Source organism: Streptomyces sp. NPDC049970, assembly GCF_040660235.1.
Classification (GTDB): domain Bacteria; phylum Actinomycetota; class Actinomycetes; order Streptomycetales; family Streptomycetaceae; genus Streptomyces.
This window is the reverse complement of sequence record NZ_JBFALP010000005.1, coordinates 1-55,031: the sequence shown is the minus strand read 5'-3', so window position 1 is coordinate 55,031 and position 55,031 is coordinate 1. Positions and strand designations below refer to the sequence as shown.

General features: G+C 71.6%; 55 protein-coding genes (1 of these 55 running past the window's edge). 34 read left to right on the top strand and 21 right to left on the bottom strand.

Features of this window, described 5'->3' with window-relative positions; translation table 11 throughout:
• The 6 genes from AB0I83_RS11440 to AB0I83_RS11415 all read right to left on the bottom strand — a co-directional run.
• On the bottom strand, positions 1 to 239 hold the start of the coding sequence (locus AB0I83_RS11440) for a DUF3180 domain-containing protein (protein WP_356532440.1). Its footprint begins 247 nt before the window's first position; the window shows 239 of its 486 coding nt (coding positions 1–239); its start codon is at positions 237 to 239; the stop codon falls past the left edge of the window.
• A gap of 73 nt (positions 240 to 312) precedes the next feature.
• Positions 313 to 924 (bottom strand): 2-amino-4-hydroxy-6-hydroxymethyldihydropteridine diphosphokinase, encoded by a 612-nt coding sequence (folK, locus tag AB0I83_RS11435; RefSeq protein WP_356532442.1) that lies wholly within the window; start codon positions 922 to 924, stop codon positions 313 to 315.
• On the bottom strand, positions 921 to 1,280 hold the full coding sequence (gene folB / locus AB0I83_RS11430) for a dihydroneopterin aldolase (RefSeq protein ID WP_356532444.1): 360 nt from the start codon (positions 1,278 to 1,280) through the stop codon (positions 921 to 923). The genes folK and folB overlap by 4 nt, the downstream gene beginning before the upstream one ends.
• A 199-nt stretch (positions 1,281 to 1,479) precedes the next feature.
• Positions 1,480 to 1,962 (bottom strand): nuclear transport factor 2 family protein, encoded by a 483-nt coding sequence (locus AB0I83_RS11425; RefSeq protein WP_356532446.1) that lies wholly within the window; start codon positions 1,960 to 1,962, stop codon positions 1,480 to 1,482.
• Entirely contained in the window at positions 1,959 to 2,819 is an 861-nt protein-coding gene (gene folP, locus AB0I83_RS11420) for a dihydropteroate synthase (RefSeq protein ID WP_363304419.1), read from the bottom strand. The genes AB0I83_RS11425 and folP overlap by 4 nt, the downstream gene beginning before the upstream one ends.
• Positions 2,820 to 3,128: 309 nt before the next feature.
• Positions 3,129 to 4,304, bottom strand: coding sequence for a betaine/proline/choline family ABC transporter ATP-binding protein (locus tag AB0I83_RS11415; protein ID WP_356532448.1), 1,176 nt, complete (start codon positions 4,302 to 4,304; stop codon positions 3,129 to 3,131).
• 142 nt (positions 4,305 to 4,446) lie between these two features.
• On the opposite strand from AB0I83_RS11415, the gene AB0I83_RS11410 reads away from it, so the two are divergent.
• The 4 genes from AB0I83_RS11410 to AB0I83_RS11395 all read left to right on the top strand — a co-directional run bounded on the left by AB0I83_RS11410 (position 4,447) and on the right by AB0I83_RS11395 (position 8,008).
• A complete protein-coding gene (locus AB0I83_RS11410) occupies positions 4,447 to 5,166 on the top strand; it encodes an ABC transporter permease (RefSeq protein WP_356532450.1) in 720 nt (239 codons plus the stop codon).
• 3 nt (positions 5,167 to 5,169) lie between these two features.
• Positions 5,170 to 5,841: an ABC transporter permease gene (locus AB0I83_RS11405; RefSeq protein ID WP_356532452.1), complete on the top strand. Its 672-nt coding sequence runs from the start codon at positions 5,170 to 5,172 to the stop codon at positions 5,839 to 5,841.
• A 53-nt stretch (positions 5,842 to 5,894) separates the two neighbouring features.
• On the top strand, positions 5,895 to 6,875 hold the full coding sequence (locus tag AB0I83_RS11400; protein WP_363304418.1) for an ABC transporter substrate-binding protein: 981 nt from the start codon (positions 5,895 to 5,897) through the stop codon (positions 6,873 to 6,875).
• A gap of 104 nt (positions 6,876 to 6,979) precedes the next feature.
• On the top strand, positions 6,980 to 8,008 hold the full coding sequence (locus AB0I83_RS11395) for a hypothetical protein (protein ID WP_356532456.1): 1,029 nt from the start codon (positions 6,980 to 6,982) through the stop codon (positions 8,006 to 8,008).
• 111 nt (positions 8,009 to 8,119) lie between these two features.
• On the opposite strand, the gene AB0I83_RS11390 is transcribed toward AB0I83_RS11395, so the two are convergent.
• Entirely contained in the window at positions 8,120 to 9,262 is a 1,143-nt protein-coding gene (locus tag AB0I83_RS11390) for an NADH-quinone oxidoreductase subunit D (protein ID WP_356532457.1), read from the bottom strand.
• Entirely contained in the window at positions 9,259 to 10,257 is a 999-nt protein-coding gene (locus tag AB0I83_RS11385) for an SAM-dependent methyltransferase (protein WP_363304417.1), read from the bottom strand. Before AB0I83_RS11385 ends, AB0I83_RS11390 begins: the two co-directional genes overlap by 4 nt.
• A gap of 96 nt (positions 10,258 to 10,353) precedes the next feature.
• On the opposite strand from AB0I83_RS11385, the gene AB0I83_RS11380 reads away from it, so the two are divergent.
• The 3 genes from AB0I83_RS11380 (at position 10,354) to AB0I83_RS11370 (ending at position 12,558) form a co-directional block, all read left to right on the top strand.
• On the top strand, positions 10,354 to 11,562 hold the full coding sequence (locus AB0I83_RS11380) for a sensor histidine kinase (protein WP_363304416.1): 1,209 nt from the start codon (positions 10,354 to 10,356) through the stop codon (positions 11,560 to 11,562).
• A gap of 49 nt (positions 11,563 to 11,611) precedes the next feature.
• Complete coding sequence (locus AB0I83_RS11375; RefSeq protein WP_363304415.1) at positions 11,612 to 12,286, top strand: response regulator transcription factor; 675 nt, start codon at positions 11,612 to 11,614, stop codon at positions 12,284 to 12,286.
• Positions 12,287 to 12,399: 113 nt separating this feature from the next.
• Complete coding sequence (locus AB0I83_RS11370; protein WP_356532465.1) at positions 12,400 to 12,558, top strand: hypothetical protein; 159 nt, start codon at positions 12,400 to 12,402, stop codon at positions 12,556 to 12,558.
• Here the strand turns inward: AB0I83_RS11370 and AB0I83_RS11365 are convergent.
• Positions 12,549 to 13,754: a beta-eliminating lyase-related protein gene (locus AB0I83_RS11365; protein ID WP_363304414.1), complete on the bottom strand. Its 1,206-nt coding sequence runs from the start codon at positions 13,752 to 13,754 to the stop codon at positions 12,549 to 12,551. The genes AB0I83_RS11370 and AB0I83_RS11365 overlap by 10 nt on opposite strands.
• A 165-nt stretch (positions 13,755 to 13,919) precedes the next feature.
• Here AB0I83_RS11365 and AB0I83_RS11360 point away from each other — a divergent pair, with 165 nt between their 5' ends.
• The 10 genes from AB0I83_RS11360 (at position 13,920) to AB0I83_RS11315 (ending at position 22,120) form a co-directional block, all read left to right on the top strand.
• A complete protein-coding gene (locus AB0I83_RS11360; RefSeq protein ID WP_356841980.1) occupies positions 13,920 to 14,897 on the top strand; it encodes a DUF2520 domain-containing protein in 978 nt (325 codons plus the stop codon).
• Positions 14,894 to 15,907, top strand: coding sequence for a pantoate--beta-alanine ligase (gene panC, locus AB0I83_RS11355; protein ID WP_363304413.1), 1,014 nt, complete (start codon positions 14,894 to 14,896; stop codon positions 15,905 to 15,907). Before AB0I83_RS11360 ends, panC begins: the two co-directional genes overlap by 4 nt.
• The gene (locus tag AB0I83_RS11350) at positions 15,904 to 17,664 is read left to right on the top strand and encodes an L-aspartate oxidase (protein WP_363304412.1); all 1,761 of its coding nucleotides are present in this window, start codon (positions 15,904 to 15,906) and stop codon (positions 17,662 to 17,664) included. The genes panC and AB0I83_RS11350 overlap by 4 nt, the downstream gene beginning before the upstream one ends.
• 2 nt (positions 17,665 to 17,666) lie before the next feature.
• The gene (gene nadC, locus AB0I83_RS11345) at positions 17,667 to 18,698 is read left to right on the top strand and encodes a carboxylating nicotinate-nucleotide diphosphorylase (protein ID WP_356532475.1); all 1,032 of its coding nucleotides are present in this window, start codon (positions 17,667 to 17,669) and stop codon (positions 18,696 to 18,698) included.
• Positions 18,698 to 19,495, top strand: coding sequence for a type III pantothenate kinase (locus AB0I83_RS11340; RefSeq protein WP_356532477.1), 798 nt, complete (start codon positions 18,698 to 18,700; stop codon positions 19,493 to 19,495). The genes nadC and AB0I83_RS11340 overlap by 1 nt, the downstream gene beginning before the upstream one ends.
• A gap of 140 nt (positions 19,496 to 19,635) precedes the next feature.
• A complete protein-coding gene (locus AB0I83_RS11335) occupies positions 19,636 to 20,232 on the top strand; it encodes a hypothetical protein (RefSeq protein ID WP_356532533.1) in 597 nt (198 codons plus the stop codon).
• 65 nt (positions 20,233 to 20,297) lie between these two features.
• On the top strand, positions 20,298 to 20,477 hold the full coding sequence (locus AB0I83_RS11330; RefSeq protein WP_356532478.1) for a hypothetical protein: 180 nt from the start codon (positions 20,298 to 20,300) through the stop codon (positions 20,475 to 20,477).
• A gap of 101 nt (positions 20,478 to 20,578) precedes the next feature.
• Positions 20,579 to 21,013, top strand: coding sequence for a BlaI/MecI/CopY family transcriptional regulator (locus AB0I83_RS11325; RefSeq protein WP_356532480.1), 435 nt, complete (start codon positions 20,579 to 20,581; stop codon positions 21,011 to 21,013).
• 129 nt (positions 21,014 to 21,142) lie between these two features.
• On the top strand, positions 21,143 to 21,640 hold the full coding sequence (locus tag AB0I83_RS11320) for an amino-acid N-acetyltransferase (protein ID WP_356532534.1): 498 nt from the start codon (positions 21,143 to 21,145) through the stop codon (positions 21,638 to 21,640).
• A gap of 144 nt (positions 21,641 to 21,784) precedes the next feature.
• Complete coding sequence (locus AB0I83_RS11315; RefSeq protein ID WP_356532482.1) at positions 21,785 to 22,120, top strand: Lsr2 family protein; 336 nt, start codon at positions 21,785 to 21,787, stop codon at positions 22,118 to 22,120.
• Here AB0I83_RS11315 and AB0I83_RS11310 read toward each other — a convergent pair.
• Positions 22,099 to 22,686, bottom strand: a complete 588-nt coding sequence (locus AB0I83_RS11310) for an SCO3374 family protein (RefSeq protein WP_363304411.1) — start codon at positions 22,684 to 22,686, stop codon at positions 22,099 to 22,101. The genes AB0I83_RS11315 and AB0I83_RS11310 overlap by 22 nt on opposite strands.
• A 439-nt stretch (positions 22,687 to 23,125) precedes the next feature.
• Here AB0I83_RS11310 and AB0I83_RS11305 point away from each other — a divergent pair, with 439 nt between their 5' ends.
• The 3 genes from AB0I83_RS11305 to AB0I83_RS11295 all read left to right on the top strand — a co-directional run bounded on the left by AB0I83_RS11305 (position 23,126) and on the right by AB0I83_RS11295 (position 28,373).
• Complete coding sequence (locus AB0I83_RS11305) at positions 23,126 to 25,654, top strand: ATP-dependent Clp protease ATP-binding subunit (RefSeq protein WP_356532485.1); 2,529 nt, start codon at positions 23,126 to 23,128, stop codon at positions 25,652 to 25,654.
• Positions 25,655 to 26,361: 707 nt separating this feature from the next.
• On the top strand, positions 26,362 to 27,015 hold the full coding sequence (locus AB0I83_RS11300; RefSeq protein WP_363304410.1) for a hypothetical protein: 654 nt from the start codon (positions 26,362 to 26,364) through the stop codon (positions 27,013 to 27,015).
• 635 nt (positions 27,016 to 27,650) lie between these two features.
• A complete protein-coding gene (locus AB0I83_RS11295; protein ID WP_356841987.1) occupies positions 27,651 to 28,373 on the top strand; it encodes a M23 family metallopeptidase in 723 nt (240 codons plus the stop codon).
• A 24-nt stretch (positions 28,374 to 28,397) separates the two neighbouring features.
• On the opposite strand, the gene AB0I83_RS11290 is transcribed toward AB0I83_RS11295, so the two are convergent.
• A complete protein-coding gene (locus tag AB0I83_RS11290; protein ID WP_363304409.1) occupies positions 28,398 to 28,982 on the bottom strand; it encodes a helix-turn-helix domain-containing protein in 585 nt (194 codons plus the stop codon).
• Between the two features lie 131 nt (positions 28,983 to 29,113).
• Here AB0I83_RS11290 and AB0I83_RS11285 point away from each other — a divergent pair, with 131 nt between their 5' ends.
• The gene (locus tag AB0I83_RS11285; RefSeq protein WP_363304408.1) at positions 29,114 to 30,721 is read left to right on the top strand and encodes an MDR family MFS transporter; all 1,608 of its coding nucleotides are present in this window, start codon (positions 29,114 to 29,116) and stop codon (positions 30,719 to 30,721) included.
• Between the two features lie 97 nt (positions 30,722 to 30,818).
• Here the strand turns inward: AB0I83_RS11285 and cseC are convergent, their stop codons facing one another.
• The 5 genes from cseC to AB0I83_RS11260 all read right to left on the bottom strand — a co-directional run bounded on the left by cseC (position 30,819) and on the right by AB0I83_RS11260 (position 35,217).
• Entirely contained in the window at positions 30,819 to 32,135 is a 1,317-nt protein-coding gene (cseC, locus tag AB0I83_RS11280) for a two-component system sensor histidine kinase CseC (RefSeq protein ID WP_356532491.1), read from the bottom strand.
• On the bottom strand, positions 32,132 to 32,839 hold the full coding sequence (cseB, locus tag AB0I83_RS11275) for a two-component system response regulator CseB (RefSeq protein ID WP_356532492.1): 708 nt from the start codon (positions 32,837 to 32,839) through the stop codon (positions 32,132 to 32,134). The genes cseC and cseB overlap by 4 nt, the downstream gene beginning before the upstream one ends.
• Positions 32,840 to 32,850: 11 nt before the next feature.
• Positions 32,851 to 33,465 (bottom strand): hypothetical protein, encoded by a 615-nt coding sequence (locus tag AB0I83_RS11270; RefSeq protein WP_363304629.1) that lies wholly within the window; start codon positions 33,463 to 33,465, stop codon positions 32,851 to 32,853.
• Positions 33,466 to 33,548: 83 nt separating this feature from the next.
• On the bottom strand, positions 33,549 to 34,133 hold the full coding sequence (locus AB0I83_RS11265; RefSeq protein WP_356532493.1) for a SigE family RNA polymerase sigma factor: 585 nt from the start codon (positions 34,131 to 34,133) through the stop codon (positions 33,549 to 33,551).
• A gap of 181 nt (positions 34,134 to 34,314) precedes the next feature.
• The gene (locus tag AB0I83_RS11260; RefSeq protein ID WP_356532495.1) at positions 34,315 to 35,217 is read right to left on the bottom strand and encodes an A/G-specific adenine glycosylase; all 903 of its coding nucleotides are present in this window, start codon (positions 35,215 to 35,217) and stop codon (positions 34,315 to 34,317) included.
• Between the two features lie 261 nt (positions 35,218 to 35,478).
• On the opposite strand from AB0I83_RS11260, the gene AB0I83_RS11255 reads away from it, so the two are divergent.
• Entirely contained in the window at positions 35,479 to 36,309 is an 831-nt protein-coding gene (locus AB0I83_RS11255; protein WP_363304628.1) for a hypothetical protein, read from the top strand.
• A gap of 31 nt (positions 36,310 to 36,340) precedes the next feature.
• Here the strand turns inward: AB0I83_RS11255 and disA are convergent, their stop codons facing one another.
• Together disA and radA are read right to left on the bottom strand one after the other, a co-directional pair.
• The gene (gene disA, locus AB0I83_RS11250; RefSeq protein WP_356532496.1) at positions 36,341 to 37,465 is read right to left on the bottom strand and encodes a DNA integrity scanning diadenylate cyclase DisA; all 1,125 of its coding nucleotides are present in this window, start codon (positions 37,463 to 37,465) and stop codon (positions 36,341 to 36,343) included.
• 80 nt (positions 37,466 to 37,545) lie between these two features.
• Positions 37,546 to 38,958, bottom strand: a complete 1,413-nt coding sequence (radA, locus tag AB0I83_RS11245) for a DNA repair protein RadA (RefSeq protein ID WP_356532498.1) — start codon at positions 38,956 to 38,958, stop codon at positions 37,546 to 37,548.
• 135 nt (positions 38,959 to 39,093) lie between these two features.
• Between radA and AB0I83_RS11240 the strand changes: the two genes are divergently transcribed.
• Complete coding sequence (locus tag AB0I83_RS11240) at positions 39,094 to 40,917, top strand: hypothetical protein (protein WP_363304407.1); 1,824 nt, start codon at positions 39,094 to 39,096, stop codon at positions 40,915 to 40,917.
• A 127-nt stretch (positions 40,918 to 41,044) separates the two neighbouring features.
• Here the strand turns inward: AB0I83_RS11240 and AB0I83_RS11235 are convergent, their stop codons facing one another.
• A complete protein-coding gene (locus AB0I83_RS11235) occupies positions 41,045 to 41,887 on the bottom strand; it encodes a hypothetical protein (protein ID WP_363304406.1) in 843 nt (280 codons plus the stop codon).
• A gap of 32 nt (positions 41,888 to 41,919) precedes the next feature.
• Here AB0I83_RS11235 and AB0I83_RS11230 point away from each other — a divergent pair, with 32 nt between their 5' ends.
• The 4 genes from AB0I83_RS11230 (at position 41,920) to ilvD (ending at position 46,469) form a co-directional block, all read left to right on the top strand.
• Complete coding sequence (locus tag AB0I83_RS11230) at positions 41,920 to 42,867, top strand: Ppx/GppA phosphatase family protein (RefSeq protein ID WP_363304405.1); 948 nt, start codon at positions 41,920 to 41,922, stop codon at positions 42,865 to 42,867.
• 94 nt (positions 42,868 to 42,961) lie between these two features.
• A complete protein-coding gene (locus tag AB0I83_RS11225; protein WP_363304627.1) occupies positions 42,962 to 43,774 on the top strand; it encodes a sugar phosphate isomerase/epimerase in 813 nt (270 codons plus the stop codon).
• A complete protein-coding gene (locus tag AB0I83_RS11220) occupies positions 43,771 to 44,394 on the top strand; it encodes a TetR family transcriptional regulator (protein ID WP_356532504.1) in 624 nt (207 codons plus the stop codon). Before AB0I83_RS11225 ends, AB0I83_RS11220 begins: the two co-directional genes overlap by 4 nt.
• A 224-nt stretch (positions 44,395 to 44,618) precedes the next feature.
• A complete protein-coding gene (ilvD, locus tag AB0I83_RS11215) occupies positions 44,619 to 46,469 on the top strand; it encodes a dihydroxy-acid dehydratase (RefSeq protein WP_356841994.1) in 1,851 nt (616 codons plus the stop codon).
• Positions 46,470 to 46,503: 34 nt separating this feature from the next.
• Here the strand turns inward: ilvD and AB0I83_RS11210 are convergent, their stop codons facing one another.
• Positions 46,504 to 48,660: a serine/threonine-protein kinase gene (locus AB0I83_RS11210; RefSeq protein ID WP_363304404.1), complete on the bottom strand. Its 2,157-nt coding sequence runs from the start codon at positions 48,658 to 48,660 to the stop codon at positions 46,504 to 46,506.
• A 124-nt stretch (positions 48,661 to 48,784) separates the two neighbouring features.
• On the opposite strand from AB0I83_RS11210, the gene AB0I83_RS11205 reads away from it, so the two are divergent.
• The 6 genes from AB0I83_RS11205 to proC all read left to right on the top strand — a co-directional run bounded on the left by AB0I83_RS11205 (position 48,785) and on the right by proC (position 52,986).
• The gene (locus AB0I83_RS11205; protein ID WP_363304403.1) at positions 48,785 to 49,111 is read left to right on the top strand and encodes an SH3 domain-containing protein; all 327 of its coding nucleotides are present in this window, start codon (positions 48,785 to 48,787) and stop codon (positions 49,109 to 49,111) included.
• 34 nt (positions 49,112 to 49,145) lie between these two features.
• Positions 49,146 to 49,691: a hypothetical protein gene (locus AB0I83_RS11200; RefSeq protein ID WP_363304402.1), complete on the top strand. Its 546-nt coding sequence runs from the start codon at positions 49,146 to 49,148 to the stop codon at positions 49,689 to 49,691.
• 48 nt (positions 49,692 to 49,739) lie between these two features.
• On the top strand, positions 49,740 to 50,510 hold the full coding sequence (locus AB0I83_RS11195) for a methyltransferase domain-containing protein (protein WP_356532509.1): 771 nt from the start codon (positions 49,740 to 49,742) through the stop codon (positions 50,508 to 50,510).
• Positions 50,511 to 50,573: 63 nt separating this feature from the next.
• Positions 50,574 to 51,356 carry an ABC transporter ATP-binding protein gene (locus AB0I83_RS11190; protein WP_356841996.1) on the top strand — a complete coding sequence of 261 codons (783 nt, stop codon included), beginning with the start codon at positions 50,574 to 50,576 and terminating at the stop codon, positions 51,354 to 51,356.
• Positions 51,353 to 52,111, top strand: coding sequence for an ABC transporter permease (locus AB0I83_RS11185; protein WP_363304401.1), 759 nt, complete (start codon positions 51,353 to 51,355; stop codon positions 52,109 to 52,111). Before AB0I83_RS11190 ends, AB0I83_RS11185 begins: the two co-directional genes overlap by 4 nt.
• 65 nt (positions 52,112 to 52,176) lie before the next feature.
• Complete coding sequence (gene proC, locus AB0I83_RS11180; RefSeq protein WP_356532512.1) at positions 52,177 to 52,986, top strand: pyrroline-5-carboxylate reductase; 810 nt, start codon at positions 52,177 to 52,179, stop codon at positions 52,984 to 52,986.
• 4 nt (positions 52,987 to 52,990) lie between these two features.
• Here proC and AB0I83_RS11175 read toward each other — a convergent pair whose 3' ends face one another.
• Positions 52,991 to 53,575 (bottom strand): cysteine hydrolase family protein, encoded by a 585-nt coding sequence (locus AB0I83_RS11175; RefSeq protein ID WP_363304400.1) that lies wholly within the window; start codon positions 53,573 to 53,575, stop codon positions 52,991 to 52,993.
• A gap of 74 nt (positions 53,576 to 53,649) precedes the next feature.
• On the opposite strand from AB0I83_RS11175, the gene AB0I83_RS11170 reads away from it, so the two are divergent.
• Positions 53,650 to 54,642 carry a helix-turn-helix domain-containing protein gene (locus tag AB0I83_RS11170; protein ID WP_363304399.1) on the top strand — a complete coding sequence of 331 codons (993 nt, stop codon included), beginning with the start codon at positions 53,650 to 53,652 and terminating at the stop codon, positions 54,640 to 54,642.
• Positions 54,643 to 55,031 lie beyond the last annotated feature (389 nt).

The window sequence follows — 55,031 nt, the reverse complement described above, 5'->3', positions numbered from 1 at the left end:
GCCATCAGCGGTTCCACGCCCTTGGCGCCCGGGCGCCGCTCCCGCTGGGCGCGCAGCCGGGCGCGGACCGAAAGAGCCGTGGCGAGCAGGACAACGGCGATCGCGGCCAGCACGACGGGTGCGGCGAGCGGCACGCTCGGCAGGGTCCCCAGGGAGTCCCAGAGCCGGGCCGCCGCCCAGGAGAGCACCCCGGCCCCGGCGAAGAGCCCGGCCAGCAGCCTGAGCCGTAGTTGCTTCACCGAGAGTGCCGCCCTTCGCCGCCGTTGCCGTGTCGTCCGCGCAGTCCGTGCGGTCCGTCCTTGAGCCTAACGACTACTCGGGGAGCCGGAGTTCCAGGTCGGGCCGGGGAAGCACTCCCTCGCGTCCCAGACCGGCCAGCAGATCGGCGACCGGGCCGGCTCCGGGCAACTGGGCCTCCGGGTCCACGTCGTGCCACGGGGCGAGGACGAAGGCACGCTCGTGGGCGCGAGGGTGCGGAAGGGTGAGCTGCGGGTCGTCGGAGACCACATCGGCGTACGACACGATGTCGACGTCGATGGTGCGCGGTCCCCAGCGCTCCTCGCGGACCCGGTCGAAGGCCTCCTCGATGGCCTGGCCGCGCTCCATCAGGGAGGACGGGGGCAGGGTCGTCTTCACCACGACCACCGCGTTGAAGTAGGACGGCTGGGAGCCGGGGTCGACGCCCCAGGGCTCGGTCTCGTAGACCGGGGAGACGGCCTTGACCCGCAGGCCGGGCGTGTCCTCAAGGGCGTCGACGGTGCCCTGGAGGGTCTCGAGCCGGTTGCCGAGATTGGAGCCGAGGGAGATCACGGCCCGTTTCGGGTTGGAGAGGGTGATGTCCGCGGCGTCCACCTGCTCGACCACGGAGGTGGGCACCGGCTGTACGGTCGGGTCGCTCTGGCCCTCGGTGGAAAACGCGGTCATGCTCGGCTCCGGGTGATGGTGATGGTCACGTCGTCGAAGGGGACCGTGATCGGGGCGTCCGGCTTGTGGACGACCACTTCGACCTCCAGGACCCCTTCGTGCTTGAGGCACTGCTGCGCGATGCGTTCCGCGAGGGTCTCGATCAGATCGACGGGCTCACCCTTGACGACGTCGACGACCTCCTCCGCGACCACCCCGTAGTGGACGGTCTTCGTCAGGTCGTCCGCGGCTGCCGCGGGACGGGTGTCGAGGCCGAGCACCAGGTCCACGATGAAGGTCTGGCCCTCTTCCCGTTCCCTGGGGAAGACACCGTGGTGCCCACGGGCCTTGAGGCCGCGCAGCGCGACATGATCCACGCGAATCACTCCTGCTGTTGTCGTCTCTGGAGACACCCGGCCGCGTGCGGGCGGTAAGGCGCCTTCTGCCGAATCTACCCGCGAGCACCGACAGCTCCTGCCCGCGGGGGACACGGGCCCTGCGGGGGGCTGGTAGCCCCGTCTACCCCGTGAGGGCGGATCCAATCCTGCCGGAGCGCTGCCGACGCGGCCGACCCGGTCAGGGCGACGGTTCCTCGTCGTCCTCTTCCTCACCGGTGTCGGCCAGTACGGGTGAACCGTGGTGCGACCAGAGCTTCCAGCCGTCCGGCGTACGGCGGAACACGTTGGTGGCGACGACGAGCTGGCCGACGAGCGGACCGAGCTCGCTGCCCTCCGCCGCCGGACCGCCGCTGAGGATGTTCTCGGTGCAGGTCACCAGGGCTGTGTCCCCGGTCATCGAGACCCCGACATCGGTCAGGAAGAACTGGATGTAATCGGTGTTCGCCATGATGAGCGCATAGCTCCGCAGCACCTCGCCGCGGCCCGTGAGCACCGGCCAGCCCGGGTGGACGCAGGAGACGGTGAGGTCCTCGCCGGGCAGCCAGAGGGCCGAGAGCCCGTCGAGGTCACCGCGCTCCATCGCCTCGTAGAAGGCGGTGTTGGCCTGCTCGACCTCCGCGATGTCGGCGGCGGCCCCGTGATCGTCACGCGGGGTGTTCACGCGGCCCCCTCGACGGCGCGGGCCACCCGCACCGCGTCGGCGGTGGGCCGTACGGCATGCACCCGGACGGCCCAGGCGCCCGCACCGGCGGAGAGCGCCGAGATCGCCGCGGTCGCGGCGTCGCGTTCCCGGGCCGGAGGCGGGGTCGTGCCCTCGCCGGCGAGGACATGGCCGAGGAACCGCTTGCGGGAAGCGGCGACGAGGAGCGGCCGGCCGAGGTCGTGCAGCCGGTCGAGGTGGGCGATCAGCGCCAGGTCCTGGGCGGCGTTCTTGGCGAAGCCGAGTCCCGGGTCGATCACGATCCTCGCGGGATCCACCCCGCCGTCGACCACGGCCTCCATGCGGGCACGCAGCTCGGAGACGACTTCGCCCACCACGTCCTCGTAGACCGCCCGGCTGTTCATCGACTCGCTGAAGCCGCGCCAGTGCATGACGACGAACGGCACTCCGGCGTCGGCGACGACGGGGATCATGCCCGGGTCGGCGAGGCCACCGCTCACGTCGTTGACCAGTGCCGCACCGGCGGCGACGGACTGCTCGGCGACTCCGGCCCGCATGGTGTCCACGGAGACGGTGACGCCCTCGGAGGCCAGTCCGCGTACGACGGGGATCACCCGGCGCAGCTCCTCCGCCTCGTCGACCCGGCTCGCGCCCGGGCGGGTCGACTCGCCGCCCACGTCGATCAGATCCGCACCCTCGGCCGCCAGTTCGAGACCATGCTTGATCGCCGCCGTGGTGTCGAACCAGTGGCCGCCGTCGGAGAAGGAGTCGGGCGTCACATTGACGACGCCCATGACCGCGCAGCGGTCCCACTCCGGCAGACCCCGCACTGTGCCCCGTCCTCGCAACGTACTCATGCGACCAGCCTAGGCCCGTGAAGGGGCCCGCCGGGTCGCACCGGACACGGCGCACCCGGGGGCGCGGTGCCCGCGCCGCGTCCCGTGCGCCCCTCGCCGACGAGCCTGCGCGTCCGTCAGCGGCCGTGCCGCCTCGTCGGCCTCGGAACCGCACATCGGCGCCGCCTCCAGCCGGACAGGCCTGTCCCGGTCCGGTGGGACGGACTCGGCGGTTCCGCGGGACGGGTGTGGCCCGGTCCGGTCGGGCGGACGTGCCGGTTCAGCCGACCCGACCCGGCGCGGGGCGCCCGCCTGGCCGGCGGCGGTGTCTCACGGGGCGTCGACGCCCGCCACGGTCTCCACCGCGACCTCGGCGCGCGGCACGTCCTGCGCGTCCGCGTCGATCGAGCGGCGCAGGGCCTCGTGGAGGCGGGCCGGGGTGAGCACGCCGTGGAAGCGGCCCGTGCCCTCCTCGTCGATCACGGCGATCCAGCCCGCGTCGTGCTGCAGCATCGTGGCGAAGGCCTGCTTGAGGGGCGCGCCGAGCGGGAGCCACGCCTCCATGCGGCGGGCGTGCTCACGGACCGTGCCCTTGGCCGTCGACGCGTCGCCCGCCGGGATCCAGCCGTGCAGTTTGTCCTGACCGTCCAGCACGACCGCCCAGCGCGCGCCTTCCGCCCGCAGCCGTTCGGTCGCCCGCGCCAGCGGATCGTCGAGGTGGACGACCGGCGGCTGGTCCAGGTCGCTCTCCTCGATGGGTGTGACCGAGAGACGCTTCAGGCCGCGGTCGGCCCCGACGAAGTCGGCGACGTACGGCGTGGCAGGGGCCCCGAGCACCGTGGCCGGGGTGTCGAACTGCTCGACGCGGCCCTGTCCGTACACGGCGATTCGGTCGCCGAGCCGGACGGCCTCCTCGATGTCATGGGTGACGAAGAGCACGGTCTTGCGAACCTGCGCCTGCAGTTTCAGGAATTCGTTCTGAAGTCTTTCCCGGACGACCGGGTCGACCGCCCCGAAAGGCTCGTCCATCAGGAGCACCGGCGGATCCGCGGCCAGGGCCCTTGCCACGCCCACGCGTTGGCGCTGGCCGCCGGAGAGCTGCTCGGGATAGCGGTCGCCGTAGACGGAGGGATCCAGTCCGACGAGATCCAGCAGTTCGGCGGCGCGCTCCTGCCCCTTTCCGCGCTTCCAGCCCAGGAGATGGGGAACGGTCGCCGTGTTCTCCAGGACCGTTTTGTGCGGGAAAAGGCCGACCTGCTGGATGACGTAACCGATACGACGGCGCAGCCGGACGGGGTCGATGGCGGATATGTCGTCCCCGTCGAGGAGTATCCGGCCCTCGGTGGGTTCGATCAGGCGGTTCACCATCTTCATGGTGGTCGTCTTGCCGCAGCCGGAAGGTCCGACGAGCGTGACCAGTTCACCCTCGGCGACCTCGAAGGAAAGGTCGTCGACGGCTGTGGTGCCGTCCGCGTACCGCTTGGTGACGTGCTCGAAACGGATCATGATTCCCCATTGTGGCGCGGGTTATGTGAAGCCCATGTTGCCGGAATACGACAGCCTCGGCGATTGTCAGTGGTCGAGGATAGGGTCTTCGGGTGACGGAACCTTGTGCGGCATCGCGAGGGCGAACAGGAGGTGGGGACGGATGGCCGAGCAGAACTGCCTGGTGGCGAACGACTGGATCTGCGGGGAGTATCTGCGTTCCCGCAGCCATGAGCTGACCGAAGCGACCGTCCAGCACATCTGGATCACGGCGGCCTCCGTGCTGATAGGGCTCGCGGTGGCATTTCCGCTCGCGCTGCTCGCACGCCGCGGCCGGCATTTCGCGGGACCCGTGCTGGGCCTCACCACCGTGCTCTACACCGTGCCGTCGCTGGCGATGTTCTCGCTGCTGCTGCCCCTCTTCGGGCTGTCCGCGGCGCTCGTCGTCACCGGCCTGGTGCTGTATTCGCTGACGATTCTGGTGCGCAACATCCTGGCGGGTCTGGAAGCGGTTCCGCAGGAGGCCAGGGAAGCCGCGAAGGGCATGGGGTACGGGCCCGGCCGCCTCCTCTGGGAGGTCGAGCTGCCGCTCGCGCTGCCCGCCCTCATGGCCGGACTGCGGATCGCCACGGTGTCGACCGTCGCGCTGACCACGGTCGGCTCCCTCGTCGGCAAGGGAGGCCTCGGCAACCTCATAGAAGACGCGCTGCCCAGCTTCTTCAAGGCCCAGGTGCTCACCGCGTCCGTGCTCTGCGTGCTGCTCGCGGTGGGCGCCGACCTGCTGCTGCTCGGCGTGCAGCGCCTGCTCACGCCCTGGACCCGGATACGGACGCCCGCGAGGGCACCCGGCGGGCCGGGCATCGCCAAGACGGAGGCCGGCTGATCCATGGGAGTCCTGGGAGAGGCCTGGACCTGGCTCACCACCGGTGCCAACTGGTCGGGGGACGGCGGCGCGACGCAACGCCTCGGTGAGCATCTGTACGTCAGCGGGGTCGCGCTCGCGGTGGCCTGCGCCATCGCCTTGCCGATCGCGCTGTACCTGGGGCATGTGGGCAAGGGGGGCGCGCTCGCCGTCAACATCTCCAACGTGGGCCGGGCCGTACCGGTGTTCGCGGTGCTGGCCCTGTTCATGATGACCCCCCTGCGGAACTCCGGATATCTGCCCACCGTCATCGCGCTGGTGCTGTTCGCCGTGCCCCCGCTGCTGACCAACGCCTACGTCGGGATGACGGAGGTGGACCGGTCGGTGGTGGAGGCCGCGCGCGGCATGGGGATGTCGGGTGCCCAGCTCTTCGTGCGGGTCGAGCTCCCGCTCGCCTATCCGATGATCATGAACGGCCTCCGGTCCGCCGCCGTCCAGGTGGTCGCCACCGCCTCGATCGCGGCGATGGTGGGCCTCGGCGGCCTGGGACGGATCATCACCGCCGGATTCAACACCTACGACACGGCACAGGTCTTCGCCGGTGCCGTACTCGTCGCCCTCCTGGCCCTGGTGGTGGAGGGTGTGCTCGTGGCGCTGGACCGGCTGCTGTCGCCGCTGCGCCGCCGGGCCGTATGAACGCGCTGGCTATTCGGACTGTGCACACCATTTTTTCGCGGACGGAGAACAACATGAGCAGGACCTCGCGCATAGCGGGTGCGGTCGTCGGAGCGGTCGTGCTGGCAGGGGCGCTCGCCGGATGCGGCGGCGACAGCCTGGAGAAGGACAAGGGCGGCTCGGACAAGGGCGCCGGAGCCGGCTCCGGAAAGGGCTCGCTCGTCGTGGGCGCCGCGGCCTTCACCGAGTCCAAGGTGCTCGCCGAGCTGTACGCCCAGGTGCTGGGCGGCGCCGGATACGACACCTCGGTCACCACGGTGAAGAACCGCGAGTTGTACGAGCCCTCGCTGGAGAAGGGCGAGATCGACGTCGTCCCCGAATACGCGGCCACCATCGCCGAATTCCTCAACGCCAAGGCCAACGGCGCGAAGGAGGCCGAGCAGAGCCCGGTCGCCTCGGGTGACGTCACGGCGACCGTGGCCGCGCTGGAGAAGCTGGCCACCCCGCTCGGGCTGAAGGTCCTTCCGGCCGGCCAGGCCGTCGACCAGAACGCCTTCGCGGTGTCCAAGGAATTCGCCGAGAAGAACAGCCTCAAGACGCTTTCCGACCTCGGCAGCTCGAAGATCAAGGTGAAGATCGCGGCGGGTGACGAGTGCGAGGTGCGGCCGTTCTGCGCGCCCGGGCTGAAGAAGACCTACGGCATCGACGTGACCGGTATCGACCCGAAGGGTGTCGGCACCCCGCAGTCCAAGCAGGCTGTCAAGGACGGCAAGGACCAGCTGGTCCTCACCACCACCACGGACGCCGTGCTCGATTCGTACGGGCTGGTGTTCCTGGAGGACGACAAGAAGCTCCAGAACGCGGACAACGTCCTGCCGGTCGTGAATGCCAAGGACGCGGGTGCGCCTGAGATCGCCGAAGCCCTCGGCAAGCTCACTGACGTACTCACGACCCAGGATCTCGCGGAACTGAACCGCAAGGTCGACGCCGAGCGCGCCAAGCCCGCCGATGCGGCCCAGGAGTATCTGCGGTCCAAGGGCTTGATCAAGAAGTAAAGGGGCCCGTGGAAGAGCCACTTGGGGGGCCGCGAGGTAACCGGCGGGGAACAGATTGCCGGGCGGCCTCCCAAGTGACCCGTACGCACGGTAAATTTCGGACCATGCCACGAGGACGCCACCGCCATTCGCCGCCCCTCCACAAAATCCTGCCGCCCGCCGTGGTGGCCGGAGTGCCGGTCGTGTGTGCCGCGGGAGCCTGGCTCCTCGCGGAACCGCTGGCTCTGCGCACCCTGGTGGCCGTGACGGCGGCCGCCGCTCTCACCGGCGCCTGTCTGATGCGCAGCTGGGACCGGGCCGCGGGGCTGCGCGTCGCCGAGCTGACCCGGGCCAGGGTCAGTGACGAGTGGAGGACCGAGGAGCGCATAGCCGAACTCGAGGCCGACCTCGAGGAATCACGGGAACTGCGCACCCGGCTGGAGACCAAGCTGCGCCGCAAGCGCGTGGAGCTCGCCGGGCTGCGGGGCGAACACGCCGCGCTGCTGCGCCGGTACGCCAACGCGGAGACGGAGCGGGCCAGCGCGCTCGAGGGCCGCAGGCAGCTCGCGATCGAGGTGTCCGGACCGCGCGAGCTCCTTCCCGCGCGCTCGACCCCGACGCCGGGCGCCTACCTGCGCGCCGCCCAGGCCCTTCGGGACCTGCCCCGCAACGCCGCCCTCCAGGAGGCCCGCCGCACGGCCGGGCTCGCCAGGCAGCGCGATCTCGCCGACCGGACGGCCGAACGTGACGCGGAGGGCGACGGCCCGCAGGGGAAGCACGCGGCGGTCGCCGGAGCGGGTGATCTCCAGCACCGCCGTCCCGCCGCTCCCCTTGCCGCGCGGCAGCTCTCACCGGCGCCCGCGACCTCTCGCCGCGACGTATCCGCCGCGTCGGCCGTCGTCCCGTACGCCGCCTCGCGCCGCCATCTGGTCCCTCAGGGGACCTTCGACTTCTTCGGTACGCAGAAGGCCACGGCCGCGATCGAGTCCGTGCAGAACGAGGACCTCGCGGACGTGGTGGGCGAGGAGGCGCTGGCGGTGCACCGCACGGGCTCGGCCGAGAACCGGGCGGTCGGCAAGGTCATCGACCTGACCGCCCACGACGAGACCGAGCAGCTGGACGTCGTCGAACTGCGCAGCGCGGTCTCCTCGTAGCGCGAGGGCGGCTCCTCCGGCACGGGGCTACCCGCATGCCCCCGCCCGTACGGGGCTACCCGCATGCCCCCTCCTGCAAGGGCCAACTTGCACGGCCCTGACGGCGTCGGGCTACTTGTCGATGTCCCCGACGACGAAGAAGAGCGAGCCCAGGATCGCCACCATGTCGGCGACGAGCGTGCCGGGCAGGAGCTCGGTGAGCGCCTGGATGTTGTTGAACGAGGCGGAACGCAGCTTCAGCCGGTACGGGGTCTTCTCGCCGGTGGAGACCAGGTAGTAGCCGTTGACGCCGAGCGGGTTCTCGGTCCACGCGTAGGTGTGCCCCTCCGGAGCCTTCAGCACCTTGGGCAGCCGCTGGTTGATGGGCCCCGGCTCCAGGTCAGCCATCCGGTCCAGGCAGGCGTCCGCCAGGTCCAGCGCGTTGTGCGTCTGTTCCAGCAGGCACTCGAAGCGGGCCAGGCAGTCGCCTTCGGTACGGGTGACGACCCTGAGCGTGTCCCGCAGTTCCCCGTACGCCAGGTACGGCTCGTCGCGCCGCAGGTCGAAGTCGACGCCGGAGGCGCGGGCGATCGGCCCGGACACCCCGTAGGCGTGCACCGCCTCGGCGGACAGCACCCCCACCCCCCGGGTGCGACCGCGGAAGATCTCGTTGCCGAGCACCAGCCCGTCGTAGACGTCCATCCGTGAACGCACCGACGCCACGGCGTCCCTGGCGCGGCCCGACCAGCCGGCCGGCAGGTCCTCCTTGAGGCCGCCGACCCGGTTGAACATGTAGTGCATCCGGCCGCCGGAGACCTCCTCCATCACGGCCTGGAGCTCCTCGCGCTCCCTGAACGCGTGGAACACCGGGGTGATCCCACCGAGTTCGAGGGGGTAGGAGCCGAGGAACATCAGATGGTTCAGGACCCGGTTCAGCTCCGCGAGGAGTGTCCTCGTCCAGACCGCGCGCTCCGGGACCTCCATGCCGAGCATCCGCTCGACGGCCATGACGACCCCGAGCTCGTTGGAGAACGCCGACAGCCAGTCGTGGCGGTTGGCGAGCATGATGATCTGCCGGTAGTCCCGGGCCTCGAAGAGCTTCTCGGCGCCGCGGTGCATGTAGCCGATCACAGGCTCGGCCTGCTGGATCCGCTCGCCGTCCAGGACGAGCCGCAGCCGGAGCACACCGTGGGTCGAGGGGTGTTGCGGACCGATGTTCAGCACCATGTCGGTGCTCTCCGCCGCGCCGCCGATACCGATCGTCGTCTCCGTCATGCGGGACAGTATCCCCCCTCACGATCCGGGACCCGCCGGCGCAGCCAGCCGAAGTCCCCCAGCCCGCCGCGGGCCGTGAGTTCCGCCGCCTCACCGGCCGAGGCGAGCGCCCGTACGTAGCCCACCGGGTCGGCCGACGCCCGCGCCAGCGGCGGCCGTTCACCGCTGATGCCCAGTTCCCGCAGGGCCGTCCGCTGGTCCAGGAGCTCGGCCCCGCCGCCCGCCGCGGCCGCGCACGCGTCGAGTGCCACGTGCGACGTCAGATCGCAGCTCCCGTCGGGTACGGGCCGCACCTCGCGCCCTTCCCGGAACCCGGTCAGGGTCCCGAACGGCGGCCTGGAACCCCGCACATGGGCGTAGTCCACGGCCACCGCCGTTCCGCCGCTCAGGGACGCGACCGCACGCGCCCAGGCCTCGTCGCGCGGCAGGCCGATCTCCGCACGGTCGCCGGGCCGGGACAGCGGCCACCAGCGGTCCAGCCACGCGGCCTCCGCCCCGGTCACCGGATCACCCAGCCGCTCGGTGCCGTCCCTCCGCACGAGGACGTGGCGCGCCACCCCGGCCGCGTCGGCCTCCGCGACGTCCGTCGGTACGTTGTCCAGCCACTCGTTGGCGAACAGCAGCCCGCGTGTGCCCACCGGGAGTTCGGCGCTCCACTCGACGGCCGGGTCCAGGCCCGGCGGGCGCGGGGCGATCTCCACGGCGTACGCCCGCACGGTGAGACCGGGGGCCACCGCGCCTTCCCGCAGAGCCGTCAGTACTCCGGTCAGCAGCTCGCCGCGGCCTGCTCCGACGTCGACCAGGTCGACCGAGTCCGTTCCCAGCTCCCGGGCCGTCGCGGCGAGCAGCCGGGCGACGGCGGTGGCGAACAGCTTGGACGCGTGCACCGAGGTGCGGAAATGCCCCGCGGGGCCTTCCGGTCGCCGGTAGAAGCCCTCTTCCCCGTACAAAGCGGTATCAGCCGCGTCCCGCCACCGGCGCCAGTCATCCGTCACATGGGCAAGTCTCCACCTTGGGGAGTACGGTCCGGGGACCCGGATCGCCCCTTCGGCTGACCCGGTCACCGATCAGCTGTCCCTACGCTGGGTAACGTGCAGCGCTTCTACGATTTCATCCGCAGACACCCGACGGGCGTCGACACCTTCTGGGCTGTCTTCCTCCTCGGGCTCTCCGGCGTGTCCATCGTGGCCGGCCAGGTCGGCAGCGGCCGGGAGCGCGTCGCCGCGGTGCCGATCGCCGTCGGCCTGTGCGTCGTCGTCGCGCTGCGCCGCCGTGTGCCGGAGAGGATGCTGCTGCTCGCGATCGTGATGGGGCTCGCCCAGCTGCTGCTGGGCGTGCGCCCCGACGTGGCCGACTTCGCCATGCTGGTGATCACGTACACGGTCGCCACGGTGGGGGAGCTCTGGGCCTCCCGGCTCGCCCTCGGATGCAGCCTGGTGGCGGCGGCGATCTCGCGACTGCGCTGGCCCGACGACGCCCCCTCGGGCGGCTGGGCGCAGACGTTCGTCTACGTCGTCGTCATGACCGTGCCCTTCGTGCTGGCCTGGGTGCTCGGCGACTCGATACGCACCCGGCGGGCCTACTTCAACCAGCTGGAGGAGCGGGCCGCCCGGCTGGAACGCGAGCGCGAGGCCCAGTCGAAGGTGGCCGTCGCCGCCGAACGGGCCCGTATCGCCCGCGAGCTGCACGACGTCGTCGCGCACAACGTCTCGGTGATGGTGGTCCAGGCCGACGGCGCCGCCTACGTGATGGACACCTCTCCTGACCAGGCGCGGCAGGCCCTGGAGACCATCTCCGGCACGGGCCGCCAGGCGCTCGCCGAGATGCGGCGGCTGCTCGGGGTGCTGCGGACCGGCGATGCCCAGGAGAGCGGTGAGTACGTCCCCCAGCCCGACGTCGAGCAGATCGAGGAGCTCGTCTCCAAGGTCAGGGAGACGGGCCTGGCGGTGGACTTCAAGATCGAGGGCACCCCGCGTCCGCTGCCGAGCGGGGTCGAGCTGACGGCGTACCGCATCGTCCAGGAGGCGCTCACCAACACCCGCAAGCACGGTGGTCCTGACGTCGGGGCGAGCGTGCGCCTGGTCTACTTCGACGACGGTCTCGGCCTGCTCGTGGAGGACGACGGCCGTGGCGCCCCGCACGAGTTGTACGAGGACGGCGGGGCCGACGGCGCCGGTCAGGGAATGATCGGTATGCGGGAGCGGGTCGGCATGGTCGGCGGCACGCTCGACGCGGGCCCGCGGCAGGGCGGCGGCTTCCGGATCAGTGCCCTGCTTCCGCTCAAGCCGGCGAACCAGTGACACCTGCTTCCGCTCAGCCGGCGAACCAGTGACAGAAGGACAGGACCCCATGGCGATCCGCGTGATGCTCGTCGACGACCAGGCGCTGCTGCGCACCGGTTTCCGGATGGTGCTCGCCGCCCAGCCGGACATGGAGGTCGTCGCTGAGGCCGGCGACGGGGCGGAGGCGATCGATGTCCTGCGGTCCACGGCCGTCGACGTGGTGCTGATGGACGTACGCATGCCCCGGTTGGACGGCGTCGAGGCGACCCGGCGCATCTGCGCCGCGGAGGACCCGCCCAAGGTGCTGATCCTCACGACGTTCGACCTGGACGAGTACGCGTTCTCCGGCCTGAGGGCCGGGGCCGGCGGTTTCCTGCTGAAGGACGTGCCGCCCGCTGAGCTGCTCTCCGCCATCCGCTCGGTGCACAGCGGCGACGCCGTCGTCGCGCCTTCCACGACCCGCAGGCTCCTCGACCGCTTCTCGCCGCTGCTGCCGAGCAGCACGAAGGAGCCTCGGCACAAGGCCGTCGAGAAGCTGACCGGGCGCGAGCGCGAAGTGATGCTGCTGGTCGCCCAGGGCCTCTCCAACGGTGAGATCGCGGGCCGTCTCGTGCTCTCCGAGGCCACGGTGAAGACCCACGTGGGCCGCATCCTGACCAAGCTGGCCCTGCGCGACCGGGTCCAGGTGGTCGTCCTCGCGTACGAGACTGGCCTGGTCAGGGCGAGCGGCGGGGCGGGCTGAACCCCGGGTCCGGACCGGGCGGGCTCCGGCGCCGGCCGACGGCGGTCGCCGATCCACCGGCCGACCTGCCCCTCGCACGGGCGGACCCGCCCGTGCGGGGTCACGCTGGATCCATGGACAGCGTTCAGCAGCACATGTACGACAGCTACCGCGCCGTGCGGCACGGGGAGGCGCCGCCGCCGCTGCCCGGCACGCACGACTGGGCGATCCTGCGGGGAATCGGCAGACGCGTCCGTGCCTGGGCCGTGGCGCACCGCCCGCCCTACGCCTGAGCGGCGCGGTCCACGTCCGGACCGGGTCCAGTTCGCGCCTGCGGGGAGGCCGCCTCCAGCCGCCCCACGAACTCCGCCACCGCTTCCAGCACGTCGCCGGCCGTCCACTCCAGCCCCGGCGCCGCGACGGTGACCTCGGTGAACGAGAGTCCGGGCGGTCCCGCGGGGGCCGGGAACCAGCGGCGGAAGAGCGTCACGCCCGTCTCCTCGGCCTGCCGCACCGAGACCTCGTCCAGCACCTCGGCGGCGTAGGGCAGCCAGACCTGGAACTGGTGCGTGTGCGGTGGCCGGGGGTGCACCCGGGACCACGGCACCGCCGATCCGGCGAACCCCTCGGCCAGCGCTTCGGCGACCACCTTCGCGTGCGCCACGTACGAAGGCAGCCGGGGGAGTTCCCGCTCGATGCCCAGCAGGGCGGAGAGCGCGGCCGGGTACTGCTGGAAGACCTGCCCGCCGTACCGGTGCCGCCAGGTCCGCGCCTCGTCGACCAGCGACTCGGGCCCGGCGAGCACCGCGCCCGACAGCCCGTCCAGCGACTTGTAGAACGACACGTACACGCTGTCGGCGAGTGCCGCCGTCTCCCGCAGGCCGTGCCCGAAGTGCCCGGCGCACTCCCACAGCCGCGCCCCGTCCAGGTGCACCACGGCGTCCCGCTCCCGGGCGGCGGCCACGACGGCTTCCAACTCCTCCCAGGTGGGCAGGACGAAACCGGCGTCGCGCAGCGGGAGCTCGATCATCAGCGTGCCGAACTGCTCGGGCAGGTCCCTGACCTCGGCCGCGGTCATCTGCCTGGGCCGGGTCGTCGGGTGCACGGTGCGCAGTCCGCTCACCGAGGAGAGCGCGCCCCGCTCGTGCACCTCGGGGTGGGAGAGCGGGTGCAGCGCCACAACCGGGTCGCCCGTCCGGGCCGCCCAGCAGCGCAGCGCGATCTGCTGGGCCATCGTCCCGGTCGGGAAGAACGCGGCGGCCTCCATGCCGAGCAGGTCCGCGGTGCGTCGCTCGACCTCGGCGACGACCCCGTCGCCGTACACATCCGTCCACTCGTCAAGGTCGTGCACCGTGCCTGCGTCGGCGGCCAGTGACGTCAGCCGCTCGGCCAGGGTGTGGTCGGCCGACATCCGCGCCAGCACCTTTCCCGACCCCCGCCATGCGGCCAGCCTGCGGTGTCGCTGCTCCTGCTCATCGGTGGCTCCCATGGGACGATCATCACCCGGATCGAGGGCCCCGCCCACTCCGGCCCTGCCTGCCGCCAGAAGTTGTCCACAGGATGTGGACAGCCGTGGGCGTGCCGAAACGCTGGCGTAGCATGCAGAGAAGTCGTCCGGTACCCCCTGCGGACTGGAACGGAAGGCCGTAGCCGCGTGAACGCATCAGTTTCCAAGGACCCCCTCGACCCGAGGGACCGCCCCGCCCGTCTCACCGTCGGTGTCGTCGGCGCGGGTCGGGTCGGCCCCGCCCTCGCCGCCTCGCTGCGGCTGGCCGGCCACCGCCCGGTCGCGGTGTCGGGCGTGTCCGACGCCTCCGTGCGACGGGCCGCCGCGCTGCTCCCGGACGTCCCCCTGGTGACACCCGCCGAGGTCCTCGCACGCGCCGAGCTCGTGCTGCTGACCGTTCCCGACGACGCGTTGCCCGGTCTGGTCGACGGCCTCGCCGAGACCGGTGCCGTGCGGCCCGGCCAACTCGTCGTCCACACCTCCGGGCGCTACGGGACGCGGGTGCTCGACCCGGTGCTGCGGGCCGGCGGCCTCCCGCTCGCACTGCATCCGGCGATGACCTTCACCGGCAGCCCCGTCGACGTCCAGCGACTGGCCGGCTGCTCCTTCGGGGTCACGGCCCCCGAGGAGCTCAGGCTCGCGGCGGAGGCGCTCGTCATCGAGATGGGCGGCGAACCCGAGTGGATCGCCGAGGAGTCCCGGGCGCTCTACCACGCGGCCCTCGCCCTGGGCGCGAACCACCTGGTCACCCTGGTCGCGCAGTCCATGGAGCTGCTCCGCAAGGCCGGTGTGGGCGCGCCCGACCGGATGCTCGGCCCGCTGCTCGGCGCCGCGCTCGACAACGCCCTGCGCTCCGGTGACGCGGCGCTGACCGGGCCGGTGGCCCGCGGCGACGCGGGGACGGTGTCCGCGCACGTCCGCGAGCTGCGGACGCACGCCCCGCAGGCCGTGGCCGGTTATCTCGCCATGGCCCGTGCCACCGCCGACCGCGCGCTGGACCACGGTCTGCTCAAGCCGGAGTTCGCGGAGGACCTGCTCGACGTCCTGTCGGACCGCGCGAACACGCTCGACGGGAAGAACGGCGCACAGGGTCCGGACGAGCAGGGCCCGGGGGAGGACCGATGACCACCGCACCCGCCACCCTGATCCGCACCGCCGTCGAGCTCGACGCCCTCGGCCGCCCCGCCGGCGCGCCCCGTGCCGTCGTCATGACGATGGGCGCTCTCCACGAAGGCCACGCCACCCTGATCCGGGCGGCGCGCACCGCCTCCGGGCCGGACGGGCAGGTCGTCGTCACCGTCTTCGTCAATCCGCTCCAGTTCGGTGAGGCCGCGGACCTCGACCGCTATCCCCGCACCCTGGACGCGGACCTCGCGCTCGCCTCGGAGGCGGGCGCCGACGTGGTCTTCGCGCCGTCCGTCGACGAGGTCTACGCCGGCGGTGACCCCCAGGTGAGGATCACCGCGGGCCCCATGGGCGAGCGGTTCGAAGGCGCCTCGCGCCCCGGGCACTTCGACGGCATGCTCACCGTCGTCGCCAAGCTCCTCCACCTCACCCGGCCGGACGCCGCGTTCTTCGGGCAGAAGGACGCCCAGCAGCTCGCCCTGGTCCGGCGCATGGTGCGCGACCTCAGCTTCGGCATCGACATCGTCGCCGTGCCGACGGTCCGGGACCCGGACGGCCTCGCGCTCTCCAGCCGCAACCGGTTCCTCTCGGCCGAGGAACGCCGTACCGCGCTCGCCCTCCCCAGGGCCCTCTTCGCGGCCCGAGACCGGCTGGCCGCCCAGCAGGTGCTGCACGTCCGTGCCCGGACCGCGCCGGAACCCGACGGCAGGGCGGCCGCCCTCACCCGGCTCGGGGAGACCCGCGCCGCCGCCGACTCCCAGGCGGTCGCACTGGCCCGTCCGGCCGTCGCACCCGCCGGAGTACGGGCCGCCGCGCAGGCCGTCCTGGACGAGGCGGCCGGGGAAGCGGTGCCGCTCGCCCTGGACTACGTGGCACTCGTGGACCCGGCGGACTTCACCGAGATCCCGGACGACCGGGACAGCGGCGAGGCGGTACTCGCCGTGGCCGCGCGGGTGGGCGCCACCCGCCTGATCGACAACATCCCACTGACCCTCGGAGCCCTCACATGACCGGAATACGGCTGGCCGCCCCCGCCCCCGGCTGGGCCATCGACGCGGACGTGGTCGTGGTCGGCTCGGGCGTGGCCGGTCTCACCACCGCCCTGCGCTGCGCCGCGGCGGGCCTCGCGACCGTCGTCGTGACCAAGGCCCGTCTCGACGACGGCTCCACCCGCTGGGCGCAGGGCGGTATCGCCGCCGCGCTGGGCGAGGGCGACACCCCCGAACAGCACCTCGACGACACCCTGGTCGCCGGGGCGGGCCTGTGCGACGAGACGGCGGTGCGCGCCCTCGTCACCGAGGGACCCGGCGCCGTGCGCCGGCTGATCGGCACCGGTGCGCACTTCGACACCACCGACACCGGGGCGATCGCCCTGACCCGCGAGGGCGGCCACCACCGCCGCCGTATCGCGCACGCCGGCGGTGACGCGACGGGGGCCGAGATCTCCCGTGCCCTCGTCGAGGCGGTCCGCTCGGCCGCCCTGCGCACCATCGAGAACGCCCTGGTCCTCGACCTGCTCACGGATGCCGAAGGCCGTACCCGGGGCGTCACCCTGCACGTCATGGGAGAGGGCCAGCACGACGGCGTGGGCGCCGTCCGCGCCCCGGCGGTGGTGCTCGCCACCGGCGGTATGGGTCAGGTGTTCTCCGCCACCACCAATCCGCCGGTCTCCACGGGAGACGGAGTGGCGCTCGCGCTGCGGGCCGGAGCGGAGGTGTCGGACCTGGAGTTCGTCCAGTTCCACCCGACCGTCCTGTTCCTCGGCGCCGGCTCCGAGGGCCAGCAGCCCCTGGTGTCCGAGGCGGTACGGGGCGAGGGCGCCCATCTCGTCGACGCGTCGGGCAACCGCTTCATGCTGGGACAGCACGAACTGGCCGAGCTCGCCCCGCGTGACATCGTCGCCAAGGCCATCACCCGCCAGATGCACCTCCAGGGTGCCGAGCACATGTATCTCGACGCCCGGCACTTCGGCGCCACGATGTGGGAGCAGCGCTTCCCGACGATCCTGGCCGCCTGCCGTACCCACGGCATCGACCCCGTGACGGAGCCGATCCCCGTCTCCCCCGCCGCGCACTACGCCTCGGGCGGGGTGCGCACCGACCTGCGGGGCCGTACGACCGTGCCCGGTCTCTACGCCTGCGGGGAGGTCGCCTGCACCGGTGTGCACGGTGCGAACCGGCTGGCGTCCAACTCCCTCCTGGAGGGGCTGGTCTTCGCCGAGCGCATCGCGGCCGACATCGTGGACGGGCCCCGGGCGGCTCCCCTCGGCGGGAGCGTCCCCGAGGCCCACTCCGAGGGCCCGCCCGCCGTCCCGCTGCTCACCGCGGAATCCAGGACCGCGATCCAGCGGATCATGAGCAGGGGCGCCGGAGTCATCCGCTCCGCCGTCGGTCTCGCCACCGCTGCCGGCGAACTGGAGGCGCTCGGGCGGACCGCTGCCGACACCTCCGGCGACGGCGGCCGGAAGGACGCCGAACCAGGGGTGGAGGCGTGGGAGGCCACGAACCTCCTCCTCGTCTCGCAGGTGCTGGTGGCCGCCGCCCGGGAGCGCGAGGAGACCCGCGGCTGCCACTGGCGCGAGGACCACCCCGAGCGTGACGACGCCTGGCGCCGTCACCTCGTCGTCCGCGTCGACCGGGACCTGCGGCCCGTCGTCCGCACGACCGACAGTTCCGCGTTCCCGCCCGTACGACCCGGAGACCCGGCAGACTCCGCACTGTCCGCCGGCCTCCCGAACCACCCCGCCGACGCCCCCGAGGAGCCGTAACCGTGAGCACGCCCGAAGAGAATCCTCGCCCCACGCCTGTGGACGTACCGCTGATCCACATCGGCGCACCCGCCGAGTCCGGCGGTGGCTGCGGTGACGGCTGCGGCTGCGGTGACGGCTACGACCCCGACGGCCTGGAGTGCGGCCTGGACCCCGCGCTCGCCCAGCTCCTGGCCGATGCGGGACTGGACCCGGTCGAGGTGGAGGACATCGCCCACGTCGCGATCGAGGAGGACCTCGACGGGGGCGAGGACGTCACCACCGTGGCGACCGTCCCCGAGCACGCCGTCGCCACCGGTGACTTCACCGCCCGTGAGGCCGGCGTCGTCGCAGGCCTGCGCGTCGCGGAGGCCGTCCTCTCCATCGTCTGCACCGACGAGTTCGAGGTCGAGCGCCACGTCGAGGACGGCGACCGGGTCGTACCCGGCCAGAAGCTGCTCACGGTCACCACCCGCACCCGTGACCTGCTCACCGGCGAGCGCAGCGCGCTCAACCTGCTCTGCCGGCTCTCCGGCATCGCGACGGCGACCCGCGCCTGGGCGGACGTGCTCGAAGGCACGAAGGCCAAGGTCCGCGACACCCGCAAGACGACGCCGGGGCTGCGCGCGCTGGAGAAGTACGCGGTGCGCTGCGGCGGTGGCGTCAACCACCGCATGTCGCTGGTGGACGCCGCTCTGGTCAAGGACAACCACGTGATCGCGGCCGGCGGTGTCGCCGAGGCGTTCTCCCGGGTCAGGAAGGCGTACCCGGAGCTCGCGATCGAGGTCGAGGTCGACACCCTGGAGCAGGTCGGCGAGGTGCTCGACGCGGGCGCCGACCTGATCCTGCTGGACAACTTCACCCCGTCCGCGACGGCCGAGGCGGTCTCCCTCGTCGGCGGTCGCGCGGTGCTGGAGTCCTCGGGCCGGCTGTCCATCGGTTCCGCCCGGGCCTACGCCGACGCGGGTGTCGACTACCTGGCGGTCGGCGCCCTCACGCACTCCTCGCCGATCCTGGACATCGGCCTGGACTTCCGCGACGGGGCCGACGCCTGATGCTGCTCACCATCGACGTCGGGAACTCGCACACCGTCCTCGGCCTGTTCGACGGCGAGGAGATCGTCGAGCACTGGCGGATCTCCACCGACGCCCGCCGTACGGCCGACGAGCTCGCCGTGCTGCTCCAGGGCCTGATGGGCATGCACCCGCTGCTCGGCGTCGAACTCGGCGACGGCATCGAGGGCATCGCGATCTGCTCGACCGTCCCCGCCGTTCTGCACGAGCTCCGCGAGGTCACCCGCCGCTACTACGGCGACGTCCCCGCGGTCCTCGTGGAGCCGGGCGTCAAGACCGGCGTGCCCGTCCTGACCGACAACCCGAAGGAGGTCGGCGCGGACCGCATCATCAACGCGGTCGCGGCCGTCGAGCTCTACGGCGGCCCCGCCATCGTCGTCGACCTCGGTACGGCCACCACCTTCGACGCGGTCTCGGCACGCGGTGAGTACACGGGCGGCGTGATCGCGCCCGGTATCGAGATCTCCGTGGAGGCCCTCGGCGTGAAGGGGGCCCAGCTCCGCAAGATCGAGCTGGCCAGGCCCCGCAGCGTCATCGGCAAGAACACGGTCGAGGCCATGCAGTCCGGCATCGTGTACGGCTTCGCGGGCCAGATCGACGGCGTGGTCGCGCGCATGAAGAAGGAGTTGGCGGCGGACCCGGACGAGGTCACCGTCATCGCGACCGGGGGCCTTGCTCCGATGGTGTTGGGGGAGTCCTCCGTCATCGACGAGCACGAGCCCTGGCTGACGCTCATCGGACTGCGTCTGGTCTACGAGCGGAACATCGCCCGCATGTAGGTCCCGCCCGCGACCACCTGCGGGAACGAGTCGGCGGCGCGGCGTGGGACGGCGCGCCGCCAGGCAGCCAGTTAAGCGGATTTTGTCCCTTTAGCACGTATTGTCGCGTCATGCCCACGCCCTACGGATCACGCGGCGGCATGGCGTTCAGCGCGGACGAGCTCCGGGTGCTCCGACGCGCTCTCGCCAACGCCCTCCACCCCACGCCCCTGCCGGAAGAGGATGTCCAGGACTGCCTGCGACTCGCGGGCGCGGTGGACGAGGCGGTGAGCGAGGGCGGCCGGTTGCGCACCTTCCTCCTCGCCGATCTCGCCCGCTACCGCGACGCGCTCCCCGGCTCGCTCAGCGGCTACCTGGAATTGCTCCAGGACGCTCTCGCGGCCGGCTACGACCCCCGCCCCGACGACCTCGCCGCCCTGCGCGCCCTGCGTGCCGGCCCCGTCGCCGCGGCGCTCCTGGAGCGTTGCCAGGTGTTGGCGGAGCGCTCCGTGCGGGCGCGGCTCGCCGGACGTGCCGCACCCGCCACGGCGCCCGCGCCGCGCAGCCGGCTGCTGGCCCTGCCCGGCGGGCGCGCCGCGGCCAAGGAGCCGGAGCGCCCCGCGGGCCCCGCCCGGCCCGTGCGGCCGGTCCGCCCGGCGGCCCCGGGTGAGCGTCCGATGCCCAAACCCTCCGAGGTCTTCCCGCCCCGCCGTCGCCCCACGCCGGCCCCCTCGCCGGAGGAGCGCGCCGTGTCCTGACGGATGCGCCGCGCCCGGGGGTGCCCGGAAGTGGCCGGTGAGCCGGGCTCGCTACCCTGGAGGGCATGGACTACGTATCCGCGCTCGTGCCCCCCGTGGTGATGGCCGCCTTCTTCATCGGCCTCGTCATGACGATCATCAAGAGCCAGGGCGGCCCCAACAAGGCCAAGGAGGACGCCGCCGTGGACGCGGCGATCGCCCGTGCCGAGTCGGCGCAGCAGGCCCCGAGGCCCGAGGGCGCCTGACCCGGACGGAACTTGAAGGGCGCACGGCTCCTCCGGGGCCGTGCGCCCTTTTGTCGTCCCGGAAATATCCCATTCCAGACATCTAGCACTAAGGTGGCGCTGTGCCTCGCCAATTGGGAGAGCTGGAAGACGCCGTGATGACACGGGTCTGGCAATGGAACCGCCCGGTGACCGTGCGGGAAGTTCTCGAGGATCTTCAACAGGAACGTTCGATCGCGTACACGACCGTCATGACGGTAATGGACAATCTCCATCAGAAGGGCTGGGTCCGCCGGGAAGTGGACGGCCGGGCATATCGATATACGGCGGTCTCCACCCGCGCCGCGTACTCGGCCGCACTGATGAACGAAGCCTGGTCGCGCAGCGACAACCCGGCGGCAGCCCTGGTCGCCTTCTTCGGGATGATGTCCGCGGAGCAGCGAGAGGCGCTCGGGGATGCGATGCGCGTCGTCGCCCCCACCTTGCCCGAACCTTCCGTGAGCCCGCCCGGGAGCGGAGAGGCGGCCGATGAAGCGCCGCCGCGGAGCGGGCGATAGCGTCGGGGGATGTCCTCTGAGCAACCGCAAACCGCGCGCCGTACCGAGTTGCAAACCGGAGCTCGTGCCCGGCCGGAAACAGGATCTCCCTCAGATCTTCATACCGACCCGTCGGTAAATAAGCCGGCCATCACGGTCCGGCGCGCCAGGACGAGCGACGTGGCGTCGGTCCGCGCACTCCTCGACGGTTACGTCACCGAGGGCATCCTGCTCGACAAAGCGACCGTGACCCTTTACGAGGACATCCAGGAGTTCTGGGTCGCCGAACGCGACGAGGACGCCCGTGTCATCGGCTGCGGCGCACTCCACGTGATGTGGGAGGACCTGGCGGAAGTCCGCACCCTCGCCGTCGGCCAGGGCGTCAAGGGGGCCGGTGTGGGGCACCAGGTCCTGGACAAGCTCTTGCAGACCGCGCGTTGGCTCGGTGTCCGCCGGGTTTTCTGCCTCACCTTCGAAGTCGACTTCTTCGCGAAGCACGGCTTCACCGAGATCGGAGAGACGCCGGTCGACGGAGATGTCTACAGCGAGCTGCTCCGTTCCTATGACGAGGGGGTCGCCGAGTTCCTGGGTCTCGAACGAGTGAAGCCGAACACCTTGGGCAACAGCCGGATGCTTCTGCACCTGTGAACGCCGGAAGTAGGCGGAACCCTATGTCCGAATCGCGCATGTTTCCCGTGTTCTTGCACTCCTGAACCTCTACCGGGGGTTTGTGTTTTCCGGAGAAAAGCGGTTTCCTTTCCGCGTACTGCATTTTCGATGAAAGGAAATCCGGTGGCACAGAAGGTTCAGGTCCTTCTTGTTGATGACCTCGACGGTGGCGAGGCGGACGAGACAGTGACGTTCGCTCTGGATGGCAAGACCTACGAGATCGACCTCACCACGACCAACGCGGACAAGCTTCGTGGTCTTCTTGAGCCGTACACCAAGAGTGGACGTCGCACCGGTGGTCGCGCCGCGACCGGCCGTGGCAAGGGCCGCGCCGTTGCCGGTGGCAACAAGGACACCGCCGAGATCCGTAAGTGGGCCCGCGAGAACGGCCACAACGTGAATGACCGCGGTCGCGTTCCCGCCGAGATCCGTGAGGCTTACGAGAAGGCCAACGGCTGACCTGTCGGCCGATGGGTCAGCGGCTGTGTCCGGGCGTGCGTGAGCCGGGCCCGGTGGCATTCCGTGGCCGCCGCGTCCACGAGTCGTACGAGGTCGGGAGCGTGCCCGCCCCTGCTCCCGAAGCCGCCGAGGGTCGGGAGCGACTGTTCCACCTCCTGGCGCGGTCCGGGGGGCCGCAGCCAGAGTGCGGCCCCCGGTGGTCCCGCCGCCGATCCTCCGGGGGGTGCCGGGGCCGTGGTGTGCCCGCCGGCGCCTGTGGCGGTCAGATCCAGGGTGATTCCGCCCCACTCCAGCCATTCGAGCAGCCCCGGCAGCTCGTCGGCGCCGCCCGCGGCGACCAGGAACCGCATCCGCTGTCCCGCCACCACCACGGGGCCGGTGCGTCCCACCCGGCCCAGCGCCGCGTGGCCTGCCGCGGCCGACAGTTCGAGTACGTCGAAGTGCAGCCCGGTCAGCAGCCGCAGCGGCGAGGTGCCCGCCGTGGCCCAGCCGAGTTCGCGGGCGTACCACCGCGCCCAGTCGTCGGACTCCGGCGACGAACGGGGTGGTGGAACGAGGGAAGCCATGTCCGTTGAACCGCCGAAACGGCCCCGTGGTTACGCACCGCACGTGATCGACTGCCTTCCGTGCCCGCCGCGGGGGCGTGCGGGCGCGTCCGCCGGCACGAAGTTGTTCGCCCGTAGCGGAGGGAACGGGGGTGCGCCGCATGGACTGTCAGTGAGTGCGGGTAAGACATCCCTAGTGGGAAGGGGCGACACGCGGGCAAAAACGTCTCACGTTCGCCATCGGCGTACTGGCGAAAGGGCTATCTGCCTGGCCTGCGGGAACATCGTCTCGCACCATCGGGTTGGAGCAGTTGTCGGCGTTCGGGGCAGGAGATCCCCCGGAAGCAAGGCCGGGTGTCGGCAGTTGAAATGAGCGGTCCCCGCTTGCGGGACTAAGCTGCGGAAGGACAGGGAGGGGACCTACCCCTTACTGCCTGACCGCTCTGAGGAGCGATTAACGATGTTCGAGAGGTTCACCGACCGCGCGCGGCGGGTTGTCGTCCTGGCTCAGGAAGAAGCCCGGATGCTCAACCACAACTACATCGGCACCGAGCACATCCTCCTGGGCCTGATCCACGAGGGTGAGGGTGTCGCCGCTAAGGCCCTGGAGAGCCTCGGGATTTCGCTCGAGGCGGTCCGCCAGCAGGTGGAGGAGATCATCGGTCAGGGCCAGCAGGCCCCGTCCGGGCACATCCCCTTCACCCCCCGGGCCAAGAAGGTCCTGGAGCTGTCGCTCCGCGAGGCCCTTCAGCTCGGCCACAACTACATCGGCACGGAGCACATCCTGCTCGGCCTGATCCGCGAGGGCGAGGGCGTCGCCGCCCAGGTCCTCGTGAAGCTGGGTGCCGACCTGAACCGGGTGCGGCAGCAGGTCATCCAGCTGCTCTCCGGGTACTCGGGAGGCAAGGAGGCGGCCACAGCGGGCGGCCCCGCGGAGGGCACGCCCTCCACTTCCCTGGTGCTCGACCAGTTCGGCCGGAACCTCACCCAGGCCGCTCGTGAGTCCAAGCTCGACCCGGTCATCGGGCGCGAGAAGGAGATCGAGCGGGTCATGCAGGTGCTGTCCCGCCGTACCAAGAACAACCCGGTGCTCATCGGCGAGCCCGGCGTCGGCAAGACGGCCGTCGTCGAGGGGCTGGCCCAGGCCATCGTCAAGGGCGAGGTGCCCGAGACCCTCAAGGACAAGCACCTCTACACCCTCGACCTCGGTGCCCTGGTCGCAGGCTCCCGGTACCGCGGTGACTTCGAGGAGCGCCTGAAGAAGGTCCTCAAGGAGATCCGCACCCGCGGCGACATCATCCTGTTCATCGACGAGCTCCACACCCTCGTGGGTGCGGGCGCCGCCGAGGGCGCGATCGACGCGGCGAGCATCCTCAAGCCCATGCTGGCGCGAGGCGAGCTCCAGACCATCGGTGCCACGACGCTCGACGAGTACCGCAAGCACCTGGAGAAGGACGCCGCGCTCGAGCGCCGCTTCCAGCCCATCCAGGTCGCGGAGCCGACGCTGCCGCACACCATCGAGATCCTCAAGGGTCTGCGCGACCGTTACGAGGCCCATCACCGGGTCTCCATCACGGACGAGGCGCTGGTGCAGGCCGCCACCCTGGCCGACCGCTACATCTCGGACCGCTTCCTGCCGGACAAGGCGATCGACCTGATCGACGAGGCCGGCTCCCGGATGCGCATCCGCCGGATGACCGCGCCGCCGGACCTCCGCGAGTTCGACGAGAAGATCGCGGGCGTGCGCCGCGACAAGGAGTCGGCCATCGACTCCCAGGACTTCGAGAAGGCGGCTTCGCTCCGGGACAAGGAGAAGCAGCTGCTGGCGGCGAAGGCCAAGCGGGAGAAGGAGTGGAAGGCCGGCGACATGGACGTCGTCGCCGAGGTCGACGGCGAGCTCATCGCCGAAGTCCTGGCAGCCTCCACCGGCATCCCGGTCTTCAAGCTGACCGAGGAGGAGTCCTCGCGTCTGCTGCGCATGGAGGACGAGCTCCACAAGCGCGTCATCGGTCAGAAGGACGCCATCAAGGCCCTCTCGCAGGCGATCCGCCGTACGCGGGCCGGTCTGAAGGACCCGAAGCGCCCCGGTGGCTCGTTCATCTTCGCCGGCCCGTCCGGCGTCGGTAAGACGGAGCTCTCCAAGACGCTCGCCGAATTCCTCTTCGGCGACGAGGACGCGCTGATCTCCCTCGACATGTCGGAGTTCAGCGAGAAGCACACGGTCTCCCGTCTCTTCGGTTCGCCCCCCGGTTACGTGGGCTACGAAGAGGGTGGCCAGCTCACCGAGAAGGTGCGCCGCAAGCCCTTCTCCGTCGTTCTCTTCGACGAGGTCGAGAAGGCCCACCCCGATATCTTCAATTCCCTGCTCCAGATTCTGGAAGACGGTCGCCTGACCGACTCCCAGGGCCGGGTCGTGGACTTCAAGAACACGGTCATCATCATGACGACCAACCTCGGGACCAGGGACATCTCGAAGGGCTTCAACCTGGGCTTCGCAGCCCAGGGCGACGTCAAGACGAACTACGAGCGGATGAAGGTCAAGGTCAACGAAGAGCTCAAGCAGCACTTCCGGCCCGAGTTCCTCAACCGTGTCGACGACACGGTCGTCTTCCACCAGCTGACCGAGGAGGACATCATCCAGATCGTCGACCTCATGGTCGACAAGGTGGATGAGCGCCTCAAGGACCGCGACATGGGCATCGAGCTCAGCGCCGAGGCCAAGTCGCTCCTCGCGAAGAAGGGCTACGACCCCGTGATGGGCGCCCGGCCGCTGCGCCGGACGATCCAGCGCGAGATCGAGGACATCCTCTCCGAGAAGATCCTCTTCGGTGAGCTGCGTCCCGGTCACATCGTGGTCGTCGGCACCGAGGGCGAAGGCGACGACAAGAAGTTCTCCTTCCGAGGCGAGGAGAAGTCGGCACTGCCCGACGTCCCGCCGATCGAGCAGGCGGCAGGCGGCGCCGGCCCGAATCTGACGAAGGACGCGTGAGGGCGCGTAGCGCCTGAGCTCTGAAGGGGCTGCCCCGGACCGGTTGTCGGTCCGGGGCAGCCCCTTTTTCCGCTCGCCTTCGATCAGTGGCTCGACGAGCACGGTGCGGTGGCAGGGACCGGCGCCGATCGTCCTACAGCGCTCGCGGCTGGCGGATCGCCACGCAGCAGGTTGACCGGCGCCATCCTCAGTGGTCGGTCCCGGGCAGCGGATGAGGGCGAGCGCGGCGGCGCATCGGTGTTCGTTTGCGCTACTGCATCGGAGCGGCAGTACTGCCGCGCCGAACCGGAGGTGACCCTGGTGGGTTCGGGCGGGAACCGTCGCGTGCCCGAAGCGCGGTCCGGGATCCAAGGCCGACCGCTGTTTCCGCTGCCGTTGGACATCGTGGCCGGTCCGGCGGCAGCGACGGAGAGTCATGCGGATTCCGGTTTGCCCGCTACGCGAAGTGCGGAAAACATTCACACATAAGTCACATCTCGTGACTTCGCGCTACAAAGCGCATTGCTTTGGTGGGGTGCGCCGCTCGGTTGCGATGTTCCTGTTGCCCCATCAACCACCCGGAAGGAATGAGCGTGAGCGCTCGCTTTGGCTTGAAGCGGAAAGTGGTTCTCGGTGCGACGGCGCTGGTCGCGATCGCAGCCACGGCAGTCCCCGTGTCGGCGTCGGCTGTTGCCGGTGGCGGTCATGGAGGGGCTGACCACTGGGGTGTGATCACCCGCAACACGATCGGCTCTCCCGTTGCCGCGCTGAGGAACGGACCGTTCGGATCGTTCGGCGTGACCGGCCCCTCCGCCCGGCCGCCGTACGGAACAGGCAGCCTGGGCATCGAGGTGGCGGACAGCTCCACCTCTCTCACTCCGCCCAGCGAGAAGGTCGACTTCGGCAACGAGGTCGACTTCTACGGCGACCCCGTATCCGGGTTGACGAAGGTGGGCTTCCACGTCTTCCAGACCGGCGAGAACGTCTCCTACGGCGGCCCGCAGAACATGCCCAACATCAGGTTCGAGATCAATCCGAGCCTGGCGGCAGCCCCGGCCACCACCTACTCCTCGATGGTGTGGGTGCCGGACGCCTCTCCGGTGACCGATCGCTGGAGCCCCTATCTGGACGCCACCACGACCGGCCGGTGGTTTCTCACGGGCAACGCCGGCACTGTCACCGGCTGCAACCAGACCACGCAGTGCAGTTTCCAGCAGCTGAAGGCCGCGCTCGCCGACGGTGGTGCGCAGGCGGTCATCTACACCGCGGCGGTGGGCAAGGGGCGCGACAGCATGTGGATCGGCGCGGTCGACGGCCTGCGGCTCAACCGGAGCGTCTACGACTTCGAAGCCGCCGGTGTCAGGGCTCTTCGTGCCCGGTGATGCCGACGTTCCCGTCTGCTCCGACAGTTGAGTGATGCCTGGAATCGGGGGGCGGGCCCGCCCCCGATTCCAGGTTCGCCGTAGGCGGCAGGGTCGGCGGTGTTCTTGGCTGCGGCAGGGCGTCGGCGGCCATGCGGTGTCGCGCCCGATGCTCCCCGCCCGCCTGGTCCGACGAGGCTGCGGCCTCTCCGGGGCCGGTGTGGGTGGCCCCTGTGCTCGTGTCGACCCGGGAGTCGAAGGTCCCGAAACGGACAGCCTTCGGGCCCGCCGGCGGTGACAAGGCGCACAGGCCTCTGGAGGCCTACTACGGGTGTTAGGAGATGTCGCGGGGACCGGTGGAGGGACCTTCGGCCCGCGCCGGGTAAGTCTTTCGCCATTTGTGGCGATATGCATGCATTGCAGGCTTGTATCCAGGAGCGATGTCCTCGGAGCTGGGGCTAAACCTGCTTCGCGAAAAATATCCGGAAGATCGTCCGCCCCCGCCGCGGCAGGCGACTCCGATGAATTCCCGGCCCCCCATCTACGGCTTTTGATCGTAGATGGGGGGTTTGAGTGTTGCCGGGGGTGCGGGTTACCAAGGTGGAGCAAGCCCGGACAGAGTGCCGGGTTCCAGTCATCCCGGAGGTTCATCCCGCATGTCGAAGCGCGTTACGTTCCAGCACTCCCGCCGCCCGTCCATGTCCCGCGTCAGTGGCGCCGTCGTGGCCGCAGGCCTGGGTGCGTCGATGGTGTTCGGCGCGGGCGCGGCGTTCGCGTCCGGCACGACGGGCACCGCGGACACCGCGGCCCTCGCCGGCGCGGCCACCGCCGACTCCGTCTCCAAGCAGGCGACCGCCCAGGGCAAGGCCGCCGACAAGGCGAAGGCCGACAAGGCCGAGCAGGCCGCGGCGAAGAAGAAGGCGGCTGCCAAGAAGAAGGCCGCGGCTAAGAAGAAGGCCGCCTCGTGGGAGGCGCCGGTCAGCCACTACCAGCTGAGCGCCACCTACGGCACCGGCGGCGACCGCTGGGCCCACAAGCACTCCGGCCAGGACTTCGCGGTGCCGATCGGCACCAAGGTCGAGGCCGCGCACACCGGCCGGGTCGTCAAGGTCGGCCCGAACGGCGGCGGCGACGGTCCCGCGTACGGCAACGCCATCGTGATCAAGCACGCCAACGGCAAGTACTCGCAGTACGCGCACCTCTCGAAGATCGAGGTCAACGTGGGCGACCGCGTCAAGACGGGTGAAAAGATCGCGCTGTCCGGCAACACCGGAAACTCCAGCGGTCCCCACCTGCACTTCGAGATCCGCAACACCCCGAACTACGGTTCCGCGATCAACCCGGTCTCCTACCTGGACTCCGTGCACGTCCACATCTGAGACGCCTGACCCCGGCTCCGCCCGTCAGGCGGCGGACTCCGGGTCGTGGGCCCTGGTCACCAACTCGATGGCGACCTCGAGAGCAGCCTCGCGCTTCTCCTCGGGGTCGCCTTCGGCGTCCCTGAGGGCGAAGACGCCCGCGTGCAGGGCCATCAGCGCGGTGAAGCAGCGCACCTGGTCGGCGAGCGGGGCGTCCGGGTCCTTGATCAGGTCGACCAGGGCGATGGCCCGGTGCTTGATGGTGTGCCCGATGCTCAGTTCGCGTACCGTCGCCTGGTTCTCCTGCATGAAGACGAAGAGCGGGGCCGCGGCCCGCAGCGCGTCGCTGTAGCGGACCAGGATCTCCTTCTTCGTCCCCAGCGTCCGGGGCTGCTCCTTGCCCCAGGCCAGGAGCTCCTCGACCGGCCGGTTCAGGTCCTCGAAGATGCTGTTGAGAATGTCTTCCTTGGTCTTGAAGTGGTAGTACAGCGCGGCCTTGGTGACCTTCAGGTGCTCGGCGATCTCGCGCAGCGACGTCTTCTCGTAGCCCTGTTCGGCGAAGAGCTCCAGGGCGACGTCCTGAATGCGCTGGCGGGTGTTGCCCCGGCGCGGCTGCGGCGTGCTGCCCATGCGACTCTCCCAAGAACTTACTTGACGCCCGGCTAGTTACGGGTCTACTTTCCTCAGTGTAGCCAACTAGCCGGGCGGCAAGTAAGTGTCGGGTCGGCGGACCGGACACCAGGGGATCAGGGGAAGACGACATGGCGGAACTGAAGAAGACGGCGGCCGGCCCGGCCGAACCGCGGGAGCGCAGTATCAGGGTGGTGGTTCTGGCCTTGATGATCACGATGCTGCTGGCCATGCTCGACAACCTGATCGTCGGCACCGCGATGCCGACGATCGTGGGCGACCTGGGCGACCTGGGCGGGATGGAGCACCTGTCGTGGGTCGTGACTGCCTACACCCTGGCCACCGCGGCCTCCACACCCATCTGGGGCAAGCTCGGTGACCTGTACGGGCGCAAGGGCATCTTCCTCACGTCCATCGTGATCTTCCTGATCGGCTCGGTGCTGAGCGGTATGGCCCAGGACATGGGCCAGCTGATCGGGTTCCGCGCGGTCCAGGGCCTCGGCGCGGGCGGCCTGATGGTCGGCGTCATGGCGATCCTCGGCGACCTGGTGCCTCCGCGGGAGCGCGGCAAGTACCAGGGCATGATGGCCGGCGTGATGGCCGTGGCCATGATCGGCGGGCCGCTGGTCGGCGGAACCATCACCGACCACCTGGGCTGGCGCTGGAGCTTCTACATCAACCTGCCGCTCGGGGCGGTCGCGCTCGCCATGGTCACCGCGGTGCTGCACCTGCCCCGCAAGGAGCGGAAGAAGACCAAGGTCGACTACCTGGGCGCCGCGCTCCTCACCGTGGGCATCACGGCGATCGTGCTGGTCACCACCTGGGGAGGTACGGAGTACGCCTGGGGCTCGGCCGTGATCATGGAGCTCGTCGCGCTCGGCGTGGCCTCCCTCGTCGGCTTCGTCTTCGTCGAGACGAAGGCCGCGGAGCCGGTGATCCCGCTCCACATCTTCCGCAGCCGCAACTTCACCCTCATGTCGGTGGTCGGTTTCATGGCCGGCTTCGTGATGTTCGGAGCGGTGCTGTTCCTGCCGCTCTACCAGCAGTCGGTGCAGGGTGCGTCGGCCACCAACTCAGGGCTGCTGCTCCTGCCGATGCTGCTCTCGATGATGGTCGTCTCGCTGGTCGCGGGCCGGATCACCACCAGCACCGGCAAGTACAAGATCTTCCCGATCGTGGGCAGCGTCCTGATGGTCGCGGGGCTGTTCCTGCTGGCCACCATGGACACCGGCACCAGCCGCTTCACCTCCGGCGTCTACATGGCGGTGCTCGGCGCCGGCATGGGCTTCCTGATGCAGATCACGATGCTCGTGGCGCAGAACAGCGTCGAGCTCAAGGACATGGGCGTCGCCTCGTCCGCCACCACCCTCTTCCGTACGCTCGGCAGCTCCTTCGGGGTCGCGATCATGGGCGCCCTCTTCACCGGGCGGGTGCAGGACGAGATGGCCCGGCGAGGCGGCGGCGGTGTGACCGAGAGGTCGGCGCAGCTGGACGCGGCGAGCCTGGCGAAGCTTCCGGCGCCGGCCCGTGAGGCGTACGAGTTCGCCGTGGCCTCCGGTACGCACATCGCCTTCCTGGTCGGCGGCACGGTCGCGGTGGTCGCTCTGCTGGCGGCGCTGTTCGTCAAGGAGGTCCCGCTGCGGGGCGCGGTGAAGCCCGGCGAGCCTGACTCCGAAGGCGCCCCGGAGGGGGACGGCACGGCGGCGACCGCGGGGGCCAAGGAGGCACAGGCCGTCTGATCGGTCGTACGCGTGCGCGGGGCCCGGCGGGAGACACCGCTCGGGCCCCGTGCACGCGTACGCGGAGCTCGGGCCCCGTGCACGCGTACGGCGGAGCTCAGGCCCCGTCGTCCTGCGGCAGGAGCGGGAAGCTCCCGGTGTTGGTCGGAGCGTGCTCCGGCAGCCACAGCACGGCGATCGCCCCGCCCGTGCCCTCGGCGCTGCCCGCGTTGCGGAAGGTCAGCCTGGCGCCCAGGACCCGCGCCTGTCCGGCGGCGATGGTCAGCCCGAGACCGTGGCCCCGCCCCGCCCGGTCGGTGCTTCCGGTACGGAACCTGCTCGGCCCCTCCCGCAGCAGTGCCTCGGGGAAGCCCGGCCCGTGGTCCCGCACCCGGACCACCCGGCCCTCGACCGTGACCTCGACCGGCCCGGCCCCGTGCTTGGCGGCGTTGCCCAGCAGATTGCCGAGGATGCGCTCCAGCCGCCGGGGGTCCGTGGCCACCCAGGACTCGTGCAGCACCAGTACGGTGATCGCCGGATCGAGCAGCCGGACCCGACGGGCGACGAACTCGCCCAGTGGCAGATCCTGCAGCTCGGCACGCTCCGACGCACTGTCCAGCCTCGCCACTTCGAGGACGTCCTCCACCAGTGTCCGCATCGCCTGGGCCCGGTCGCGTACGAGCTCGGTCGGCCGTCCAGGGGGCAGCAGCTCGGCGGCCGTGAGCAGCCCGGTCACCGGGGTGCGCAGCTCATGGGCGATGTCCGCGGTGACCCGGCGCTCGGCCTCGATCCGCTCGTTCAGCGCGTCGGTGAGCGCGTCCACGGCGCGGGCCAGCTCGTCGGTCTCGTCCCGTACGACACCGCCGACGGCCTCTCGGACGCGTACTTCCGTGTTGCCCTGGGCGACCCTTCCGGCCGCGGCCGCCGCCTTGCGCAGCCTCCGGGACAGCTGGCCGCCGATCAGGACGCCCAGCGCGCAGCCGCCGAAGACGACCGAGACCGAGCCGATGATCAACGCGCGGTCGAGGTCGTCCATGACCGTGGCGTTGCGGTCGGCGAAGCGGGTGTGCAGCGACAGGACGTCGCCGTTCGCCAGAGGTACCGCGGCCCAGACGTCGGGCACGCCGTCCTCGTACTCGTCGACGTGGGTGGCCCGCCGGTCGTCCTGGATACGCTCGCGCAGGCTCGCCGGCAGGGACGGATCGTTGATCTTGGCGCCGAACTTCGGCGACGCGTTCTGTGTGTTCGTCGCCTCGTAGAGCCGCTGGGCGAACAGCAGCCGCTCCATCTGCACCTCCCGCGCGTTCTCCAGCATCGAGACGCGGGCGGCGTTGTGGACGACGAGACTCAGGGCCAGCGCGATGAGCGCGCCGACGGCGGCGATCGCGATGCTGATCTTCCAGCGGACACCGGTCCGCAGCGCCAGCCGCCTCATGCTCGGAGCTTGTAGCCGAAGCCGCGGACCGTCTCGATGCGGTCCTGCCCGATCTTCGTCCGCAGCCGCTGGACGTGGACGTCGACGACCCGGGTGTCCCCGCCCCAGCCGTAGTCCCAGACCCGTTCCAGGAGCCTGTCCCGCGAGAGGACCGTTCCCGGCGCCGAGGAGAACTCCAGCAGCAGCCGCATCTCGGTCGGCGTCAGGCCCACGGGGGCGCCCCCTCGGCGTACCTCCATGCCCTCGGTGTCGATCTGTACGTCGCCGAAGACGAGCACCCCGTCAGCCTCGTCCGGAGCGCCTTCGCCGGCGGTGGCACCGCCCGCACCGGCCGCGTGGCCGAAGCGCCGCAGCACGGCGCGGATCCGCGCGACGAGCACCGCCCCGTCGAACGGCTTGGTGACGTAGTCGTCCGCCCCGGCCTCCAGGCCGAGCACCACGTCGATCGCGTCGGCCCGTGCCGACAGCATGATCACGGGCACCGTCGACTCGTCCCGGATGCGGCGGCACAGGCTGACACCGTCCAGTCCGGGCACCATCACGTCCAGCAGCGCGATGTCCGGTCGGTCCGCCCGGAAGGCCTCCAGGCCCAGCAGGCCGTCGGGCACCGCGGTGACGGCGAAACCGACCCGCTCCAGCGCGAGCTGGGTCGCCTCTCGGATGACGTCGTCGTCCTCGACGAAGAGGACATGGGTCTCGGCCATGCGGGCGGCTCTCAGTTCTTCGCGGTCTGGGGTACGGGGAGGGGGCCCTCCCCGTTGCCGACGGCCCGGTTGAAGTCGTTGTGCACCCGGTCGGTCTCGGCGAAACGGTCGGCCGTCCAGCGGTAGGTGACGATGTCCTCGCCCGAGGGGTACGCGACCGAGTCCTTCGACTCGTACACCTGGGTCGTCACCACGAGGTCTCCCCGGTCGATGGTGCCGTAGACCGCGGGTGTCTCGGCGGCGAAGACGTTGCCGTACGAACCGTCCTCCCGCTGCCGGTACACGTAGGTGCCGACGCCCACCGAGTCGCCGCAGGTCATCACGTTGACCACGACGTCGGGCGCCGGGCCGTCGGTGAGCGTGCCGTACGAGGTGTCGATCGGGTACTCGTCGCCGGTGCAGGGCTTGAGGTCGTCCTTGAACCTGCGGCTGACCTTCGGATCGCTCTCGACGAGCCGCACCGCGTCGACCCGGGGCTGCGCGGGCTTCGCCGACCCGGCCGGAACGACACCGGGCGCCGTGGCCGGCCCGGCAGGCCGGGCGTCCGCCGGACCCGCGTCCCGCGTGCCCGTACCACCGGTGGAACAGCCCGCGCAGAACAGCGCGAGGGCGGCGAGCCCGGCCACCGCCGTGCTCCCCGCCGCGAGACCTGCCCGGAGCCTGCCGTACGGGCCTGCCGCCGTGTCGCTGTCGTCCCCGCGTCCTCCGTTCAGGCCGCGCACCGCTCCCGCCCCCGCTCGACGTGACGCCCGTTGCGCTGCGCGGGGATCCGCGCGGGCGCGCCCTCGGCCTCACGGCTCAGGGCCGCACGGTCCTCCAGCTCCTGACGCAGGCGCGCCAGAGCGCGGTGCAGCGTGCTCTTCACCGTGCCGGCCGACATTCCGAGGGCCGCGGCCGTCTCTTCCGTGCTCATCTGCTCCCAGTGTCGCAGCACGACGACGCTGCGCTGCTTGGGAGCCAGCACGCCGAGCACGTCCATGAGCAGGGCGCGGTCGGCGCGCTGCTCGGCCCCGTCGTCCACGCTCGCGTCGGGGAGCTGCTCGGTGGGGACCTCGTCGAGCTTGCGGGCCCGCCACCACTCCGTCCGCGTGTTGATCATGACGCGGCGGAGATAGGCGTCGGCGAGGGACTTGTCGGCGATCCCGTCCCAGCGGCGGTAGGTGCGGGCCAGGGCGGTCTGCAGCAGGTCCTGCGCGTCCACGGGGTCCGGCACGAGCCGACGGGCACTGCGCAGCAGCGCGTCCTGCCTGGTCCGCACGTACTCCTCGAATCCGAGCACCTCGCCCTGCGCCATAACAACCGCCTCCGTCCCCGTGGATCCCCGTCGTGCCGCCGACGGCCAGGTGGTCCCATCGGCCGACGTCCGGTGACGTTACGGAGGTGTTGTCACGGGGCTGTGCGGAGCAGCCGTAGGCGGACGCACGGCTGCCCATCGGTTGTGTAACAGCCGATGGGCAGCATGCGTCCTGGGCAGGTCAGGTCATGGGCAGTCGGTACCGGTCGTTCGCCAGGGGCTCGACCAGGCCGTCGGCGACGAGTCCGTCCAGAGCACGGGCCCGCTGCACGGGCTCCTCCCACACCGCGTCCAGCGCCGACTGCGGCACCGGGGTGATCGCGTCACGCAGCACCGCGAGCAGCCGCCCCCGCACCTGCCGGTCCGTACCGGCGTAGGTCTGACCTCGACGGGCGGGCCCCTGGTGGGCGGGCTTCCCGGCCAGCAGCCAGGCGCACTGTCCGGAGATCGGGCAGCGCGTGCAGTCCTCGCCCTTCGCGGTGCACACCAGTGCGCCGAGCTCCATGGTGGCCGCCGCCCAGCGCGCGGCGCGCTCGTCCTCCTCGGGGAGCAGGGCGCGGGCGAGCTTGCGCTCCGCCGCGGTGGTCGCGTTCGGCGGGTACTGGATGCCGGTGGCGGCCCTGGCGAACACCCTGCGGACGTTCGTGTCCAGCACCGCGTGCCGCTGCCCGTACGCGAACGAGGCCACGGCCGCGGCCGTGTACTCACCGATCCCGGGCAGTGCGAGCAACTGGCCGTGCTCGCTCGGCACGTCACCGCCGTGGCGTTCCGTTATCGCCTGGGCCGCCCCGTGCAGGCGGAGCGCGCGCCGGGGATAGCCGAGCCGGCCCCAGGCGCGGACGGCCTCGCCCGGTGCGTCGGCGGCCAGGTCGGCGGGGCGCGGCCAGCGGGCCAGCCACTGCTCGTAGACCGGGAGGACCCGGTTCACCGGGGTCTGCTGGAGCATGAACTCGCTCACCATCACACCCCAGGCACCCGCTTCGGGGCGGCGCCAGGGGAGATCGCGGGCGTGCTGCTCGAACCACCCGATGACGGGCGTATGGAGGGAGGCGGGGGGCGTCTGTGTCGAAGTCGTGGCAGTCATCGCACCCACGATCCTGGCACGGAAGGTGGGACATCGGGTACGGCCACGGGGGTGTCGGCCCGGCTGAGGGCTCACGGGGTGATATTGCCACCCGTTCTGTCTCTTCGTACGGGGCGGACGATGTCCGAGCCGGTGCAAAGTGGCTGGAAGCGCCCGGCAACGGCCGCTCCGTGATGATGATCCGGAAAACTTGTCGATCAGAGCGGCGGTTGGGGGCCGGAGTTGGGCGTGATCTCTCGTACAGTTCGGTCCGTGGGTTCTATGCGCAATCCGGTCGGGCCGCTTCCCTCCAGCATCTATTGGCGTCGGAGAGCAGTAGCGGTGCTCGTGATCGCGCTGCTCGCGGCGCTGGTCGCGTTGGCCGTCACCAGGGGCGGCGGCAGTGGCGGAGGCGCGGACGACGGCAAGCCGGGTGGCCAGGACCCCGCACCGTCCATCACGCCGGGGCCCTCCGGTTCCGGCCCCGTCGTCGGTCAACCTCCGGGCGGACGTGACGAGTCGGGTGACAGCGGTGGCGGCGGCGGTGACACCGGCGCGGCCGGGGGCTCCGGCGGAGGCGGGAGCGCCGGCACGGGCGGCGAGGCGGGCTCCGACACCGGCGGTTCGGACGGTTCCGCGGGCTCGGGGGGTTCGAGCACGGGCACAGCCGGCGGCGGAAGCGCCGGCTCGCGGGTGCCGGCCGGTTCCTCGCTCCCCAACTGCACACCAGCGGTGATCCAGTTGAGCGTGCGGACGGACAACAGCTTCGGCCCCGACGACAAGCCGCGCTTCCGGCTGACCGCCAGGAACACCTCGGCCGCCGACTGCAAGGCCGACTTCGGCCCGAAGAACGCGGTGCTCACGATCACCGAGGCGGGCGAGGACGACGAGCAGCTGTGGTCGTCCGCGGACTGCCCGGCCTCCGGCGCCTACTTCCTGAGGATCCCCGCGCGTGCGACGGTCGTCCACACCGTGGAGTGGGACCGGAAGAAGAGCGCCCCCAAGTGTGCGACACCGCCTCCGGGCTCCGCCGCTCCGGGGACGTACCTGCTGGAGGCCGAGATCCCGGGCGAGAGCGTCCAGCGGACCTCGTTCGTCCTGGCCAAGGACTGACGGGGCGTTCCCGGAACGCCCCGTCGACCCCTCAGACGTACCGTTCGAGGATCGAGGACTCCGCCAGCCGCGAGAGTCCCTCGCGCACGCTCCGGGCCCTCGCCTCGCCGACGCCGTCGACGGTCTGGAGGTCGTCCACGCTGGCGGCGAGCAGTTTCTGCAGGCCACCGAAGTGCTCCACGAGCCGCTCGATGATGGTCCCGGGCAGCCGCGGCACCTTCGCCAGCAGCCGGTAGCCGCGCGGGGAGACCGCCGAGTCGAGCGTCTCGGGCGAGCCGCTGTAGCCCAGAGCCCGTGCCACCACGGGAAGTTCGAGCAGCTCGGTGTGGGTGAGGGTGTCCAGCTCGGCCACCGCCTCGGCGACCGTGCGGGACCGCTTCGCGGTCGGTTCGGGCACGTAGTCGCGCACCACGAGCTCCCGCTCCGGTTCCACGCCCGCGATCAACTCGTCCAGCTGGAGGGAGAGGAGGCGGCCGTCGGTGCCCAGCTCCACGACGTACTCGGCGATCTCGGTGGCGATCCTGCGCACCATCTCCAGCCGCTGCGAGACCGCCGTGACGTCCCTGACGGTGACCAGGTCCTCGATCTCCAGCGCGGAGAGCGTCCCGGCCACCTCGTCCAGCCGGAGCTTGTACCGCTCCAGCGTGGCCAGTGCCTGGTTGGCGCGGGACAGGATCGCGGAGGACTCCTCCAGGACCCGCCGCTCCCCGTGGACGTACAGCGCGATCAGATGCATCGACTGGGAGACCGACACCACGGGGAACCCGCACGCCTTGGAGACGCGGTCCGCCGTGCGGTGGCGGGTGCCCGTCTCGTCGGTGTGGATGGAGGCGTCCGGGACCAGCTGGACGCCGGCCCGAAGGATCTTGGTCATGTCCTTGTCGAGGATCAGAGCGCCGTCCAGCTTGCACAGCTCGCGCAGGCGGGTCGCGGTGAACTCCACGTCCAGGACGAATCCGCCGGTACACATGGATTCGACGGTTCTGTCCATGCCGAGAACGATCAGTCCGCCGGTGTTGCCCCGGAGGATGCGTTCGAGGCCGTCACGAAGGGCCATTCCGGGCGCGACCGCGCTCAACGAGGCGCGCATCAGCGCCTCGTTCCCCGTGCCTTGGCCGGACTTTCCGGGCGTTGCTGCCCGGTCGTTGGCTGCCACTGCACTCCTCCGGTCACAGGTCTGCGGTGCCCTAGGGTCCCTCGTGCCGTTCGTACGGACGGGCGAGACCAGGGCAAAGTCTACCGGCGTGCGCCGTCGTCCTGTGGTCCGTCCGGGCGAGACCGGCGGGGGAGCACTCTGAGAGCGTCCCCCATGTCGGCGACTTCCGTGACCTTCATGCCCGCCGGTACCTGCCCCGGGTCCCTCGGGACGAGGGCGTGCTTGAACCCCAGACGGTATGCCTCGGCCAGCCTGCGCTGGACCCCCGTCACCCTTCTGACCTCACCGGCGAGCCCCACCTCACCGATCGCGACCAGGTTCTTCGGGAGCGGTGTGTCGCTGGCCGCGCTGGCCAGTGCCAGGGCGATCGCCAGGTCCGCGGCGGGTTCGGTGAGCTTCACGCCGCCCACCGTCGCGCTGTAGATGTCCCGCTTGCCGAGCGCGCTGATCCGGCCCCGCTGCTCCAGTACGGCCAGCATCATCGAGACCCGGGAGGTCTCCAGGCCCGAGGTCGTGCGCCGGGGCGAGGGGATCTGCGAGTCGACCGTGAGCGCCTGCACCTCGGCCACCAGGGGGCGCTTGCCCTCCAGGGTGACCGTGAGGCAGGTGCCCGGCACGGGCTCGTCGCGCCGGGTGAGGAAGAGCCCCGACGGGTCGGCGAGGCCGGTGATCCCCTCGTCGTGCAGCTCGAAGCAGCCGACCTCGTCCGTCGCTCCGTACCTGTTCTTGACACCCCGCACGAGCCGGAGGCGCGCGTGCCGGTCGCCCTCGAAGGACAGCACGACGTCGACGAGGTGTTCCAGGAGCCGCGGTCCGGCGATCGCGCCGTCCTTGGTGACGTGCCCGACCAGGAGTGTCGACATGCCGCGTTCCTTGGACGCCCGGATCAGCGCGCCCGCGACCTCGCGGACCTGCGCCATCCCGCCGGGCGCGCCGTCGATCTCCGGCGAGGCGACGGTCTGCACGGAGTCGAGGACGAGCAGGGACGGCTTGACCGCGTCCAGGTGCCCGAGCACGGCGGAGAGGTCGGTCTCGGCGGCCAGGTACAGGTGGTCGTTGATGGCCCGGATCCGGTCGGCCCGCATCCGCACCTGGCTCGCGGACTCCTCCGCCGTGACGTACAGGGTGCGGTGGTCTTCGCTCGCCGCCTTGGCCGCCACGTCCAGCAGGAGCGTCGACTTGCCGACGCCCGGCTCGCCCGCGAGCAGCACGACGGCGCCGGGCACGAGTCCTCCGCCGAGCACCCGGTCCAGCTCGCCGACCCCGGTCGAGCGCGCCGTGGCCTGCCGGCTGTCGACCTGGCCGATCGGCACGGCGGCGGTGGAGACACGGCCTGCCGCGGTCGTACGGACGGCGGGGGCGCCGCCGAACTCCTCGACCGTCCCCCAGGCCTGGCACTCCGGGCAGCGGCCGAGCCATTTGGCGGTCGTCCAGCCGCACTCGGTGCAGCGGTAGGACGGCCGGTCCTTCGAGGATTTCGTGCGGGCAGCCATGGCGTCACCGTATAGGTGAGGTACGACAGCACCGGCCGTGGGAGCGGTGGACGAACACGTGCCCGATGCACCGGTTCCGGGGGAATCCGGGATTCCTGTCCCCTTTGGAGTGAGAGCGTCACTCATAAGGATTAAATGCAGGAAAGTTCTGTCGAGGGACCGCCCCTGTCTGCCTACGGTCGCAACGTGACGAGCAGCAGGCTGGAGACCTCCGTACGCACCACCGGCGCACACCGGGCGCACCGACGCGCGGCCCATCCGCCGGCGCAGCGATCGTCCGCACGACACGAGCCGTACCTCGACGGCCTGTTCACCTACTGTCTCTCCGTCCTCTGCGACCACGAGGCGGCGACCGATGCCCTGGGCTCCGTCCTGGCGATCGCCGAACGGCAGGACGGCCGCTGCCCCGAGGCCGAGGAGGAACGTAAATCCTGGCTGTACGCCCTGGCCAGGTGGACGTGCCTGCGCGTGCTCACCGAGCAGCGGCGGGGCCGTCAGGCCCACCGGCGGCAGCCCGAGCCCGCCCCGGTGGGCCTGACGGCCCAGTCCGCCGCGCACGCCTCCCCGGAGGATGCGGCCGCCCCCGGCTCCGCCGCGGAGTCCCCGGCGTCCGAGGCGCGCCGGCGGGAGCTCGCGCAGCTGGCCTGGCCGGAGGCCGCGGGCACCACCCCCGAGCAGCGCGAGGCGCTCGAGCTCGCCGTACGCCACGGTCTCGCCCCGCGCGCCGTCGCCGCGGTCCTCGGCCTCGCCCCCGGGAGCGCCCGGGAGCTCCTGGCCGGAGCGGCCTGCGAGGTGGAGCGAACCCGCGCCGCCCTCGCGGTCGTGGAGCGGGGCGACTGCCCCGCCGTCACCCGGCTCACCGGCACCCACCACGTGCTGCTCTCCGCCGCGCTGCGCCGCGAGCTCGTCCGGCACGTCGACGACTGCCCCCGCTGCCGGCAGGCCGCCGAACGGGACGGTGCCGCCGGGCCCTGGCCCGGGACGACGGCCACACCGGTCGCCGTACTGCCGGTCGTCGAGGCGCCCCGGCCCTCCGTGCGCGTCGCCCTGGCGCACGCCCGGCGCTCCAGGTCCGGTGCCCCGCGCTTCGGCCGCACCGGCTTCCCGTTGGACCCGAAGGACCACGCGGCCCGCAGGGACCGGCTGCGCGCCCGGGTCGTGACGACGACGGTCGTGGCGACGGTCGTCGCCGCGCCAGTGATCGCCCTGTGGGCCGCCTACCGGGGGGCGCCGCTGACCGGGGAGGGCCGCGACACATCGGTCACCGCGTCGGACGTGGACGTGGAGCCGGGCCCCGAGGACGAGACGTACGACCACTACGAGAACGCCGGAAACGCCCGTCCCGACGGGGACGACCGCTTCACCGACGGGGCCCGCAGACCGGACGTCTCGGCCGAGGTCGTCAGCGTCGGGGCCTCACCGGACGCCCCGGGCCCGCTCACCGTCTCGGCCCGGTCGTCCGGTGGCCGTACGACGATCACGCTGACGGCGACCGGTGCGGAAGCGGTCTCCTGGACCGCCAGGACGGAAGCCCGCTGGCTCCGCCTCAGCCGTACCTCGGGCACGGTCGCCCCCGGCCGGAGCGTCACCCTCCACGTGTTCGTGGACCGGGCGGCCGAACCGCGCGGCCGCTGGACCACCCGTGTCGTGCTGGCCCCCTCGGGGTCCGCCGTCGCGATCACCGGTCACGGCGCCGCGGCCCCGCACCCCGGGACCCCCTCCCCGTCGCAGGACCCGACCACCGGGCCGCCGAGCCACACGCCGTCCTCCCCGCCCCCCTCGCCGGACCCGACCCCGGACCCCCCGCAGTCGCCGGACCCGACTCCCTCACCGACGGACACGCCGACCCCGCCCGACCCGACGCCGTCACCGACCGGCGGGCCGACCCCTCCGGAGCCCTCGCCCGAGCCTCCGTCGCCCACGGCGTCCGCGGGTGGATCGCCGGAACCGGCGGGCTGACCCCGCGCACGACGAAGGCCCGGCACCCGGCGCGACGTGCACGCGCCGCGTACCGGGCCGCCTCCGCCGGAGCGGACGGGCGCCGGGCCGCCACCCCGCCGGGCCGCACCGGGCCGGGCGGACGGCCTCAGGCCGGATCGGCCGGGTGGGGGGCCATCGGGAGCAGCGACGCCAGCCGCTGCTCGCACAGCTCGGCCAGCCGGTCGTACGCCTCCTCGCCCATCATCTCGGTGAGCTCGGGCCGGTAGGACACGTAGACCGGGTCCCCCGCACCGTGCGCGGAGGTCGCCGACGTGCACCACCAGTGCAGATCGTGGCCGCCGGGGCCCCAGCCGCGGCGGTCGTACTCCCCGATCGAGATCTGGAGCACGCGGGTGTCGTCGGGCCGCTCGATCCAGTCGTACGTGCGGCGGACCGGAAGCTGCCAGCAGACGTCGGGCTTGGTCTCCAGCGGCTCCTTGCCCTCCCGCAGGGCCAGGATGTGCAGCGAGCAGCCGGCGCCACCCGCGAACCCCGGCCTGTTCTGGAAGACGCAGGATCCCTCCCAGCGACGCGTCTGGCGCTCGCCGTCCTCGTCGACGCCGACCCATCCGGTCTTCGTCCCGACGTCGTGGAACTGCCAGATGTCCGGTGTGAGCCGTGCGACGTGCCCGGCCACCCGCTTCTCGTCGTCCTTGTCGGAGAAGTGGGCGCCCAGTGTGCAGCACCCGTCGTCCGCGCGGCCCGCCTGGATGCCCTGGCAGCCGCTGCCGAAGACGCAGTTCCACCTGGACGTGAGCCAGGTCAGGTCGCAGCGGTAGATCTGCTCGTCGTCGGAGGGGTCGGGGAACTCGACCCAGGCCCGCGCGAAGTCGAGCTCCTTCTCGTCGGGCCCGTCGGGCCCGGTCGCTTCCGGCTGCCCCATCTCCCGCGTCGATTCCCGCTGCTTCTTCGTGGCTTTGTCCGGCTTCGCGTTTTTCGTCTTTGGCACCCGCCCAGAGTAAGCCGCAGTAGCGTTCCGGTATGAGACTCGGAGTCCTCGACGTGGGGTCGAACACAGTGCATCTGCTGGTCGTCGACGCACACCCCGGTGCGCGCCCGCTGCCCGCGCACTCGCACAAGGCGGAGCTGCGGCTCGCCGAACTCCTCGACGCGGACGGGGCGATCGGCCCCGAGGGTGTGGACCGCCTGGTGGCGACGGTCGCCGACGCCCTCCAGGCCGCCGAGGACAAGGGCTGCGAGGACGTGCTGGCCTTCGCCACCTCCGCCGTGCGCGAGGCCGGAAACGCCGACCAGGTGCTGGCCCGGGTGCGGGACGAGACCGGGGTGGCCCTCGCCGTCCTGAGCGGTGAGGAGGAGGCCCGGCTGACCTTCCTGGCCGCCCGCCGCTGGTTCGGCTGGTCCGCGGGGAAGCTGCTGGTCCTGGACATCGGCGGCGGTTCGCTGGAGGTCGGCTTCGGCATGGACGAGGAGCCCGACGCCGCGGTCTCGCTGCCCTTCGGCGCCGGGCGCCTCACGGCGGCCCGGCTGCCGGGTGATCCGCCGGACCCGGCCGACGTACGGGCGCTGCGCCGGCACGTCCGCGCCGGTATCGCCCGTACGGTCGGCGAGTTCACCAGGCTGGGGCCGCCCGACCACGTCGTCGGGACCTCCAAGACGTTCCGGCAGCTCGCCAGGATCGCGGGCGCCGCGCGTTCCGCCGAGGGGCTGTACGTGCAGCGCGTCCTCACCCGTAAGGCGCTGGAGGAGTGGGTGCCGAAGCTGACGACGATGACCGTCGAGCAGCGGGGGAGGCTGCCCGGGGTCACCGAGGGGCGCGCCGCCCAGCTGCTGGCGGGGGCGTTGGTCGCCGAGGGGGCGATGGACCTCTTCGGCGTCGAGGAGCTGGAGATCTGCCCCTGGGCGCTGCGCGAGGGGGTCATCCTGCGCCGACTGGACCACCTGCCGACGGCGCAGGCGGCCCTGGCCTGACGGTGTCGCCGCCGGTCATGGTCCTTCTCACTTTCAGCCGGGCTCCATCGAAGACGTGTACCGCTGCCCGTACCCTGTCCACGTGGCAGAACCAGTGGTGCGCATCCCGGATGCGAAGGTCGCCCTGTCGACGGCCTCCGTCTATCCGGAGTCGACGGCGACGGCCTTCGAGATCGCCGCGCGCCTGGGCTACGACGGTGTCGAGGTCATGGTCTGGACCGACCCCGTCAGCCAGGACACCGATGCGCTGAAGCGCCTGTCCGACTACCACCAGGTGCCGATCCTCGCCGTGCACGCGCCCTGTCTGCTGATCACCCAGCGCGTGTGGTCCACCGACCCGTGGGTGAAGCTCCAGCGGGCCAGGGCCGCGGCGGAGAAGCTCGGGGCGTCGGCGGTGGTCGTGCACCCGCCGTTCCGTTGGCAGCGCAACTACGCCCGCGACTTCGTCACCGGAATCTGGCGCATGGCGGACGAGACCGACGTGCGGTTCGCCGTCGAGAACATGTACCCGTGGCGCTACCGCGACCGGGAGATGCTCGCGTACGCCCCTGCCTGGGACGTCAGCAACGACGACTACCGGCACTTCACCGTGGACCTCTCGCACACCGCGACCGCGCGCACCGACAGCCTGGCCATGGTCGACCGGATGGGCGACCGGCTGGCCCACGTCCACCTCGCCGACGGCAAGGGGTCCAACAAGGACGAGCACCTGGTGCCGGGCCGGGGCGACCAGCCGTGCGCGGAGCTGCTGGAGCGGCTGGCCCGTACCGGTTTCGAGGGCCATGTGGTCATCGAGGTGAACACCCGCCGCGCCATGTCGTCGGCCGAACGCGAGGCCGACCTCGCCGAGGCGCTCGCCTTCACCCGGCTCCACCTCGCGTCGTCGGCCCGGGCGCCCCGCCCGTGACGCCCGGCGCGGACGGCCCGGCCCCCCGGCGCAGGGGGCGCCCCGCCCGCACGGCGCGCGCCGAGGGCCCCGACGCCAGGACCCGGATCCTGGAGGCGGCCCGCGCGGAGTTCGCCGAACGCGGCTACGACAAGGCGTCGATGCGCGGCATCGCCAAGGCGGCCGACGTCGACGCGGCCCTGGTGCACCACTACTTCGGTACGAAGGACGAGGTGTTCGCCGCGGCGATCGAGCTCTCCTTCGAGCCCGCGCTGGTCATCCCCGATATCCTCGGCGGCCCCTCGCAGGACGTCGGGGAGCGGCTGGCCCGGTACTTCATCGGCGTATGGGAGAACCCGGTGTCCCGGGCGCCGCTGCTGGCGATCCTGCGCTCGGCGCTGACGCACGAGGCGGCGGCGAAGGTGCTGCGCGGCTTCGTGCTGCGCCGGCTGCTGGAGCGGATCGCGGCGGACCTGGACGTGCCCGACCCGACCTTCCGCGCGGAACTCGCCGCCTCCCACATGATCGGTATCGCGATCCTGCGGTACGTGATCCAGGCGGAGCCGCTGGCGTCGGCCGATCCGGAGAAGATCGTCGCGATGGTCGCCCCCACGCTCCAGCGGTACCTGTGCGACGGGTGACGTGCGCCCGGCCGTGCGACCGGGCGGGGGCAGGCCGGGCTTCGGACCCGGCCGCCCGCCGACCGGGCGCGGGTCGGCCGGGCTCCGTACCGCCCGCCCAGCGATCACCGCGGCTGCCCGCCCACTGAGCATCCCGTCCCGCATATCGGACGGGGTGTCCAGATCTTGGCACGGGAGGCGTACGCTCGTAGGCAGTCTTTTCTGTCTTGAAGGAGCGAGCGACGATGCCACAGCTGAGGTCCCGCACGGTCACCCACGGTCGCAACATGGCGGGCGCCCGCGCCCTTATGCGGGCGTCCGGCGTAGCCAGTGAGGACATTGGCAAGCCGATCATCGCGGTGGCCAACTCCTTCACCGAGTTCGTGCCCGGTCACACCCACCTCGCCCCCGTCGGCCGGATCGTCTCCGAGGCGATCAAGGCGGCCGGCGCGGTCCCCCGTGAGTTCAACACCATCGCGGTGGACGACGGCATCGCCATGGGACACGGCGGCATGCTCTACAGCCTGCCCTCCCGCGACCTCATCGCGGACAGCGTCGAGTACATGGTCGAGGCGCACTGCGCCGACGCCCTGATCTGCATCTCGAACTGCGACAAGATCACCCCCGGCATGCTGATGGCCGCGATGCGCCTCAACATCCCCACGGTGTTCGTCTCAGGCGGTCCGATGGAGGCCGGGAAGGCCACCCTCGTCGACGGCACGGTCCGCAAGCTCGACCTGGTCAACGCGATCAGCGACGCGGTCGACGAGAGCATCTCCGACGAGGACATCCTCCGCATCGAGGAGAACGCCTGCCCCACCTGCGGCAGCTGCTCCGGCATGTTCACCGCCAACTCGATGAACTGCCTGACCGAGGTCCTCGGCCTCTCCCTCCCCGGGAACGGCTCCGTCCTCGCCACACACACGTCGCGCAAGGCGCTGTACGAGAACGCGGGCCGCACGGTCGTCGAGATCACCAAGCGCTACTACGAGCAGGACGACGAGACCGTCCTGCCGCGTGCCATCGGCACCCGCGCCGCGTTCGACAACGCCATGGCGCTCGACATCGCGATGGGCGGCTCGACCAACACGATCCTGCACCTGCTCGCCGCCGCGGAGGAGGCCGAGCTCCGCTACACCCTCGACGACATCAACGAGGTCTCGCGCCGCGTCCCCTGTCTCTCGAAGGTCGCCCCCAACGTCGCCCCCGGCGGCACGTACTACATGGAGGACGTCCACCGGGCGGGCGGCATCCCCGCCCTCCTCGGCGAGCTCTACCGTGCGGGGCTGCTCAACGAGGACGTGCACTCGGTCCACTCCGACACCCTCGCCGAGTGGCTCAAGACCTGGGACGTCCGCGGCGGTTCCCCGTCGGCCGAGGCCGTCGAGCTCTGGCACGCGGCCCCCGGCTGCGTCCGCTCGGCGACCGCCTTCTCGCAGTCCGAGCGCTGGGACACCCTCGACCTGGACGCGGCCGGCGGCTGCATCCGCGACCTGGAGCACGCGTACTCCAAGGACGGCGGACTCGCGGTCCTCAAGGGCAACCTCGCCGTGGACGGCTGTGTCGTGAAGACGGCGGGCGTCGACGAGTCCATCTGGACCTTCGAGGGCCCGGCCGTCGTCTGCGAGTCGCAGGAGGACGCCGTCGACAAGATCCTCCGCAAGGAGATCAAGGAGGGCGACGTCGTCGTCATCCGCTACGAGGGCCCGCGCGGTGGCCCCGGTATGCAGGAGATGCTCTATCCGACGTCCTTCCTCAAGGGGCGCGGCCTCGGCAAGAGCTGCGCCCTCGTCACCGACGGCCGCTTCTCCGGCGGTACGTCGGGCCTGTCCATCGGCCACGCGTCGCCCGAGGCCGCGTCCGGCGGCACGATCGCGCTCGTCGAGGACGGCGACCGGATCCGGATCGACATCCCGAACCGCTCGATCGAGCTCCTCGTCCCCGACGCCGAGCTCGCCACCCGGCGCGAGGCGCTGAACGGCGTGTACGCGCCGAAGAACCGTGACCGCAAGGTCTCGGCGGCCCTGCGGGCCTACGCGGCGATGGCGACGAGCGCGGACCGGGGCGCGGTCCGCGACGTGACCAAGCTCGGCTGACCCGCGGCGTTCGTGTCCGGCCCCGTCCCTGGTGTCACCAGTGGGCGGGGTCGTCCGCTTCCACGGCGAAGACGGACCCGTCCGGGGCTGTCGCCACGACGCTCCGGCCGAGGACGACGGGGGCGGGCAGCGAAGAGGCGAGGCCGAGCTTCCCTTCCCTCAGCCGCGGCCGTGTCTGGCCCACCAGCGTGCCGCGCCGCGTGTCCACGGCGAGCAGCCGCCCGTCGGCCGCAGAGAAGTACAGCCGGTTCCCCGTCCCGAGCACCGGCGCCGAGGTCAGCCCGACAGCCGTCTCCAGCCGCCACCGCTCCGCCTCACCGCCGCCCGGCCGGACATCGACGGCCAGCAGGGTCCCGCCGCGCTCCAGCAGATACGCGGTCTCCCCGGCCACCACGACCTCCGGCCCGTTCATCCGGAAGGGCAGCGGCACCCGCACGGCGCTTCCCCGCCCCGGGTCGTGACGGACGAGCCCGGTGACCTGGGCGTCCGTGTTCATGGAGGTCAGCACGAGCTCCCCGGCGGACACTCCGGCCGGGGTGAGGGCGCCGTCCAGCCGGTGCCGCCACGCCGTCCGCCCGTCCCGCGCCGAGACCGCCGTGACGAGTGTGGTGGACCCGTCCGCCGCGTGCTCGAAGGCGTACGCCAGCCCTGTCGCCGCGTCGTACAGCGCGAAGGCGGGCCGCTCGTGACCCGGCAGGGAGTGCCGCCAGCGGGACGTGCCCGTCGCCGCGTCGAGCCCCTCCGCCGCGCCGTCCTGCCCGACCATCATCAGGGTGGCGCCCGCCGGAAGGGGGACGTCCTGGTAACGGGAGAGATCCGCCCGCCAGAGCTGGGCGCCCCCGTCGGCGGCGTACGACCGGAGCGGACCGCCCGGGGCGGCCGTGTACGCGGGACCGCCCGGCGCCGCGCCGAGTCCGGGCGCCTCGGGCGAACTCTCCCGGTGCGACCAGACCACCCGGCCGTCCGCGGGGTCCAGCCGGGCCGTGCCGTAACCGGCGGCCGCGCAGTACAGCGCGGAACCCGCGGGCGCGCACGCCGGGGTCGATCCGCCCTTCGACGGCAGTGCCGTCCGCCACGGCACGAAGGCGGGCGGTGCCTGTGCCACCGAGTCCCCGGCGGCGTTCGGCGCCGGCGCATCTCCCGCGCCGGTCGCCCATACGCCTCCGGCGGCCAGCGCGAGCACCACGGCGCCCGCCGCCGACAGCAGACCGGCCCGCCTGCCCTTCCCCGGAGCCACGGGCACGGGCCCGTCGGCGGAGCGCACATGCGTGGTCCCGTCGTCGGAACCTCCCGCCTCCGCGTCGGCGTCCGTCGCTCTCGGGGCGACCGGCCGCCGCTGCGCGGGTATGAAGGCCGCGGCCTCGTACGACGGAGGGTGCAGCGCCGCCATGATCTCGTCCGGAGTGGGACGCTCCGCGGGGTCCTTCGCCAGGCACCTGCCCACCAGCGGAGCGAGGTCAGCCGGCACCCCCGCCAGATCGGCCTCGTCGTGCACCACCTGGTAGGCGACGACGTAGGGGCTGCCGGAGTCGAACGGCCCCCGGCCGGTCGCCGCGTGCACCAGCACCGCACCCAGCGCGAACACGTCCGCGGCGGGCCCGACCTCGCGGGGCCGCTGGAACTGCTCGGGCGCCATGTACGGCGGCGAGCCGATCAGCTTGCCCGTCTCGGTGCGCAGATCACTGTCGTAGGGCCGGGAGATCCCGAAGTCGATGACCTTGGGCCCGGAGTCGGGGAGCAGCACGTTGCTCGGCTTGAGGTCCCGGTGGATGACGCCCGCCCGGTGGATGTCGCGGAGCGCCTCGGCGAGTCCCGCCGTGAGCCTGCGCAGTTCCGCCGGGCTCATCGGGCCGTTCCGCCTGACCTGCGCGGAGAGCGTCGGGCCGGGCACGTACAGGGTGGCCATCCAGGGCAGCGCCGCGGCCGGGTCCGCGTCGACGACCGGTGCGGTGAACGCCCCGCTGACCCGGCGGGCCGCAGCCACCTCCTGCCGGAAGCGGGCCCTGAACTCCGGATCCGCGGCGTGTTGGCGGTGCACGACCTTGACGGCCAGCTGGAGCCCGGACTGGGAGCGCGCCAGGTGCACCACACCCATGCCGCCCGAGCCGAGGCATGCCTGGAGCCGGTACCGCCCGGCGTACTCAGGATGCTCCGCCTCCGGATGTGATCCGGTCCCTCGCAGCGGCGGCATCGCCCACCCCCGTGTGTTCGTGCGCGTGCGCGACGCACGGAGCCTAGTCGATGGTGCGTGCGAGAGGCGTGGGGCTTGTTAGCCTGCGCGTCGTCGTATTCGCATCTCAACGGGGGAGGCCTTCATGGGCGTTGGAGAGAACACCGGAACCACGGCGGACGAGGCGGAGGGCGGCGCCGAGGCGACTGCTCTCGCGGCGGCCCCCGTCGTCTACCCGATCGCTCCCGGCTACCGCGTCAACGTCCGCAGGGGGCCCGGCACGCAGTACGGGATCGTCCGGACGCTGCCGTACGGCATGAGCGTCCCGGTCTACTGCCAGAAGCCGGGCGAGTGGGTGTCCGGCCCGTACGGCACGTCGAACCTCTGGGACAACATCGCCAACGGCCAGTTCGTGGCGGACGCCTACGTCAAGACGGGCAGTGACGGCTACATCGCACAGCGCTGCGACTGACGTGACCGGCGCGCGTCCTGGGACAATCGATTCCGTGAGCGAGAACAGCGAAGCCCCCGGAACGTCCTCCGCCGCGCCCTCGGGCGGCACCGCGCCAGGGCCGCGGCCCGAACCCCTCCGTTTCTTCGGTACGACCTGGGTCGACCACGACGGCGGTTACGGGCTGCGGCGGGCGGGTGTCACGGTCGGTTCGCTCGCGGCGGCGGTCGCCTCGTGCTTCGTGCTCCGCTTCGCCTACCAGGGCTTGGAGATCGCCGAGGTAGGCGGCCTCGTCGGCATGATGGTGGTGCTGATGTTCGCGGTCTGCAGCGCCATCGCCTTCCGCAAGACCTGGGACGGGTTCGTCCGCCGGCCCGCCGACGCGTCCCACGAGGACAGGCTGCGCGGCCTCAAGTCGATCGGCTTCATCGGCTCGCTGCTTGCCTACTTCCTCCGCTCCTTCCGCGAGGCACCGGGCGAGAGGCTGCGGCGTACGGAGTACGAGACGGCGCTCGCCCAGTACAGGAAGCGCCGCTCGTCCCGGACCGGCAACCCCGCGGCCCGCGCGAAGACCAAGGGCAGGCGCCCCGGGCGCGGGTGACCCGGCGGAACCGCCCCGCGCACCCGGGAGCGCGCGCACGATGGACCCATGTCCGCAACCGTGCCCCGCGCCCTTTCGTTCGACAGCGCCGCCGCCCTCTACGCGGCGGCGCGCCCCGGATACCCGCCCGCCCTCCTGGACACCGTCGAGGAGTTGGCCGGCCGTCCCCTGAGCGGTTCCCGCACCGTCGACGTCGGCGCGGGAACGGGCATCGCGACCCGTCGGCTGCACGCCCGCGGAGCCCTGGTCACCGCCGTCGAGCCCGGCCCCGGCATGGCGGCCGAGCTGCGCCGGTCGCTGCCGTCGGTACCGGTAGTCCGGGGTGACGGCAACCGCCTCCCGCTGGCCACCGGGTCGGCCGATCTGATCACCTACGCCCAGTCCTGGCACTGGACCGACCCGGCCCGCGCCCTCCCCGAGGCCCTGCGCGTCCTCCGCCCCGGCGGCACTCTCGCGCTCTGGTGGAACGTCTCCGACCACTCCGTCCCCTGGGTCGTGGACCAGGGCGAGCGGCTGCGCCGTCACTTCGGCGTGGGCGACAGCACCCACGGCACCCCGGGTGGGGCCGGTTCGCGGAACCTCGCGCACTCGTCGGGCGGAGAGTTCGCGCGGCGACTGCTGCCCTGGTCCCGGACCGTGCCGGTCGACACGCACCTCGCCAACCTCTCCAGCCACTCCGCCTTCCTTGTGCTCGGCACCGCCGGTGAGGCCGCCACCCGCCGGTTCATGGACGAGGAGCGCCGCCGTCTGGCCGCCGTGTTCCCCGACGGCACGGTCGAGGAGCGCTACGTCGTCGAACTCGGTGTGCTGGTCCGCTGAATCCTCCGGCCGGCACGGCCGCATCCCTTGACGGGCCGCTTCGTCGGGATCAATATTCATCACATGATGAATTCCACGCCCACCGTGGACACGAACGCCGTCGAGGCCCGTGCCCTCACCGTCGTCCGAGGAGACCGAACCGTCCTGCACGGCCTCGACTTCACCATCGAGCCGGGCCGGATCACCGGTCTACTCGGACCGTCGGGCTGCGGAAAGTCCACCCTCATGCGCGCCGTCGTCGGAACCCAGGCCAAGGCCACGGGAACGCTGGACGTCCTCGGCCGTCCGGCCGGGCACCCGGCCCTTCGACCGCGCGTCGGCTACGTCACCCAGGCCCCCTCGGTCTACACGGACCTCACCGTCCGGCAGAACCTCGACTACTTCGCGGCCGTGCTCCGGCCGGGCCACAGACACCGCGCCGCACGCGAGGACACCGTCACCCGCGCCATCGGCGACGTGGATCTCGCCGGCCGCGCCGACGCGCTCGCGGGCGAGCTCTCCGGCGGGCAGCTCAGCCGCGTGTCCCTCGCGGTCGCCCTGCTCGGCACCCCCGAGCTCCTGGTGCTCGACGAGCCGACCGTCGGCCTCGACCCCGTACTCCGCCGCGACCTGTGGAACCTCTTCCACACCCTCGCCGCCGAACGCGGCACCACCGTCCTCGTCTCCTCGCACGTCATGGACGAGGCCGAGCGCTGCCACCGGCTGCTGCTGATGCGCGACGGCGCGATCCTCGCCGACGACACCCCCGACACCCTCCGCACCTCGACGGGCTCCGCCACCGTCGAGGAGGCGTTCCTCCACCTGGTGGACCAGGCCGCCGACACCCGCCAGGAGACCGCCCGATGAGCACCGACGCCCCCGTACTCACACCGGCCAGGACCCTGGCCACCGCCGCACGTGTCCTGCGCCAGCTCCGCCACGACCCCCGCACGATCGCGCTGCTGCTGGTCGTCCCGGTCCTGATGATCACGCTGCTGCGCTACGTCTTCGACGCCGACCCCCGGACCTTCGACTCCGTCGGCGCCTCGCTCCTGGGCATCTTCCCGCTGATCACGATGTTCCTGGTAACCTCGATCGCCACCCTCCGCGAACGCACCTCGGGAACCCTCGAACGCCTCCTCGCCATGCCCCTCGGCAAGGCCGACCTGATCGCCGGATACGCCCTGGCCTTCGGTGCCGTCGCGGTCGCCCAGTCCCTCCTGGCCACCGCGATGTCCCTCTGGGTCCTCGGGCTCGACGTGGTCGGATCGCCCTGGCTCCTGCTCCTGGTCGCGCTGCTCGACGCGCTTCTGGGCACCGCGCTCGGACTCTTCGTATCGGCGTTCGCCGCTTCCGAGTTCCAGGCGGTCCAGTTCATGCCGGCCGTGATCTTCCCCCAGCTGCTCCTGTGCGGACTGTTCACCCCGCGCGACCGGATGCACCCCGCCCTCGAAGCCGTCTCCGACGTGCTGCCGATGTCGTACGCCGTCGACGGCATGAACCAGGTCCTCGCGCACACCGACATCACGGCCGACTTCTACCGCGACATCCTGATCGTCGCGGGCAGCGCCCTGCTCGTCCTCTGCCTCGGCGCGGCCACCCTCCGCCGCCGCACCGTCTGAGGGCGCGGTGCGAGGATGGCGAGTCACGACGCGTACCGCGCACCGCCACCCGGAGGATGAACCGCATGACCCAGACAGTCGCAGTCCTCGGCACAGGGAAGATCGGCGAGGCCCTGCTCAGCGGCATGATCCGGGCCGGCTGGCGGGCCGCGGACCTGCTGGTGACCACCAGGCGCCCCGAGCGCGCCGAGAAGCTCCGCACCCGTTACGGCGTCGAGGCGGTCTCCAACGCCGAGGCCGCCAAGAACGCCGACATCCTCATCCTCGCGGTCAAGCCCCAGGACATGGGGACGCTCCTGGCCGAGCTCGCGCCCCACCTCACCGCCGACCGCCTCGTCATCAGCGCCGCTGCGGGCATCACGACCGGGTTCATCGAGGACAGCCTCGCCGAAGGCACCCCGGTCGTGCGCGTCATGCCGAACACCCCCGTCCTGGTGGACGAGGGCATGTCCGTCATCTCCGCGGGCCGCCACGCCACCTCCGAGCACCTCGGACACGCCGAAGCCATCTTCGGCGGCGTGGGCAAGACCCTCCGCGTCCCCGAGTCCCAGCAGGACGCCGCCACCGCGCTCTCCGGCTCGGGACCCGCGTACTTCTACTTCCTCGTCGAGGCGATGACCGACGCCGGCATCCTGCTCGGCCTGCCCCGCGCCCAGGCCCACGACCTGATCGTGCAGGCCGCCATCGGCGCGGCGGTGATGCTCCGGGACAGCGGCGAACACCCGGTCAAGCTCCGGGAGGCCGTCACCAGTCCGGCCGGCACCACCATCAGCGCCATCCGCGAACTGGAGAACCACGGCGTACGGGCGGCCCTCATCGCCGCGCTCGAAGCCGCCCGCGACCGCAGCCGCGAGCTCGCCACGGGCAACGGCTGACCGGCTACCCCACCGCGGCCAGCAGCTCCTCGCTGCGCACCACACTCGCGAACCCACCGCCGTGCAGGGTCACGGCGGTGGCACGCGACAACTCCCGCGCGCTCAGCGTCCAGCCCCACGGCCCCACCGCGTCGAAGGTGTACGTCGCGTCGAGGGCGAAGAACACCTCGTAGCCCAGATTGCCGCCCATGCGCGCCGTCGTCTCCGCGCACATGTTGGTCTGGATGCCGGCCACCACGATCTGCCGCACCCCGGACGCCCGAAGCCAGGCATCCAGATCGGGACTGCCGTAGAAGGCGGAGTTGACCGCCTTCGTCAGGAACAGTTCCGGCCCCCGGCCCTTCCCGCGCCGCTCCTCGACGTACTCCTTGAACGCGTTGCCCTCGTAACCCGTGCGCAGCGGCGAGTCCGGCTGGGCCGAGTCGTGGCGCACGAACACGACGGGCCGGCCGCTCGCCTGCCAGGCATCGACGAGCCGCGCGATGTTCCGGTCGGCCTCCGGGTTGTCCCGCGGCCCCCAGTAGTCCTCCTCCTCGAATCCCCTCTGTACGTCGACGACCACCAGTGCTGCGTTCTCCGCGATCTCCATGCCCACCACTCTCCTCGCGGCGGCGGCCCGCTCCCAGAGGCACGAAAGTCATCGATCGATGCTTTACTGCCACGATGACCGACCCCCCGAACCGCCCTGGCCGTATCGCCCTGATGGCGTTCCCCGGCGTCCGCGCCTTCGACGTGTCGGTCATCACGGAGGTCTGGGGCGTCGACCGCACCGACCGAGGCGTACCCGCCTTCGAGCTGCGCCGGGTGGCGGAGGGGCCCGCGGCCGTACAACTGCGCGGTGGCCTCTCCCTCAGCCCCGACCGCACACCGGCCTGGCTCGCACGAGCGGACCTGATCGTGGTTCCCGGCCTCGACGACCATGTGACGCCGGCGCCGGAAGCGGTTCTCGAAGCCCTCCGCCGCGCCCACACGCGGGGCACCCCCATCGCCGCACTCTGCGGCGGCGCCTTCACGCTCGCCCAGGCCGGACTCCTGGACGGCCGCCGAGCTGTCACCCACTGGGACCTCACCGCGCTGCTGGCGAGGTCCCATCCCGAGGTGACCGTCGTACCTGACGCCCTCTTCCTCCACGACGACAACATCTGGACGTCGGCGGGCACCGCGGCGGGGATCGACCTCTGCCTGCATCTGGTCCGTACGATGCACGGGGCCGAGACGGCGGCGACGATCGCGCGTTCGATGGTCACCGCGCCGTTCCGCACGGGAACCCAGGCGCAGTTCATCGAGCACCCCACGCCGCGCGCCGACCGGGACGCGGACGCACTGGCGGAGGTCCGCGCCCACGCGCTGACCCGTCTGGCGGAACCTCACACGGTGGCCGCGCTCGCCTCCCGCGCCGGCATGTCGGCCCGCACCTTCGCCCGCCGCTTCCATGCGACGACCGGTACGACGCCGATGCGCTGGCTGATCACCCAGCGGGTCGCCGCAGCCCAGAAGCTGCTGGAGCGAACCGACTTGGCGCTGCCCGAGGTGGCCCGGCGCGCCGGATTCGGCAGCGAGATCACGATGCGCCAGCACTTCGCGACGCACCTGGCCACCAGCCCGCGCGGCTACAGGCTGGCCTTCCGCGACGGGGAGGCCGAGGAGCGGGGTTGACACGACCCGACCCGATCCGTAGTGTCCTCCGAGTTGTCCGACGTGAGCGCCGACCCCGGTCGGTCCCCGGACAGCCATTCCGCAGTGACCACACCAAGACAGCGACATCTGTCGTGACGTCTTATGCGTGCGTACGTGCGAAATGAGGAATCAGTGTTCGAAGGACCCCCGATTAGCGTCGGGACCCGGGATTCCGCTAATGTCTCACTCGTCGGAACGGCCCAACGGCCGGGAAGGCAAAGCCCGCTGACTGGGAATCAGGCCCGAAAGGATCTGATAGAGTCGGACTCGCCGGAAAGGGAAACGCGAAAGCGAAGAACTGGAAAGCGGAACAAGTATTACCCGCTTCGGCCGGGAATCGGACGCGAAAGAGTCTGATAGAGTCGGAA

Excerpts from the sequence above, each read along its gene's own strand:
- folK (WP_356532442.1), bottom strand. The coding sequence starts at position 924 with ATGACCGCGTTTTCCACCGAGGGCCAGAGCGACCCGACCGTACAGCCG.
- folP (WP_363304419.1), bottom strand. The coding sequence starts at position 2,819 with ATGAGTACGTTGCGAGGACGGGGCACAGTGCGGGGTCTGCCGGAGTGG.
- AB0I83_RS11415 (WP_356532448.1), bottom strand. The coding sequence starts at position 4,304 with ATGATCCGTTTCGAGCACGTCACCAAGCGGTACGCGGACGGCACCACA.
- AB0I83_RS11410 (WP_356532450.1), top strand. The coding sequence starts at position 4,447 with ATGGCCGAGCAGAACTGCCTGGTGGCGAACGACTGGATCTGCGGGGAG.
- AB0I83_RS11405 (WP_356532452.1), top strand. The coding sequence starts at position 5,170 with ATGGGAGTCCTGGGAGAGGCCTGGACCTGGCTCACCACCGGTGCCAAC.
- AB0I83_RS11400 (WP_363304418.1), top strand. The coding sequence starts at position 5,895 with ATGAGCAGGACCTCGCGCATAGCGGGTGCGGTCGTCGGAGCGGTCGTG.
- AB0I83_RS11395 (WP_356532456.1), top strand. The coding sequence starts at position 6,980 with ATGCCACGAGGACGCCACCGCCATTCGCCGCCCCTCCACAAAATCCTG.
- AB0I83_RS11390 (WP_356532457.1), bottom strand. The coding sequence starts at position 9,262 with ATGACGGAGACGACGATCGGTATCGGCGGCGCGGCGGAGAGCACCGAC.
- AB0I83_RS11375 (WP_363304415.1), top strand. The coding sequence starts at position 11,612 with ATGGCGATCCGCGTGATGCTCGTCGACGACCAGGCGCTGCTGCGCACC.
- AB0I83_RS11370 (WP_356532465.1), top strand. The coding sequence starts at position 12,400 with ATGGACAGCGTTCAGCAGCACATGTACGACAGCTACCGCGCCGTGCGG.
- AB0I83_RS11365 (WP_363304414.1), bottom strand. The coding sequence starts at position 13,754 with ATGGGAGCCACCGATGAGCAGGAGCAGCGACACCGCAGGCTGGCCGCA.
- panC (WP_363304413.1), top strand. The coding sequence starts at position 14,894 with ATGACCACCGCACCCGCCACCCTGATCCGCACCGCCGTCGAGCTCGAC.
- AB0I83_RS11350 (WP_363304412.1), top strand. The coding sequence starts at position 15,904 with ATGACCGGAATACGGCTGGCCGCCCCCGCCCCCGGCTGGGCCATCGAC.
- AB0I83_RS11340 (WP_356532477.1), top strand. The coding sequence starts at position 18,698 with ATGCTGCTCACCATCGACGTCGGGAACTCGCACACCGTCCTCGGCCTG.
- AB0I83_RS11335 (WP_356532533.1), top strand. The coding sequence starts at position 19,636 with ATGGCGTTCAGCGCGGACGAGCTCCGGGTGCTCCGACGCGCTCTCGCC.
- AB0I83_RS11330 (WP_356532478.1), top strand. The coding sequence starts at position 20,298 with ATGGACTACGTATCCGCGCTCGTGCCCCCCGTGGTGATGGCCGCCTTC.
- AB0I83_RS11310 (WP_363304411.1), bottom strand. The coding sequence starts at position 22,686 with ATGGCTTCCCTCGTTCCACCACCCCGTTCGTCGCCGGAGTCCGACGAC.
- AB0I83_RS11305 (WP_356532485.1), top strand. The coding sequence starts at position 23,126 with ATGTTCGAGAGGTTCACCGACCGCGCGCGGCGGGTTGTCGTCCTGGCT.
- AB0I83_RS11295 (WP_356841987.1), top strand. The coding sequence starts at position 27,651 with ATGTCGAAGCGCGTTACGTTCCAGCACTCCCGCCGCCCGTCCATGTCC.
- AB0I83_RS11290 (WP_363304409.1), bottom strand. The coding sequence starts at position 28,982 with ATGGGCAGCACGCCGCAGCCGCGCCGGGGCAACACCCGCCAGCGCATT.
- AB0I83_RS11285 (WP_363304408.1), top strand. The coding sequence starts at position 29,114 with ATGGCGGAACTGAAGAAGACGGCGGCCGGCCCGGCCGAACCGCGGGAG.
- cseC (WP_356532491.1), bottom strand. The coding sequence starts at position 32,135 with ATGAGGCGGCTGGCGCTGCGGACCGGTGTCCGCTGGAAGATCAGCATC.
- cseB (WP_356532492.1), bottom strand. The coding sequence starts at position 32,839 with ATGGCCGAGACCCATGTCCTCTTCGTCGAGGACGACGACGTCATCCGA.
- AB0I83_RS11265 (WP_356532493.1), bottom strand. The coding sequence starts at position 34,133 with ATGGCGCAGGGCGAGGTGCTCGGATTCGAGGAGTACGTGCGGACCAGG.
- AB0I83_RS11260 (WP_356532495.1), bottom strand. The coding sequence starts at position 35,217 with ATGACTGCCACGACTTCGACACAGACGCCCCCCGCCTCCCTCCATACG.
- AB0I83_RS11255 (WP_363304628.1), top strand. The coding sequence starts at position 35,479 with ATGCGCAATCCGGTCGGGCCGCTTCCCTCCAGCATCTATTGGCGTCGG.
- radA (WP_356532498.1), bottom strand. The coding sequence starts at position 38,958 with ATGGCTGCCCGCACGAAATCCTCGAAGGACCGGCCGTCCTACCGCTGC.
- AB0I83_RS11240 (WP_363304407.1), top strand. The coding sequence starts at position 39,094 with ATGCAGGAAAGTTCTGTCGAGGGACCGCCCCTGTCTGCCTACGGTCGC.
- AB0I83_RS11230 (WP_363304405.1), top strand. The coding sequence starts at position 41,920 with ATGAGACTCGGAGTCCTCGACGTGGGGTCGAACACAGTGCATCTGCTG.
- ilvD (WP_356841994.1), top strand. The coding sequence starts at position 44,619 with ATGCCACAGCTGAGGTCCCGCACGGTCACCCACGGTCGCAACATGGCG.
- AB0I83_RS11210 (WP_363304404.1), bottom strand. The coding sequence starts at position 48,660 with ATGCCGCCGCTGCGAGGGACCGGATCACATCCGGAGGCGGAGCATCCT.
- AB0I83_RS11205 (WP_363304403.1), top strand. The coding sequence starts at position 48,785 with ATGGGCGTTGGAGAGAACACCGGAACCACGGCGGACGAGGCGGAGGGC.
- AB0I83_RS11195 (WP_356532509.1), top strand. The coding sequence starts at position 49,740 with ATGTCCGCAACCGTGCCCCGCGCCCTTTCGTTCGACAGCGCCGCCGCC.
- AB0I83_RS11190 (WP_356841996.1), top strand. The coding sequence starts at position 50,574 with ATGATGAATTCCACGCCCACCGTGGACACGAACGCCGTCGAGGCCCGT.
- AB0I83_RS11185 (WP_363304401.1), top strand. The coding sequence starts at position 51,353 with ATGAGCACCGACGCCCCCGTACTCACACCGGCCAGGACCCTGGCCACC.
- proC (WP_356532512.1), top strand. The coding sequence starts at position 52,177 with ATGACCCAGACAGTCGCAGTCCTCGGCACAGGGAAGATCGGCGAGGCC.
- AB0I83_RS11175 (WP_363304400.1), bottom strand. The coding sequence starts at position 53,575 with ATGGAGATCGCGGAGAACGCAGCACTGGTGGTCGTCGACGTACAGAGG.
- AB0I83_RS11170 (WP_363304399.1), top strand. The coding sequence starts at position 53,650 with ATGACCGACCCCCCGAACCGCCCTGGCCGTATCGCCCTGATGGCGTTC.